Here is a 57,671-nt window from a genome sequence, read left to right as displayed (position 1 = left end):
TTCGGGATCAGCGCATACAGGGCAAAGCCCAGGGCGAAGAACACGAAGTAGGTGTTTTTACGCCCCAGGTAGTCGGAGAACGACGCCCAGAAGAACCGGCCACCGATGTTGAACAGGCTCAGCAGGCCGGTGAAGCCCGCAGCGATGGCGGCAATCGACGCCAATTGCCCGGCGTCCAGTTGGCCAAACGGCACATCGACACCCAGCAGCTTGCCACCGAACACTTCCTGCAGCAGCGGCGAAGCCATGCCGAGGATGCCGATACCGGCCGACACGTTCAGGCACAGCACCAGCCATACCAAGCGGAATTGCGGGGTTTTCCACGCCACATTCACGTGCACGTGACGGTGGGTGATCATCGCGTTACTGGCTTTTTTCGCCGGTGCGGTCCAGCCCTCAGGCTTCCAGCCAGTGGGTGGAACGCGGTAGGACAGCGCGCCGCCGATCATGAACACGAAGTAGATCGCAGCCATGACCAGGAAACTCTGCCATACGCCCACGCTGGTCGGCGAAGCAAAGTGCCCCATCAGCGCAGCGGCCAGCGGGGCGCCCACCATTGCGCCGCCGCCGAAGCCCATGATCGCCATGCCGGTGGCCATGCCGCGCTTATCCGGGAACCACTTGATCAGGGTCGATACGGGCGAGATATAACCCAGGCCCAGGCCGATACCGCCAATGACCCCGGAGCCGATCCACATCAGCCAGATCTGGTGGGTATAGATACCCAGCGCCGAGATCAGCAGGCCGCCGCACCAGCACAACGCCGACACAACACCGGCCTTGCGCGGCCCGGCATGTTCCAGCCAGCCACCCCAGATCGCTGCCGAGCAACCCAGGAAGATGAAGAACAGGGTGTAGATCCAGCCCAGCATGGAGATGGGCCAGTCGCATTGGGACGAGAAGACTTGGGCGATGAAGCTCATGTCCGGCGCACAGGCAACCGGTTTAGTGATACCCAGCGCCTTGGACAGCGGCAGCCAGAACACTGAAAAGCCGTAGGCCATGCCGATGCACAGGTGGATGGCCAGGGCGGCCGGTGGAACCAGCCAGCGGTTGAAGCCGGGCTTGGCGATAATGCGCTCCTTGGACAGGAACGCAGGCTGCGGGGCGGTATTGCCCGCCACAGTGCTGCTGCTCATTGATGTATCCCCCAGTTATTAGTATGCGTTCGTCAGGCGCTCTCTCCCTCGGCCTTGCACGCAAAGCGTGGCCGTTTTTGTAGAGTGAAGCTCCATTTTGGCGCGACGATAAGTCGCAGAAGGCGAACGAACGGCTGAAGATTAGCATTAGCGGATGACAGAAAAATCAAAATGACATCATCTTTTTGCGATTTTTCGGTTTTATTGGCGTCAAAAACCCGCTTCCCGACCTGTGGATACAATGTAACGATCGGTGAACTGACGCAGGCCGTCGGGCGTTATACTCTGCGGCTAAATTTTGAAATCGACATACAAGGACTCGCCCATGAAAGCGTTCGGCAAAATCCTGGGTCTGGTACTTCTCGGGCTGTTGCTGATCATTGTGGCTCTGGGCTTTGCCCTGACCCATCTCTTCGATCCCAACGACTATAAAGACGAGATTCGCCAGATTGCCCGCGACAAGGCCCACATCGAGCTGACGCTCAATGGCGATATCGGCTGGAGCCTGTTCCCCTGGCTCGGCCTTGAACTGCACGAAGCCAGCGTGGCGACCCTGACCACGCCGACCCAACCCTTCGCCGACCTGCAAATGCTTGGCCTGTCGGTGCGCGTGCTGCCGCTGCTGCGTCGCGAAGTACAGATGAGCGATGTGCGGGTCGAAGGCCTGAACCTGCGCCTCAACCGCGACAAGCAGGGCCATGGCAACTGGGAAGACATCGGCAAGACCGCACCGGTGGCAACTGCCGGAACCCCCGCGCCAGCGCAAGCGCCTGCCGAGCCCGAAGCGGAAAAACCGTCCAAGCCGATCCGCCTGGATATCGACAGCCTGACGGTCAACAACGCCCGCGTCGAATACAACGATGAACAGACCGGCAAGCAATTCAGCGCCGAAAGCATCCAGCTGAGCACCGGCGCCGTGCACGAAGGCGCGAGCATCCCGGTGAAACTCACCGCCTTCTTCGGCAGCAACCAGCCGGTGATGCGCGTCAAGACCGAGCTCAACGGCAACCTGCGTATCGAACGCGCGCTCAAGCGCTACCAGTTCGAAGACATGAAAGTCACCGGCGAAGCCACTGGCGAGCCGCTGCAAGGCAAGACCGTGACCTTCTCCACACAAGGCCAGTTACTGGTGGACCAGGCGGCCAATATCGCCGAATGGACCAACCTTAAACTCTCGGCCAACCAGTTGCGCGCCCTGGGCGAGCTGAAGGTCAACGACCTGGACAAGACCCCGCAGCTCAGCGGCGCGCTGTCCATCGCCCAGTTTGACCTGGCCAAGTTCCTCGACAGCGTCGGCAACCCGTTGCCGCCCATGGCCGAGGGCAGCCTGAGCAAGGTCGAGCTGGTCAGCCGCCTCAAGGGCACGCCGACCAGCCTGGCGCTGGAAGACCTGAACCTGAAACTCGATGGCAGCACCTTTACCGGTCGCGTCGCCGTGGACGACTTTGCCAAGCAGGCGCTGCGCGTGCAGCTCAAGGGCGATACCTTCAACGCCGACAACTACCTGCCGGCCAAGTCCGAATCCGCCAAGGGCGCGACCGCCGCCCGCCAGGCCGAAGTGCAGAACAGCGAAGCCGGCGCCATGGCGGCCGGGGGCACCACGCCACTGCCGGAAGCACCGACCAAAGGCGCCTGGAGCACCGACAAACTGCTGCCACTGGCCCACCTGCGCAAGCTGGATGTGAATGCCGACCTCGCCTTCGGCCAACTGACCCTGAGTAAATTGCCGATCCAGAATGCCGTGCTGAAAGCGTCCGGCGTCGACGGCCAACTCAAGCTCGAGACCCTGAGCGGCGGGCTCTACAACGGCACCTTCCAGGCCAACGGCAGCCTCGACGTGCGCCAGGACATTCCACTGCTGGCCCTGCAAAGCCGGATCAAGCAGGTGCCGGTCGAACGCATCCTGCAGGCCCAGGGACAAACGCCGCCGGTGAAAGGCCAGGTCACCCTCGACAGCAACCTCAGCGGCCGCGGCAATAGCCAGAAAGCCCTGATCGACAGCCTCAACGGTACCGCCAGCTTTGTGATCAACAACGGCGTGCTGCTCAACGCCAACCTCGAGCAGCAACTGTGCACCGGTATCGCCCTGCTCAACCGCAAGACCTTGAGTGGCGAACAACGCGGCAAGGACACACCGTTCCAGGAGTTGAAGGGCAACCTGACCTTCCGTAACGGCGTCGCCAACAACCCCGACCTGAAAGTGCGCATACCCGGGCTGGCGGTCAATGGCAACGGTGACGTCGACCTGCGCGTACTGGGCATGGATTACCGCGTCGGCATCATCGTCGAAGGCGACCAGCGCGAAGTACCGGACCCGGCCTGCGAAGTAGGCGCCAACTTCCAGGGCATCGAAGTGCCGCTGCGCTGCCGTGGCCCGCTGGAACTCGGCGCCAAGGCTTGCCGCCTAGACAAGGACGGCCTGAGCCAGGTCGCGATCAAGGCGGCCGGCAACAAGCTCAGCGAGAAGCTGGAAGAGAAGCTCGACAAGGTCAACCCGCAGCTCAAAGATGCTTTGAAAGGCCTGTTCAAACGATGAAAAACGAGCAGTTTTCAACGGCGGTGCTGGACTGGTACGACCGCCACGGCCGCCATGACTTGCCCTGGCAGCAGGGCATCACGCCTTACCGGGTGTGGGTTTCGGAGATCATGCTGCAGCAGACCCAGGTCAGCACGGTGCTCAATTACTTCGACCGCTTTATGGCCTCCCTGCCAACGGTCGAAGCCCTGGCCGCCGCGCCGGAGGACGAAGTGTTGCACCTGTGGACCGGCCTGGGTTATTACACTCGGGCGCGCAACCTGCAAAAGACCGCGAAAATCATCGTGGCCGAGTACGGCGGCGAGTTTCCCAGGGATGTGGAAAAACTCACCGAGTTGCCCGGCATCGGCCTGTCCACCGCCGGCGCGATTGCCAGCCTGAGCATGGGCCTGCGCGCGCCGATCCTCGACGGCAACGTCAAACGCGTGCTGGCGCGCTTTACCGCTCAAGAGGGCTACCCCGGCGAACCCAAGGTGGCCAAGCAGCTGTGGGCGACCGCAGAGCGCTTCACGCCCCATGATCGCGTCAATGCCTACACCCAGGCGATGATGGACATGGGCGCCACCCTCTGCACCCGCAGCAAACCCAGCTGCCTGCTGTGCCCGCTGGAAAAAGGCTGCGAAGCCCACCTGCTCGGCCTGGAGACACGCTACCCGATCCCCAAGCCGCGCAAGACCATCCCGCAGAAGCGCACGCTGATGCCGATGCTGGCCAATGCCGAAGGCGCCATCCTGCTTTACCGCCGCCCTTCCACCGGCCTGTGGGGTGGCTTGTGGAGCCTGCCCGAACTGGACGACCTGCAAGACCTCGAACACCTGGCCAACCAGCACGCGCTCGAACTGGGCAAGCACCAGGCACTGCCGGGGCTGATCCACACCTTCAGCCACTTCCAGCTGGCCATCGAACCCTGGCTGGTGCAGGTCGAGGAATCCGCCCATCACGTGGCCGAGGCCGACTGGCTCTGGTATAACCTCGCCACCCCGCCGCGCCTGGGCCTTGCCGCCCCGGTAAAGAAACTGCTGAAACGCGCGGCCGATGTATTGAACGCAGGAGAGTCGTCATGACCCGCACCGTAATGTGCCGCAAGTACAACGAAGAATTGCCAGGCCTGGAACGCCCTCCGTACCCAGGTGCGAAGGGCCAGGACATTTTCGATCACATCTCCGCCCAGGCATGGGGCGACTGGCTGAAACACCAGACACTGCTGATCAATGAAAAACGCCTGAACATGATGAACGCCGAAGACCGTAAATACCTGTCAGGCGAAATGGACAAGTTCTTTTCCGGCGAGGATTACGCCAAGGCTGACGGCTACGTGCCGCCTGCTCAATAATTGATCAAAAACCGGGGTCGACACGTAAGCGACGGTAATAATTAAATATTTTTTGAAAACTTGCTTGACGCCCCCCTGAAAAACCCGTTTAATGCGCCCCGTTGCCCAGATAGCTCAGTCGGTAGAGCAGGGGATTGAAAATCCCCGTGTCGGCGGTTCGATTCCGTCTCTGGGCACCACTAATTAGTTTCAGGTGGTGCAAACGTCATCTGAAACACATAAGAAACCCGCCTAGTGCGGGTTTTTTATTGTCTGCAATTTGAGTGATCCAAGTCGCGATTTTGAGATGAGGCGGCTGATTCATTCCAGCCGAAACACCATCAGTGGGTTGTCATTCAAACGCCCTTCAAAACTTGGCACCTGATGCTCCAGAGGCGTGCCCTTCAGCAGCGCGGTTTCCTTGCGCGCCACAATGACCCACGACGGACGGGGCAACGCGCCCAAGCGCTCAACCTCTGTCGCACCGACAAACAGCGGTTGCTCGTCATGGTCCAGATTCATCATGTAGCGCACGGCCCAGGTGTCCCTGCCGAGGTTGAGGAATACCAACTGCCCGGGCTGCGATACGCGAAGCGCCTCCACCTGGCCGACAAACTGCCGGGTGTCGAACTGCAGGTCCTTGGCAGGCTCCACGACCGTCACCAGCACCAGCCATTGCGCACCCAGCGCGAACGCGCTGAGCCACACCAGCCGCCCCGCTCGCCGCCAGGCAAGCACGGCCGCCACTTGCAGGATCACCAGCGCCCCCACCAACAGCGGCAACGAGACGTCAGGCCAGTAACCGTGCTTCTGCCACCCATGCCGACAGACCAACACGGCAACCACGCACAGCGCCGGCAACGCCGCGACAAGCCACTCGTAGCCCCTGCGCACGCCCGAAAGCCAGCCTTGCGCCTGAAGCAGCCCATAGGCCGCGACAGCCGCAAACATCGGCACCATGGGCAGGATGTAATAGGCACGCTTGAAATGCGGCACCGACAAGCCAAGCAGGATCATCAACCCACAGGCACCGAGCCGCACCACCAATTGCACCGGGTTATCAAACCGCTCCGCCCAACGATAACGCAGCGCAACCAATGTGACCAACGCCAGCGGCACCACGGGGAAGTAACGGTACAGGCTCAGCTGGAAGTAGAAATAGAACGGCTCGCCGCTTTCATCAAGGCGCCCGCCCACTTGCATCTTGAAGACTTCATCGGCAAACCCATCGCCGCCGCTGATGCGCGCCAGCCTCACCAACAGCCACCAACAGGCCGCCAGCAACACCAGGCCGACGATGCCGTGGATCAACACCTGCCTGACCCGCTCTCCAGGGCTGCCCAGCGCCCAATACACACATACCACGCCGCAGACTTCGATCAAGCCCAGCGGGCCGCGTATCGCGAAACCCAGGATGAACAGCGGGAACACCGCAAGTTGCCTGAACCGTGAGCCCAGGCGCTCACCACTGTGCAGCAGGTAGAAACTGCCGACACACAGCAACGCCACCATCTGGTCCAGGCATACCGAGCGGGACTTCTCGAGCAATTGGGTAGTGAGCAACGTCAGCAGCACCGTGAGAAACGCCCACGGGCGACTCGCCGGGACCAGCAAGCGATAGATCAAGGCTACGACCCCGGCGGATGCAAGGGCAGTGGGCAGCACATTGGCCAAATGGTTGGGCGCACCGAACAACCGGGCAAATACGTAACTGAAGAAGGTCGCGGTACCAGGGTAGTCCGCGTAAGGCTGCCCATAGGTGGTGGGAAAAAGACTCGCGCCATGGCGAAACATTTCCTGCAGGAACAGCGCCCAGCGACCGTCAAAGCCCTGGGGTTGCTGGTCCCAGATACCCAGCGTGAACAGCAACAGCGCGAACAGGAAAATGCCCAGGGACTCCAGGCGGAAACGGTTGCAGTGATCCATGGGTTGGCCTGTCAGGTAGGGAACGCCGACCTAGAGTGCCGAACGTATCCCTAATAGCACCTGAACAAACCTGAACATTCACATTTCACCGGCCTGCAGGCCACACCAGCCTCGGGATCAGGCGCACGTAGATCAACTCGCCGACCAATTCGACCAGGGTTTGCAGGATCACCGCCGTCGCCGCCACGCCGCGCACGTCTTCTGGCAACGCCAGGGCCAGCGGCAACACCACCAATGAGTTACGCGTCGATGCGCTGAACGTCACCGCCCGTGCCGTCGCCGCCGGCAGCGCGAACAGCCTCGCAGACAACGCCCCGATCACCGGCGCCAGCAACAGGAACGCCACGTATACCGGAATCACCGGCAGCAGCAGGTTAATGTCACGCACCACCGAAGTGATTTGCGAACCGATCACCACCACCAACACCAGCGCCATCGCCGGCACCGGCAACCACGCCCAGGCATCACTCCAGGCGCTGACGCCCGATGAGCGCCGCGCCAGGAATGTGGTGATCACCGCCAGCCCCATGGGCAGCACGATCAACAACAGGAACGCCTCGATAAACGGCCCCGCCTGCACCACCACCCCGGACTGCGCCCCCAGCATCAACCCCAGGTACACCGGCAACAGAAGCAACTGCAGCAACAACAGCACCGGCGTCGCCGCCAGCATCAAGCGCGAGTCGCCTTTACCGATATGGGTAAACACCACCACATAGTCGATACACGGCGTCAGCAACACCAGCAATGCGCCCACCAGCAACGCAGGGCGCTCCACCAGGCCACGGGTCAAGGCCCAGACCAGCAACGGCACGAGGATGAAATTGGCCAGCAGCAGCGCCGACAGAAAGCGCTTGTGGCCCAAGCCCTGGCGCAGGTCCAGAAAAGGAATTTGCAGGAACATCGCATACATCAACACCGCGATGGCGGGCGTGACCAGCGCGCCGAGGCCCTGGGCCAACGAAGGCGCGAGCAGGCCGAAAGCACCAGCCAGGAGGACAGCGGCGAAGTAGACGGGGATCTGGTGGTGTTCGAGGGTGTCGCGGGTCATGGTCGAGCTCAGATCAATCGAAAGATCGTCAGCCTATGCACCCAAACGGCCAAGGTCGAGCGTCATGGCCATCTTCACACCCATGGCGCGCTAAATTTGTTAATTTCGACTCCCTATAAAAAGCGCGTGAGCCTCCAAGCACCACAAAAAAGCGCACGGATCGAGCGGACCTATGAACCTGCCAACCCGCCCCACCCAAGAAGCATTCCTCGAATCCGCCGCAGACGGCCATCCCCTCGGCGGCTTCACCTGGCGCCACCCGCGCACCGACCGCGAACGCCCGGTCGTCATCATCAACGCCGCCACCTCCGTGCGCTGCCGCCACTACTCACGTTTCGCCGACTACCTGTTTGCCAACGGCTTCGACGTGATCACCTACGACTATCGCGGCATCGGCGAGTCCCGCAGCGGCTCGTTACGCGGGTTCAAGGCGTCGTGGTCGGATTGGGGCACGTTGGATTTCGAAGCGATCCTGCTGCGGGCACAGCGGGAGTTTCCAGGCCAGCCGATTGATGTGGTCGGCCACAGTTTTGGCGGTTGTGCGGCGGGACTGGGGGCATCCGGCGCGGCGATCCGGCGAATCGTGACCGTGGGCGCGCAGTTCGCCTACTGGCGCGATTACGCCGCCGCCGGGCGCTGGCAGATGTTTGCCAAATGGCATGTGGTCATGCCGGTGGTCACGGCACTCTGCGGGTATTTCCCCGGCAAGCGCCTGGGTTGGCTGGAGGATACGCCGGCAGGCGTGGTGCGCGACTGGAGCACGCCAACGCCCAGGTATGAGACGCGGCCCAGCGGGCGGGCTCTCGCGCAGTTGCCATTCAGTCGCGTAAAGGCGCAGGTGCTGGCGATCAGCATCACCGATGACCCCTTTGGCACCGTGGCGGCGATTGAACGGTTGCTGGGTTACTTCGACGGCAGCGAGTGCACCCATCTGCGCATTGCCCCTGAAGACATCGGCGAAAAACAGGTCGGACATTTCGCGTTCTTTCGCAGCGAGTATCAGGATCGGTTGTGGCCGATTGCATTGGCATGGCTGCAACACGGTCAATTAACGGCGGATACCCTTGGGATTTCCCTCAACCTGCGCTTCAATACCCCACCCAGATCCTGACCCAAGGACGTGAGCCCATGGCCTCGCCGAACAAGCAGCAAAAACGTGCCCACCGGGCCAAGGCCAAGGCCAAGCAGAACCGCACCCAGCGCGCCGTCGCGAGCAAGCCGGATGCGTTTGCCGGCGACGACGACCGGATTGACCTTGAATCAGTGGATTTGACCGAGCTGTTCGTGGAGATGCGCACCGCCGGCGAGACCAGCCAGCAAGCCCTCTGCGCGGTATTCCTGGCCCACCCCCTGCTCGCGCTGGTGCTGGAGCAGGAAGGCGAAGAAGAAGCCACCGACTTTATCCTGGCGGCACTGATCGAGTATCGGCAGTGGGCCACCGACAGCGACGATGAAGCCGCCGCACTGGCGTGGATCGAATCGCCGCAGTTCCAGGCGGATTACGTCGCCGCATCCGAGGCTCTCACCAACGCCCAAGACTGACGCAAAACCAAATGTGGGAGGGGCTTGCCCCCGATAGCGTGGTATCAGTCAATTAGATGTCGACTGACGCACCGCCATCGGGGGCAAGCCCCCTCCCACATTTGAACTGCGGCGCAATCAAGCACCGCATTCCATCACATCAATTCAGCACCGCAGCGCCCACTCTCTGCGCCTTGCGACGGCTGGACACAATCAACCCCGCCGCCACTACCAGCAAGCTCAAGACCCCAGTCGCGATGATCTCGACCCGGTGCGCTTCCTGGAACAGCATGATGGTCAATGTGCCGACGATAAACACCATCACCGCGTAGGTCAGGCCTGGGAACAGCCACATCTTGAAGACAATTTTCTCGCCCGCCGCCATGCGCTTCTGGCGCATGCGCAGTTGCGACACTGCAATCACCAGGTACACCAGCAACGCGATGGCGCCAGAGCTGGCCAGCAGGAATTCGAACACCGCAGCCGGTGCCACGTAGTTGGCAAATACCGCCAGGAACGCCGCGCCGGTGGACAGCAGCACCGCCCAATAAGGCGTGCCGCTCTTGTTGGTGCGCTTGGCCACGGCCGGTGCATCGCCGCGACGACCCAGGGAGAACAGCATGCGCGAAGCGGTGTACAGCGCCGAGTTCAGGCAGCTGGTCACGGCAACCAGGACCACCAGGTCGACGATCAGCTTGGCGTTCGGGATACCCATGCGTTCCAGCACGGTCTGGTAGGAACCTACGGCCGCCAGGGTAGGATCGTTCCAAGGCACCAGGGACACGACGATGAAGATCGACAACAGGTAGAACAAACCAATCCGCCAGATCACCGAGTTGGTGGCCTTGGTGATTTGCTGGCCTGGGTTCTTCGATTCAGCGGCGGCGATAGTGACGATCTCGGTGCCCATGAAGGAGAACATGGTGGTCAGGATCGCGGCCAATACCGCGCCCATGCCGTTGGGCATAAAGCCTTGGGTGTCAAAGAGGTGGGAAACGCCGCTGACCTGGCTGGTCGGCAGGAAGCCGAAAATCGCCGCCAGGCCGAGGATCACAAAGCCCACGATCGCCACGACCTTGATCAACGCAAACCAGAACTCGAACTCACCGTAGTTCTTCACGCTGAACAGGTTGGTGGCCGTCAGCAGCAACGTGATGACCAGCGTGAAGGCCCAGATGGCCACATCCGGGAACCAGGCGTGGAGAATGGTCGCGGCGGCGTTGGCTTCCAATGGAATCACCAGCACCCAGAACCACCAGTACAGCCAGCCGATGGTAAAACCGGCCCAGTGACCGATCGCACGGTCGGCGTAGGTGGAGAACGAACCGGTGTCCGGCGACGCCACGGCCATTTCGGCCAGCATGCGCATCACCAAGACCACCAGCGTACCCGCTGCGGCATATGCCAGCAGTACCGCAGGGCCGGCGGCAGCAATCGCGTGGCCGGAGCCGACGAACAAACCGGCACCAATGACGCCGGCAATCGACAGCATGGTGACGTGACGCGGTTTGAGCCCCTGTTCGAGGTCATTGGAGCTTTGCGTACTACTCATTGACACACCTTTGCGAGGAATTGCGAAAACGGTCCGCCCGGCCTGGGATCTTCCTCGTGAAAAGAAACCAACAGGGCGTTCTTTATTTTTTACGCAAGATTTGCGCCAAAATGTTACAAAACCGCGATTGACGCGGCCTGCAGGACAATTCACCAGTCATCGCAAGTCATTGAGAACAATGGCATTCCGCTATAGCGTTACCGTGCGACTCACTTTCAAGACGAACAAGCGCACCAAAAACACACACGAAAAGTACACGGCGCGCCATAAAAGGGCCGATCGCTACCGTTTGCCCGTTTAACCCTTCCAACACCCGCCCAAAGCTGGCACCATCGCGCCCTTTTTCACGCGAAGCCTGCGGATTCACGGGTTAAAACGGTTGTTCGGTTGTTGATGGCGCGACACCCTGCCGCACACCGCCCGTTTACCGCCCGCCATGCTGTTGGCCGCCATCAGGACGCTATGCTAGCTTGGCGCCTCGCCAGGAAGGCGGCCCAACAGCGAAGATCGCAATGAACACAATGAGGACCCCACATGGCCGAGGCCACGCCCGCGCTTGAAATCCGCAACTTGCATAAACGCTATGGTGAGCTGGAGGTACTCAAAGGTATCTCGCTGACCGCTCGCGACGGCGATGTGATCTCGATCCTGGGTTCCTCCGGTTCCGGCAAGTCCACGTTCCTGCGCTGCATCAACCTGCTGGAAAACCCGCACCAGGGCCAGATCCTCGTGGCCGGCGAAGAACTCAAGCTCAAGGCCGCAAAAAACGGCGAGCTGCAGGCCGCCGACGGCAAGCAGATCAACCGCCTGCGCAGCGAAATCGGTTTTGTGTTTCAAAACTTTAACCTGTGGCCGCACATGAGCATCCTCGACAACATCATCGAGGCCCCTCGCCGCGTGCTCGGCCAGAGCAAGGCCGAGGCCATAGAAGTGGCCGAAGCCCTGCTGGACAAGGTCGGCATCGCCGACAAGCGCCATGCCTACCCCGCGCAATTGTCCGGCGGCCAGCAACAACGGGCGGCCATCGCGCGCACCCTGGCGATGCAGCCCAAGGTCATCCTGTTCGACGAACCCACTTCGGCGCTTGACCCGGAAATGGTCCAGGAAGTACTTAATGTGATCCGCGCGCTGGCCGAAGAAGGCCGCACCATGCTGCTGGTCACCCACGAAATGGGCTTCGCCCGTCAGGTCTCCAGTGAAGTGGTGTTCCTCCACCAGGGCCTGATCGAAGAGCAAGGATCGCCACAGCAGGTGTTTGAAAACCCGCTTTCGGCGCGCTGCAAACAATTCATGTCCAGCAACCGCTAACGGAGCAACATGCATGCAGAACTATAAAAAATTCCTTCTGGCCGCGGCCGTCTCGATGGCGTTCAGCGCCACGGCCATGGCAGAAACCTTGACCATGGGGATCGAAGCGGCCTACCCGCCGTTCAACAATAAAGACGCCAGCGGCCAAGTGGTCGGCTTCGACAAAGACATCGGCGACGCCCTGTGCGCCAAGATGAAAGTCGAGAAGTGCGACGTGTACGTGTCCGACTGGGACGGCATCATCCCGGCCCTGAATGCCAAGAAATTCGACTTCCTGGTGTCCTCGCTGTCGATCACCGACGAGCGCAAGCAAGCCGTCGACTTCACCGACCCGTACTACTCCAACAAGCTGCAGTTCATCGCGCCCAAGGCCACCGCAGACTTCAAGACCGACGCCGGCTACCTGAAGGGCAAGGTCATCGGCGCCCAACGCGCGACGCTCGCCGGCACCTACCTGGAAGACAAGCTGCCTGACACCGAAGCCAAGCTCTACGACACCCAGGAAAACGCCTACCTTGACCTGACGTCCGGCCGTCTCGACGGGATCCTCGCCGACAAGTACGTGCAGTACGAATGGCTCAAGAGCAAAGACGGTTCGGCCTACGAGTTCAAGGGCGACCCGGTTGTCGAGAGCGACAAGATCGGTATCGCCGTACGCAAGGGCGACCCGCTGCGCGAGCGCCTGAACAAAGCCCTGGCAGAGATCAAGGCAGACGGCACCTACAAGAAGATCAACGACAAGTACTTCCCGTTCAGCATCGAATGACCTGAACGACCTGCCCGGCGCGCTCACTTGAGCGCGCCGGCTTTCAGCAATGCCTGCCGCGATATGAAAACACCATGAATTTCGATCTCTACGGATTCGGCCCGGCGCTCGCTGCCGGCGCGCTGATGACCGTCAAACTGGCGCTCACGGCGTTATGCCTGGGGCTGGTACTCGGCCTCGCCGGTGCCCTGGCCAAGACTTCCCCGTACAAGCCGTTGCAATGGCTGGGCGGTACTTACTCGACAATCGTTCGCGGTGTGCCGGAGCTGCTGTGGGTGCTGCTGATTTACTTCGGCACGATCAACGCCATGCGCTCACTGGGTGAGCTGCTCGACATTCCCGACCTGTCCCTCAGCGCCTTTGCCGCTGGCGTGATCGCCCTGGGCCTGTGTTTCGGCGCCTACGCCACGGAAGTGCTGCGGGGTGCAATCATCTCCATTCCCAAAGGCCACCGCGAAGCGGGTGTGGCGCTGGGCCTGTCGAAGTTTCGTATCTTTACCCGGTTGATCATGCCGCAGATGTGGCGCATCGCCCTGCCGGGCCTGGGCAATCTGTTCCTGATCCTGATGAAAGATACCGCGCTGGTCACGGTCATCGGCCTCGAAGAAATCATGCGCCATGCGCAGATCGCCGTAACCGTCACCAAACAGCCTTTCACCTTCTATATGGTCGCCGCATTCATCTACCTGGGCCTGACGTCGCTGTCGATGGTGGCCATGCACTTCCTGGAACAACGCGCCGCCCGCGGCTTCGTGAGGACGACGTAATGGAATGGGAAGTCATCATCAAGTGGCTGCCGAAGTTTATCCAGGGCGCCATCCTGACCCTGGAGCTGGTGAGCATCGCTGTGATCCTCGGCCTGATCCTGGCCATCCCCCTGGGTATCGCGCGCTCGTCCAAGCACCTGTCTGTGCGCGCCCTGCCTTACGCTTATATCTTTTTCTTTCGCGGCACGCCGCTGCTGGTGCAGTTGTTCCTGGTCTATTACGGCCTGGCCCAATTCGACAGCATCCGCTCAAGTTTCATGTGGAAGTACCTGCGCGATCCGTTCTGGTGTGCCACCGCCACCATGACGCTGCACACCGCCGCGTACATCGCCGAGATCCTGCGGGGTGCCATCCAGGCCATTCCGCCTGGGGAAATCGAAGCCGCCCGTGCGCTGGGCATGTCCAGGCCCAAGACGCTGTTCTACATCATCCTGCCCCGGGCCGCGCGCATCGGATTGCCGGCCTACAGCAACGAAGTGATCCTGATGCTCAAGGCCAGCTCGCTGGCGAGCACCGTGACTCTGCTGGAGCTGACTGGCATGGCCAGGACGATCATCGCGCGCAACTACCTGACGGTGGAGATGTTCTTCACCGCCGGCGTGTTCTACCTGCTGATCTCCTTCCTGCTGGTACGCGGCTTCAAGCTGCTGGAACGCTGGCTGCGCGTCGATGCCTGCCAGGGACGTTGAAGCCCGCTTCGAGGCGTTGGATGCGTTTCTGATCGAGCACCAAGGGCTGTGGCGACCACGGCCCTTTGTGCATCGGCAGTTGCCTTGGGAAACCGAGCATCCGCAACTGGCCCGATGGCTGCGCCAACGCTCGTTGTCCGACGCGGAAACCAGCCACAACCATCCCCACACCCTACCGGGTCCGGCGCCTTTTCCCTCACTCGCCCGCGAAGCCCTGCGCCTCAGTGCTGTGGATAAGTTACCGACGCAGCCCCTGCAACCCGCGGCGCGCCGCCTGAATGTCGATGTACCCGGGCGCAAGTGGCAGCAAATCGAAGCCTTCGGCGCCGCGTTGCAGTTTGCGCAAACACCCCGGCATTGGCTGGACTGGTGCGCCGGCAAGGGGCACCTCGGCCGCCGCCTGTTGCACACCGGCCAGCAACTGACCTGCCTGGAATACGACCCGGCGCTGATCGCGGCAGGCCAGGCCTTGAGCGACCACCATGGCCTGCCCGTCACCCATCGCCTGCAAGATGTCATGGCGGACGTAAGCCTAGACCCCGAGCACACCCCCGTCGCCCTGCATGCCTGCGGCGACCTGCATGTGCGCCTGCTGCAACTGGCCAGTGCCACCGGCTGCAAGCAACTGGCCGTAGCGCCGTGCTGCTACAACCGCATCCACGCGAGCGCCTACCAACCGCTGTCCGAAGCGGGCCGTGCTTCCACCTTGCAGCTGTCGGTCGACGACCTTGGCCTGCCCCTCAGCGAAACCGTCACGGCCGGCAAACGCGTGCGGCTGCAGCGGGACACCTCAATGGCCCGCCGCCTGGGTTTCGATCAGTTACAACGCCAGTTACGCCATTGCGACGAGTACCTGCCCACCCCGTCCCTGCCCGCCGGTTGGCTGGACAAACCCTTCGCCGACTACTGCCAGGCGTTGGCCAGTCTCAAAGGGTTATCCACAGGTGAACAGGATTGGGCGGCGCTGGAGGCGCACGGCTGGCGACGTTTGGCCGAGGTCAGGAACCTGGAGTTGGTGCGTGGGCTGTTTCGGCGCCCACTTGAGCTGTGGCTGGTCCTGGACCGGGCACTGTTTCTGGCCGAACGTGGCTACAGGGTCGAGGTGGGCAGCTTCTGCGAAACCGCACTGACACCACGCAACTTGATGGTGCTTGCCGAGCGCGATTAAGGGGCAGGATTGTCGCACCCCGACCTGTGGATAACTCTGTTGATGGAATCTTTACAAAGCCTGTAGCCATCTACGCTACCGGCAAAAAGCCACGCTGTTCATTTTTTGTTCATACAATAAAACGCACGTAAAACAGGCAGTTGCGGCGTGTTGAGAACGGTTGCACAAAACAGCAGTTTCGTGACACCTGTACCCCACCGATTGTGCATAAGCATCTGGCGTCAAGCATATAACCCGTGCTTTAGGCGCGCTTTTTACGGGCGATCAATAACCGGCAAAGTTCACTGATATCGTCACCGGCCAGGCTCGGGACCGAGCCGGCCAGCGGGTCGGCCGCAAAGGCCAGGGCTTCGCTGATCGCCGGATCACGGTGGACGACTTCCAATGGGTATTCGCCTCGACGCAGCTTGAAGGCATCGAGCATATCCAGGTTGAACGCCGAGTTTTCGTCCAGTTGATTGATCACAAAGTGACAACGGGGTGGGCGTTCACGCTCAAGGTGGGGCGCCAGCAGTGCGTCCAATTGATCCAGCGTGCCGAGGCAAGCGGCATTCGGTTGGGCGACCACCAGCACAATATCGGCCACGCTCAACGCCTGATGGAGATAAACGTTGTTCCCTGCGGGGGTATCGACGATCACCGTATGCCCTTCACTCAGCCCCATTACCGACAGGCGCTGAGCCAGCCACTTCGGTTCACGGGTCAACCAACGTTGCAGGTTCTCCTTCTGTTGGGTGTCGGTGTCGCCAAAGGGGATAACCTGACATCCGGCGAACCCCGATTGCAGGATGCTCTGCCAGGGTCTGTTGAGCAGGCTGCTACGGCCCACGCCGGGTAGCTCACGATCGACACCGAAGTGCTGGTGCAAGGCATTCTGGGGATCCAGGTCCACCGCCACGACCGACTCACCCAGACGCTGCAGGCCGCTGCTCAAAGCCGTAGCCAGGGTGCTGCGGCCCACGCCACCATTGACTGACACCAACGCCACAACGGTCGGGCGCAGCGCGCTCAATGGTTCATTTTGTGGATGTTCATGGGCATAAGTCCCCTGAGCACTACTTAGGCGCGAACCCTCTTTGTGGTTTACCCGAGTGCCATCATCGAACGGAATGCTGCCAAAAAAGTGCAAGCGCGCATTTCTTCCCGTGGGGTCCCGGGAAACGCCCTTGCCGAACAAGGCAAATAGATCATCAGTGCGGCTCATAGCCGGAGCTCCTTAACAGCGCCATTTAAAGACGTGAAAGGGCGGCAAGGTGAGGCTTCACCGCAGGTCTTTTTGTAGGCGTCTTAGTTGCCATATTCTGTGACAGCGCTAACGAGGTGTCATTATTTTGATGAAACCAACACAACCCTTTCGGACGAGCGGAAAAAGGCCAATTTCCTGACGCATATTTACTCCAATTCAATGGCGGTGATTTCATCGTGCCATTGTTTTTTACCCAGTATCACCGCACCATTGCCGCACCTTCAATGCTGCAAGCTTGGGTAATCGCAGTGGCGTTACGCTTTAAACTCCCGCGGATTCTGTACGGTCTTGCCATCACGCTGTTGCTGGGTGGCGGCCTGCTGGGCGACTTGCTCGCCGATTGGGATTTCAGCCAGATCAGCCGCCGCGCCGAGTCGCTTTACGGGCCACTGGGCCCCGGGCGTCAGCGCATCGATGCGTGGCAACAATTGCTGTCGACGCAAAAGCAGGTAAGTGAGGCCGAGCAGCTCAAAGTAGTGAACTTGTTCTTCAACCGCCAGTTGCACTACGAGGAAGACATCGACCTGTGGCACGAGATTGATTATTGGGCGACCCCCATTCAATCCCTGTGGAAAGGCGCAGGCGACTGTGAAGACTACGCCATCGCCAAATACTTCAGCCTGCGGCATCTGGGCGTACCGGCCGAGAAGCTGCGCATAACCTACGTCAAGGCCTTGCGCCAGAACCGTGCGCATATGGTGCTGACATACTATGCAAGCCCCGAAGCCATGCCCTTGGTGCTGGACAGCCTGATGGACCCCATCCTGCCTGCCAGCCAACGTCCGGACCTGCTGCCCGTTTATGCGTTTAACGGCGAAGGGCTGTGGCTGCCGGGCGCTGCGGGCAACAAAAAAGTCGGTGATACCAAGCGCCTGTCACGCTGGCAGGACGTCTTGAAGAAAATGAGCGCAGAAGGGTTTCCGACCAGTTCGGATAATTAACAGGAGCTACGATGTCACTGTTCAAACAATTGCTGATCGCTATCTGCGTGTTCCTGGTGGTCGCGTTCAGCGGTAGCTTCATCGTCAGCCTGGAGAGTTCGCGTACCCAGTACGTCAACCAACTGCGCTCCCACGCCCAGGACGCGGCCACTGCGCTGGCACTGTCACTGACGCCGAACATCGACGACCCGGCGATGACCGAACTGATGGTCAGCTCGATCTTTGACAGTGGCTACTACGCAAGCATCCGCGTGGTGGACCTGAGCAATAACCAGGTGCTGGTGGAGCGTGCCGCCGAGCCGGACGCCAGCAGCGTACCGGCCTGGTTCGTGAAGATGATCGGCCTGGCGCCGGCCGGCGGCGATGCCATCGTCAGCCGTGGCTGGCAGCAGGCGGCACGGGTTGAAGTGGTCAGTCACCCGATGTTTGCCCTGGCAAAACTCTGGCAAAGCGCACTGGGCAGCCTGGGTTGGCTGCTGATCTGCGGTGCCGTAAGTGCGGTATTGGGCGCGCTGTTGCTGCGCCGCCAGTTGAAGCCGTTGGACTATATGGTGGAGCAGTCCCACGCCATTGCGCGTCGCGAGTTCCTCAGCCTGCCCGACCTGCCCCGCACCCCCGAATTGCGCCGCGTCGTGCAGGCCATGAACCAGATGGTGGAGAAGCTCAAGGCGTTGTTCCACGAGCAGACCGAGCGCAGCGAGAAGCTGCGGGTGGAGTCCTACCAGGACAGCCTGACCGGGCTGGCCAACCGTCGCTACTTCGAGATGCAACTGCAATCGCGGGTCAGCAATCTCGAAGAGTCCAGTTCGGGCTACCTGCTGATGTTGCGGGTCAACGATTTGAGCGGTCTCAACCAGCGCCTGGGCGGGCAGCGTACCGACCAACTGTTGCAGGCCGTCAGCCAGCAGCTGGTGCGAACCTGTGCCAAATACCCGGAAACCCAAAACCTGATCACCCGCAGTCGAGGTGGCGAGTTCGCGGTGCTTGCCCCGGGCCTGGTGCGGGACGAAGCGCTGCAACTGGCCCAGGCGCTGGAAAGCACCCTGCAAAGCCTGCACGAAACGGGCGCCACCGACCTGTCGACCGTGGCCTTCATCGGGCTGGCGCCGTACAACCCCGGCGATGCCTCGGCAGACCTGTTGATGCTGGCCGACCAGGCACTGGCCCAGGCTGAAGCCAGCGTTGGCCAAAGCTGGGTGTGCCTGGAACACCAGACCACGGGCACCACCAGCGACGACCCGCACAGCTGGCACACATTGCTCGACGACGCCCTGAACCAAGGGCGCTTCCGTTTGTTTTTCCAGCCCGTAGTAAGCAGCAGCGACACCCGACAGGTGCTGCATTACAAGGTGCTGTCCCGCCTGCTCGATAATCAGGGCCAGACCATCGCGGCCGGCCACTTCCTGCCTTGGCTGGAGCGCTTCGGCTGGACCGCGCGCCTCGATCAACTGATGCTCGACCTGGTGATCAAGCACCTGACGCAGCACACCCCAGCGGTGGCGCTGAACCTCTCGGCCGCGACCTTGAATGACCCACAGGCCCTGGAGCGGGTGTTCGAACGCCTGGCCCAGCACCCGGCTCTGGGGCCGCGCTTGACGCTGGAGATCGGTGAAGAGCAAGTGCCTGAGCAAACCCAGCTGGAGCGTCTTACCCGCCGTATGCGCAGCCTGGGGTACAGCCTCGGCCTGCAACGTTTCGGTGGCCGCTTCAGCATGATCGGCAACCTGGCGAACCTGGGCCTGGCGTACCTCAAGATCGACGGCAGCTACATCCGAGCCATCGACCAGGAAAGCCATAAGCGCTTCTTTATCGAAGCGATCCAGCGCGCCGCCCACAGCATTGACCTGCCGCTGATTGCCGAGCGAGTAGAAACCGAGGGTGAGTTGCGAGTGATTCGCGAGATGGGTATTGAAGGCGTGCAAGGCCAACTGGTCGGAGAACCGGCGCCCTGGAAGTGAAGCACTGACGCATCGTGCCTCCTTGACGGGTACGCCGTGAAGGAGGTGCGTGGGCGTCAGATCAAACCGGTTTCATCGTCATTGATCAACTCGCTCAAGCCACCCAACGCCGCCCTGGCCTGGGTACGCTCCAAAAACTTGGCCTGTGCTGCCGGCGGCAAGTCGGTGATGCTCATCACGTTCTTGGTGATCAGTACCTGGATCAAGTCATCCAGCACTCGAATCATCTCAAGGTCACTTTGCTTGAGCTGTTTGAGGCTGTTGTCGACCAGATCATCGGCAAACCACGCCTGAATCTCATGATGGTCAGCCGGCAGCGTCTCGGTGGCTTCCGCGTAGGCCTGCGCCTCGACGCGAATCAAAGCGTTGTGTTGATCGCGTTGCACGTAGAACATCAACGTTCTCCCAATAAAAAATCCCTGCAGGCGCCGCGCACGGCCCCCAGAGATTACACGCATTTTTCCGAAGCCGATGCCAACGGGGCGCCAATCTCGAAAGATTGACGCCCCGTGGGTGATCAGTCGTGGTGTTTGACGGTCAAGTCGCCACCCGCGATCAGATTGTTGATCGCGGAGCTGCCAGCCCCCCAGTTGGCGCCATCGACCTTGATGGTGACATCAGCCGTGCCGCCACCCGACGCCGTGAACGACCCGGTGCTGCTGACGCTCAACGTCGAATTACCCGCAGAGTCGGTGGTCAGCTTCAGGTAGCTGGACAAGTTGTTGTCGTTATTGCCCTGGAGCAAATCGGACAGGTCCAGCTTGTCGCCTTCGCCGTGCTTGAAGTCGGTGATGCGATCGAAGCCGCCACTGGTGTTGGTGTCGCCCTTGAGCCATACGAAGGTGTCTGCACCCGCGCCGCCGGTCAGGATGTCGTTACCCTTGCCGCCCACCAGGATGTCGTTGCCGGCACCGCCGGAGAGGGTGTCGTTGCCGCCCTGGCCGAACAGGATGTCGTTGCCGGCATTGCCGATCAGGGTGTCGCCGCCATCATTGGTGCCATAGATGTTCGACGCGTTGGCCAGTGCACCGACGTCCTGCACGTGCTCGGTGATGTACTGATGCAAGGTGCGATCATCGATCTGGTCGACGGTGGTGGACAGCTTCTCGGCGGCGAACGCCTTGAGTGCCGCACTGCCTTCCTGGCCTTTGTAGCTGATCAGGTCACCGAAGATGATGTCGTTGCCCGAACCGCCGGAAACGCTGTCGGCACCCGCATCGGCGGTATGGCCGGTGATGGTATCCGCCAGTTTCGCGGTGTCGATCGTGCTGACCGTCTTGTCGGTATCGAAGTACTTCTGGAGCATGTCCTTATCGACGTTGTTGCCCAGGCCGATGGCCTGTACTTCAACACCGCCCGAGACCGCAGTCGTCAACGCCGTGTAAGCGGCCTTGGCGTTTTCCAGCGCGTAGTCATAACGGCCGGAGTTGCCGGCAGCGCCCGCGACGTCGAAACCACCACGGCCATCGGACACAACATAACCTTCAAAGGTCTTGGTGCCGTACGAGTCGTACGAGTAGACCTTGCCATCCTTGTCGACGATGACCTGCGTCTGGCCGTAGATCGTTGCGGTGACCGGAGTCGTCTGGCCCAGGGTGTAGGTGTAGCCGTTGACCTTGTTGTCAAAGGTAACGTTGGACCCCCACCAGGAGCTGGTATACCCCAGGCTGATGTTGTCATACGTGGCGTTGTAGACATTCGGCTCACCGTCGGTAATGAAATACGTCAGGTTTTTTGCACCGGCGTTGCTGGTAGCGTCACTGCTCTTGAACCAGGCCGTCGCCGCGTTGAAGGCATCCTGGTAATTGGTCACGTCGCTCGGGTTGGAGGCCATATTGTTCAACACGACCTGCAGGGCAGCCTTGGCGGCAGCCTGGTCGGCCAGGTTGACCGACACTTGGGATTCAACCTTGGTATCGAAGTCGACCAGCAGCACTTTCACCACACCCGACCCCGCCAGCTTGGCGTTGGCGATCAAGGTATCGAAAATGCTGGAGAGCTGGGTTTTGATCGACGACATCGCACTCGACCCGATACTGCCCGAGGTGTCGACGATAAACGCGATGTTGTAGTTGCTGCCCGGGGTGGTGATACCGCCCTTGTCGCCGACCACGATGTTGTTGGCCGAGCTGGAGCCCAGGTCGATGGTATCCGCCGCCGCACCGCCTTCCGTGACAGGGGTGTAGACCTGGGGCTTGACCGTGATGGTCGTCGTCGCCACTGACGAACTCAGGCTGTTGCTGCCTTCATTGTCAGTCACGGCGATGTCGATGGTGCGGTCACCAATGGCCGGGTACTTGCTGGTGCTGGAATACTGGAACGACTCGAGCAGCGCCTTGTAGGTCGCTGCATCCGCCACACCCGACAGGGTCAGCACGATCTTGCCGCTGACGTCGGTGCCGACGCTGGTCACGGTGACGCCTTTGTAGGTACCGCCCACTGCCACCAGGTTGGAGCTGAGCACGTCACCCGAACTGGCGTTTTTCAGGGTGATGGTCGCACTTTGCATCTGGGTGCTGTCGACGTCAGCGATGGCCACATTGCCGGTAATCGCAACGCCGTTGGTGCCGCGTTCGGTGTACGAGGTGCTGAAGCCAGTGGCAACAGAGCCGTCGACGGTGCTCAGGTCCAGGGTTGGCGCGTCATTGACCGCAGTGACCACAATGCTCACTTTGCCAGTGGTCACCGCTTCAACGCCGGTGCTCAACTCTTTGGCCGTCGCTTTCACGGTCAGATCAAAACTGGCGGTGGAGTCCTTGAACGGTGTAACCGCCAGGGTTTTCAGGTTCCAGGTGCTGACATCGTACAGCGTGGTTGCGCCAGTCGAGGTGATGCTGTGCCCCGTGGTGCCGTCGGTAATCACGGTGCCTGCCGGCAAGCCGCTGATTTCCACCTTGTGGGATTCCGAACCGTCGTTGTCGACAAACGTGGTGGTAATCGGCGCGACCTTGATGGCGGTGTCTTCCGGCCCACGGTTGTAGACGTAGCCGGTGTAATAGCCTTCGCCATTGACCACGTGGCTGTCACCGAGGACCGCACCGGCCGCTTTCAACGCGTCCACGCTGGTGTAGGTCTGCACGCCGCTGTTGCCCAGCGACATCGACGGGCCATTGTTGATCGACACATTGACGTCGTAGTTGCCCGCGCCAGCCTGGTTGTAGTGGTAGATATCGAGGGTGTAATAGCCCGACTCGGTCGGCGTATAGGCCGTCCCGGTAATCGCGCTGCCCTTGCTCCAGGTCTCGCTGGCGACCAACTTGCCGCCTACAGTGATTGCCAGGCTGTCATCGGCGGTACCGGTGAAGGTATAGCTCTTGCCGGCTTCCAGGTAGATCAGGCCAGAGACCTTGGTCGCGGTGCCATCCGCCACATTGCTGTTGCTGACACTGCTGGTCACGCCCGTGGAGACAGCACTCGCAGCGGTCTTGGCGTCGATCACCTTGATCAGGTCACTGGAGTTGACCACACCGTTACCGTTGGTCCCCAAATCAGTGCGCAGGGTGCCGCCGGTCCAGGTTTGAATGGTCAAGCCTGTCGGCACAGCGCCGAATGCGCCGACCGTCACGACCGGAACGTCCGTCACCGGGTGGATATCCACAGTGATGGTCTTGGTGTCGCTGTAGGAGTTGCCATCGGTAGCCTGGAACTTCAGCTGGGTGTAATCGCCTTGCATGTTACCCACGCCGGTGCCGCCGAAGCTGTTGTCGCCCGACTCGTTGGCTGCCGGGGTGTAACGCACATTGTGGTTATCGAAGTCAGCCTGGCTGAACGACTTGCCCGCCGAGGTATCGGTCTTCAGATCGTTGGTGGTGAGTTTGACCCACGTGCCGTTGACGTTGTACTCGATGGCGCCGGCAGGCAGGCTGGTGAACACCACTTTCGGGTTAGCGGAGTCTTCATCCTTGACGCCGAAGGTGGCCCAGGTCAGTTCGACCGAGGTGTCTTCGTTGCTCTGGATGTAGCCGTTGCTGGCGGTTGGAGTGTCGTCGACCAAAATCACGGTCGGCTGCCCGGTGCTGTGGGAATTCAGGCCTTCAGGGTCGGTGACGGTCAGGTCGATCTTCGGCAGTTGATTGCCGGCGTTGACGAAGTCCGCGCCCTTCTGGGTCAGCACAATGTTGTTACCGGACAGGCTGTAGTAGCCGTCCGAGTTGCTGTTACCGGTGAAAGTGATCGTCAGACCCGCGCGCGGCGTTTCTTCGTCGGAGGCCGTGAAGGTACCGGCGACAGTGCCCGCTTTAGCAGCGTTCTCATCGAGGGTATTGGCCGCGATGCTGATCACCGGCACATCGTTGTGCAGGATGACAGTCGGCTGCCCAGTGCTGTGAGAGTTCAAGCCTTCAGGGTCGGTGACAGTCAGGTCTATCTTCGGCAGTTGGTTGCCGGCGTTAACGAAGTCGGCGCCCTTCTGGGTCAACACAACGTTGTTGCCGGACAGGCTGTAGTAGCCGTCTACGTTGCTGTTGCCGGTAAAGGAAACAGTCAGGCCCTCGCGTGGTGTTTCTTCATCGGTCGCGGTGAAGCGGCCAGCGACGGTGCCCGCAGTAGCGGAGTTCTCGTCGATGGTGACTGGCGCGACGCTGATGACCGGCACGTCGTTGTGCAGGATGACGGTCGGCTGCCCAGTGCTGTGAGAGTTCAAGCCTTCAGGGTCAGTGACAGTCAGGTCGATCTTCGGCAGTTGGTTGCCGGCGTTAACGAAGTCGGCACCTTTTTGCGTCAACACAACGTTGTTGCCGGACAGGCTGTAGTAGCCATCTACGTTGCTGTTGCCGGTGAAGGTGATCGTCAGACCCGCGCGCGGCGTTTCTTCGTCGGAGGCCGTGAAGGTACCGGCGACAGTACCCGCCTTAGCGGCGTTCTCATCGAGGGTATTGGCCACGATGGTGATCACTGGCACGTCGTTATGCAGCGTGACCGTCGGCTGGCCAGTGCCATTGGAGCTGAGCCCCTCTGGATCGGTAACCGTCAGATCAATTTTCGGCAGTTGATTGCCGGCGTTAACAAAATCAGCACCTTTTTGCGTCAGTACAACGTTGTTGCCGGAGAGGCTGTAGTAACCGTCTGCGTTGCTGTTGCCGGTGAAGGTGATCGTCAGACCCGCGCGCGGCGTTTCTTCATCGGTCGCGGTGAAGCGGCCAGCGACGGTGCCCGCAGTAGCAGAGTTCTCGTCGATGGTGACTGGCGCGACGCTGATGACCGGCACGTCGTTGTGCAGGATGACGGTCGGCTGCCCAGTGCTGTGAGAGTTCAAGCCTTCAGGGTCAGTGACAGTCAGGTCGATCTTCGGCAGTTGGTTGCCGGCGTTAACGAAGTCGGCACCTTTTTGCGTCAACACAACGTTGTTGCCGGACAGGCTGTAGTAGCCATCTACGTTGCTGTTGCCGGTGAAGGTGATCGTCAGACCCGCGCGCGGCGTTTCTTCGTCGGAGGCCGTGAAGGTACCGGCGACAGTGCCCGCTTTAGCAGCGTTCTCATCGAGGGTATTGGCCGCGATGGTGATCACTGGCACGTCGTTATGCAGCGTGACCGTCGGCTGGCCAGTGCCATTGGAGCTGAGCCCCTCTGGATCGGTAACCGTCAGATCAATTTTCGGCAGTTGATTGCCGGCGTTAACAAAATCAGCACCTTTTTGCGTCAGTACAACGTTGTTGCCGGAGAGGCTGTAGTAACCGTCTGCGTTGCTGTTGCCGGTGAAGGTGATCGTCAGACCCGCGCGCGGCGTTTCTTCATCGGTCGCGGTGAAGCGGCCAGCGACGGTGCCCGCAGTAGCAGAGTTCTCGTCGATGGTGACTGGCGCGACGCTGATGACCGGCACGTCGTTGTGCAGGATGACGGTCGGCTGCCCAGTGCTGTGAGAGTTCAAGCCTTCAGGGTCAGTGACAGTCAGGTCGATCTTCGGCAGTTGGTTGCCGGCGTTAACGAAGTCGGCACCTTTTTGCGTCAACACAACGTTGTTGCCGGACAGGCTGTAGTAGCCATCTACGTTGCTGTTGCCGGTGAAGGTGATCGTCAGACCCGCGCGCGGCGTTTCTTCGTCGGAGGCCGTGAAGGTACCGGCGACAGTGCCCGCTTTAGCAGCGTTCTCATCGAGGGTATTGGCCGCGATGGTGATCACTGGCACGTCGTTATGCAGCGTGACCGTCGGCTGGCCAGTGCCATTGGAGCTGAGCCCCTCTGGATCGGTAACCGTCAGATCAATTTTCGGCAGTTGATTGCCGGCGTTAACAAAATCAGCACCTTTTTGCGTCAGTACAACGTTGTTGCCGGACAGGCTGTAGTAGCCGTCTGCGTTGCTGTTGCCCGTAAAGGAAACAGTCAGGCCTTCGCGAGACGTTTCTTCATCGGTCGCGGTGAAACGGCCTGCGACGGTACCCGCTGTAGCGGAGTTCTCGTCGATGGTTTCTGGGGAAACGCTGATGACCGGCACGTCGTTATGCAGAGTGACAGTAGGCTGACCAGTGCCATTGGAGCTAAGCCCCTCTGGATCGGTAACCGTCAGATCAATCTTCGGCAGTTGATTGCCGGCGTTAACAAAATCCGCGCCCTTCTGGGTCAGCACAACGTTGTTGCCAGACAGGCTGTAGTAGCCGTCAGCATTGCTGTTACCCGTGAAGGAAACAGTCAGGCCTTCGCGTGGGGTTTCTTCATCAGTCGCAGTGAAGCGGCCAGCGACGGTACCCGCAGTAGCAGAGTTCTCGTCGATGGCGACTGGCGCGACGCTGATCACTGGCACGTCGTTATGCAGAGTGACAGTAGGCTGACCAGTGCCATTGGAGCTAAGCCCCTCTGGATCGGTAACCGTCAGATCAATCTTCGGCAGTTGATTGCCGGCGTTAACAAAATCCGCGCCCTTCTGGGTCAGCACAACGTTGTTGCCAGACAGGCTGTAGTAGCCGTCAGCATTGCTGTTACCCGTGAAGGAAACAGTCAGGCCTTCGCGTGGGGTTTCTTCATCAGTCGCAGTGAAGCGGCCAGCGACGGTACCCGCAGTAGCAGAGTTCTCGTCGATGGCGACTGGCGCGACGCTGATCACTGGCACGTCGTTATGCAGAGTGACAGTAGGCTGACCAGTGCCATTGGAGCTAAGCCCCTCTGGATCGGTAACCGTCAGATCAATCTTCGGCAGTTGATTGCCGGCGTTAACAAAATCCGCGCCCTTCTGGGTCAGCACAACGTTGTTGCCAGACAGGCTGTAGTAGCCGTCAGCATTGCTGTTACCCGTGAAGGAAACAGTCAGGCCTTCGCGTGGGGTTTCTTCATCAGTCGCAGTGAAGCGACCAGCGACAGTGCCCGCTGTAGCGGAGTTCTCGTCGAGGGTGACCGGTGCGACGCTGATCACCGGCACGTCGTTATGCAAGGTGACAGTAGGCTGACCAGTGCCATTGGAGCTGAGCCCCTCAGGATCGGTAACCGTCAGGTCGATCTTCGGCAGTTGATTGCCAGCGTTAACAAAGTCAGCGCCCTTCTGCGTCAGTACAACGTTGTTGCCGGACAGGCTGTAGTAGCCGTCAGCATTGCTGTTACCCGTGAAGGAAACAGTCAGGCCTTCGCGTGGCGTTTCCTCATCAGTCGCAGTGAAGCGGCCAGCGACGGTACCCGCAGTAGCAGAGTTCTCGTCGAGGGTGACTGGCGCGACGCTGATCACCGGCACGTCGTTATGCAAGGTAACGGTTGGTTGACCGGTACCGTTGGAGCTGGCGCCTTCTGGGTCGGTAACGGTCAGGTCGATTTTCGGCAGTTGATTGCCGGCGTTAACAAAGTCCGCGCCCTTCTGGGTCAACACAACATTGTTATCAACGATGGCGTAGTAGCCATCCGCATTGCTGCTGCCGGTGAAGGAAACAGTCAAACCTTCGCGTGGTGTTTCTTCATCAGTCGCAGTGAAGCGGCCAGCGACGGTGCCCGCTGTGGCAGAGTTTTCATCAATGGTGACTGGCGCGACACTGATCAGCGGCACGTCGTTTACCAACGTCACATCCGGCGTGGCAGTAGCGTGCGAGCTGCCTTTATCGGCATCGGTCACGGTCAGATCAATCGCAGGCAGCTTATTACCCGCGTTGACGAAGTTTGCACCCGCCAGGGTCAACACCACAGCATTGCCAAGAAGGGTGTAGTAGCCATCTTTGTTGCTGTCGCCGGTGAAGCCGACTTTCAGCTCAGCAACCGGTGTCTCGACATCGCTGACGGTAAAGTGACCGGCAACGGTGCCTTCCGCCACGGCACCTTCCTGCAGCGGGTTCGCCACGACATCTATGACGGGCAGATCGTTGACCGCAATCACATTGATCGGCAGCGTGATCGACTTGGAAACCGCAGCAGCATCGCCATCCTGCGCAGTGGCGGTCACCGTGAGGTTCACCAGGCCATTGGCGTTTTGTGCCGGGGTGAAGACCAGAGTGGCCTTGTCCCACAGGCTGATGTCGACACTGTGAACGTCAGCGCTGGCAGTAAACGTATGACCCGTTTTGCCATCGGTGATGGTCGCGCCTTCCGGAATACCGCTGATTTCCAGCTTGAGCGTCTCGGAACCATCCTTGTCGGTGGCGTAAGCGTCGATGGCCGACAACTTGATGGCGTGGTCTTCCAGGCCGGTGTTCAGCACCTGGGTGACGCTGATGTTGTCCAACACGCCGCCGAGGGAGTTGTTGGTCTCGCCGGCCGGGGCCTTGAGTTCAAGCTTGGCATCACCGTCAGCGGTGACCGGCACCACGAAGGTGTAGGTTTTCATGCCAACGACGGTGGTGTCCAGGGTGCCGACTTTGACGCCGCCCCAGAACACATCGATGACCGAATTGGTCTCAGCCCCGGCGCGCGGGGAGTAGTCCACCGAAATGCTGTACGCCGTGCCGCTTTCGGCCTTGATGATGGTGTACAGGCTGGCGTCGTCGCCGGCATTTTTCTCGAGTTCGATGACCTGGCTGTTGCCTGGGGTTTCTACGCCATAAATGCTGCTTTGGCCGATTTCGACTTTGCCGTCGCTATTACCGGTCAACCATTGGGTGGCTGGAGTGGCGCCATTGCCGACCGCATTGTTGGCATCGCCGACAGCGACGGTGCTCCACGAACCGTTGAGGTGCGCGCTGTCGAAGTTGATCGAGGTGACGGTACCGCCACCGAGCAGGTTCAGGTACGGCGCGTCGGTGACCGGAGCGATCGTCACTGGGGCAGTGGTTTCAGCGCTGGCTTTACCGCCGTTGTCGACCGCCGTGAAGGTGACCGACGTTGTGCCGCTCCAGTCAGCAGTCGGGGAGAAGTAGACCGCCGCCTTGCCATCGGCACCCGCGGGTACCGAATCGCCGACTTTGAGTTCGGTTGTCAGGCTGGCGTCACTGTACAGCTTGCCGTTATCCGGCAACGTCTTGATGACGAAGTTGGCGACGGAGCCGTCCACATCGGCGCCGCTCAGGACGATCGTGGCCGCATGGTCTTCGTCAGCACCGGCCGCGTTAGCCGATGCAGTCGGGGCGTCGTTGAACAGCTCGACGGTGACCTTGCCAGTGGCGCTGGCGATTTCCGGCTGCTCACGGTCGAGGTTACCGCCACCGTTATCGGTGACGTCGATAGTGACAGTGCGATCAGTGCCAACCGGATTGTTACCCGGGGCCTGGAAGGTGATCGCTTCAACCAGCTTGATGAAGTCGGCAGCGCTGCTACCGGCTGGCGAGTTGCTGGTCAGGGTATAGATGATTTTTCCATCGGCGGCGCTGCCGCTTTCGGTGATGGTGATACCGGCAATGGCGAGCGCCTTGAGCACGTCGGCGTTGCTGAGCAGGTCACCGGACACCAGGTGATCAACCGTGACCACCACTTTGCTGAAGGTTTTGTTGTCGACGTCTGTGATGCTCAGGTTGTCGACCAGTGCCACCGCCGCTTTTTGCTCGACAAACGTGGTGCTGTCAAAACTGACCACCGGTTTATCGTTGACCGGAACCACGTAGACCACGGAGGTCACCGGAGCCGAGTCCGAATGGCCGTCGTTCACGGTGATGGTCAGGTTGCGATTGGCCGGGCTCGGGTCTTCGCTTTCGCTGGCGAAGTGCACAGAACGCAGGACTTCCTGGTATTCGGCCTTCGTGGCTTCGCCGGACAGGGTCAGTACGCCGGTGCCCTTGTCATAGTTGACGGTGATTTTGGTGTTGCTGACATCTGCGATCAGTACGTCGTCGGTCAAGTGATTGACCAGCGTAACTTTGGCGCTTTTCAGGGTGTCGCTGTCGACGTCGGTGATGGTCAGGTTCGCGGCAACGTAGCCGCCTGGCTTGCCTTCGATGTAGGTGTCGCCAAATGCGTTGGTCGAACCGTTACCCAATACCGGGGCGTCATCGACCGCCTTGACCACGATGCTGATTTTGCCGGTCGTGACTTCTTCAACGTTGGTGCTCAACTCTTTGGCCGTAGCCGTCACGGTCAGGTCGAAACTGGCCGTGGAATCCTTGAACGGTGTAACGGTCAGGGTGCTCAGGTTCCAGGTGCTCACGTCGTACAGCGTGTTCGCGCCGGTCGAGACGATGCTATGGCCCGTGGTGCCATCGGTGAGTACGGCGCCTTCCGGCAAGCCGCTGATTTCAACCTTATGGGCTTCCGAGCCGTCGTTGTCGACAAACGTGGCAGTAATCGGCGCGATCTTGATCGCGGTGTCTTCCAGGCCGTGGTTGTAGACGTTGCCGGTGTAATAGCCTTCGCCATTCACCACATGGCTGTCACCGAGCACCATGCCGGCGGCTTCCAATGCTGCTGCACTGGTGTAGGTCTGCACACCGCTGCTGCCCAGCGACACCGACGGGCCGTTGTTGATCGACACGTTGACGTCGTAGTTGCCCGGACCGTTCTGGTTGTAGTGGTAGATGTCGAGGGTGTAATAACCCGACTCGGTCGGCGTATAGGACGACCCGCCAATCCCGTTGCCCTGGCTCCAGGTCTCGGAAGCGACCAGCTTCCCGCCCACGGTGATTGCCAGGCTATCGTCGGCAGTACCGGTGAAGGTGTAGCTCTGACCGGCTTCCAGGTAAACCAGGCCCGACACTTTGGTCGCGGTGCCTTCGGCCACATTCCCGTTGCTCACATTGCTGGTCACGCCTGTGGAGGCTGCGCTATCAGCGGTTTGGGCGTTGATCACCTTAATCAGGGTGCTGGACTCGGTGACGCCTTGGCCATTGGTGCCCAAGGCACCTGGCAGGTTGCTGCCGGTCCAGGTTTGAATGGTCAAACCGGTTGGCACTTGGCCGATGTTCAGGATTGGCACATCCGTCACCGGGTGGATATCCACGGTGATGGTTTTGGTCTCGCTGTAGGAGTTGCCGTCAGTCGCCTGGAACTTCAGCTCGGTGTAATCACCTTGCTTGTTACCCACGCCGGTGCCGCCGAAGCTGTTGTCGCCCGACTCATTGGCCGCCGGGCTGTAACGCACGTCGTGGTTATCGAAATCAGCCTGGGTGAAGGCCTTGCCCGGCGAGGTGTCGGTTTTCAGATCGGCCGTGGTGAGCTTGACCCACTCACCGTTGACTTTGTATTCGATGGAACCGGCAGGCAGGCTGGTGAACACCACTGCCGGACTCGTGGAATCCTCATCGTGTACGCCAAAAGTCCCCCAGGTCAGCTCGATTGGGGTGTCTTCGTTGCTCTCGATATGGTTATCGGCGGCGGTTGGGGTGTCGTCGACCAGGGTGACGGTTGGTTGACCGGTGCCGTTGGAGCTGGCGCCTTCTGGGTCGGTGACGGTCAGATCGATCTTCGGCAGTTGATTGCCGGCGTTGACGAAATCGGCGCCTTTCTGGGTCAGTACAACGTTATTGCCGGACAGGCTGTAGTAGCCGTCTGCGTTGCTGTTGCCGGTGAAGGAGACAGTCAGGCCTTCGCGTGGGGTTTCTTCGTCGGTCGCGGTGAAGCGGCCAGCGACGGTGCCCGCTGTAGCGGAGTTTTCATCAATGGTTTCTGGTGCAACGCTGATCACTGGCACGTCGTTGTGCAGAGTAACGGTCGGCTGGCCAGTGCCGTTGGAGTTCAGGCCTTCAGGATCAGTGACGGTCAGATCGATCTTCGGCAGTTGATTGCCGGCGTTAACAAAATCTGCACCTTTCTGAGTCAACACAACGTTGTTATCAACGATGGCGTAGTAGCCGTCGGCATTGCTGTTGCCGGTGAAGGAGACAGTCAGGCCTTCGCGAGGGGTTTCTTCATCGGTCGCGGTGAAGCGGCCAGCGACGGTGCCCGCAGTAGCGGAGTTCTCATCAATGGTTTCTGGGGAAACGCTGATGACCGGCACATCGTTGTGCAGAGTAACGGTCGGCTGGCCAGTGCCGTTGGAGTTCAGGCCTTCAGGATCAGTGACGGTCAGATCGATCTTCGGCAGTTGATTGCCGGCGTTGACGAAATCGGCGCCTTTCTGGGTCAGTACAACGTTATTGCCGGACAGGCTGTAGTAGCCGTCTGCGTTGCTGTTGCCGGTGAAGGAGACAGTCAGGCCTTCGCGTGGGGTTTCTTCGTCGGTCGCGGTGAAGCGGCCAGCGACGGTGCCCGCTGTAGCGGAGTTTTCATCAATGGTTTCTGGTGCAACGCTGATCACTGGCACGTCGTTGTGCAGAGTAACGGTCGGCTGGCCAGTGCCGTTGGAGTTCAGGCCTTCAGGATCAGTGACGGTCAGATCGATCTTCGGCAGTTGATTGCCGGCGTTAACAAAATCTGCACCTTTCTGAGTCAACACAACGTTGTTATCAACGATGGCGTAGTAGCCGTCGGCATTGCTGTTGCCGGTGAAGGAGACAGTCAGGCCTTCGCGAGGGGTTTCTTCATCGGTCGCGGTGAAGCGGCCAGCGACGGTGCCCGCAGTAGCGGAGTTCTCATCAATGGTTTCTGGGGAAACGCTGATGACCGGCACATCGTTGTGCAGAGTAACGGTCGGCTGGCCAGTGCCGTTGGAGTTCAGGCCTTCAGGATCAGTGACGGTCAGATCGATCTTCGGCAGTTGATTGCCGGCGTTAACAAAATCTGCACCTTTCTGAGTCAACACAACGTTGTTATCAACGATGGCGTAGTAGCCGTCGGCATTGCTGTTGCCGGTGAAGGAGACAGTCAGGCCTTCGCGTGGCGTTTCTTCGTCCGTAGCGGTGAAGCGGCCAGCAACGGTGCCCGCCGTAGCGGAGTTCTCATCGATGGTTTCTGGCGCGACGCTGATCACTGGCACGTCATTGTGAAGAGTAACGGTCGGTTGCCCGGTGCCGTTGGAGTTCAGGCCTTCAGGGTCAGTGACGGTCAGATCGATCTTCGGCAGTTGATTGCCGGCGTTAACGAAGTCAGCGCCCTTCTGGGTCAGCACAACGTTGTTATCAACGATGGCGTAGTAGCCGTCGGCATTGCTGTTGCCGGTGAAGGAAACAGTCAGGCCTTCGCGTGGGGTTTCTTCATCGGTCGCAGTGAAGCGGCCAGCGACGGTGCCCGCGGTGGCGGAGTTTTCATCGATGGTTTCCGGGGCGACACTGATGACCGGCACGTCGTTATGCAGGGTAACGGTTGGTTGGCCGGTGCCGTTGGAGTTCAGGCCTTCAGGATCAGTGACGGTCAGATCGATCTTCGGCAGTTGATTGCCGGCGTTAACGAAGTCGGCACCTTTCTGGGTTAGCACGACGTTGTTATCGACGATGGCGTAGTAGCCATCCGCGTTGCTGTTGCCGGTGAAGGAGACGGTCAAACCTTCGCGTGGCGTTTCTTCATCGGTCGCAGTGAAGCGGCCAGCGACGGTGCCCGCTGTAGCGGAGTTTTCATCAATGGTTTCTGGTGCAACGCTGATCACTGGCACGTCGTTGTGCAGAGTAACGGTCGGCTGGCCGGTGCCGTTGGAGTTCAGGCCTTCAGGATCAGTGACGGTCAGATCGATCTTCGGCAGTTGATTGCCGGCGTTAACGAAGTCAGCGCCCTTCTGGGTCAGTACAACGTTGTTGCCGGACAGGCTGTAGTAGCCGTCTGCGTTGCTGTTGCCGGTGAAGGAGACGGTCAGGCCTTCGCGTGGTGTTTCTTCGTCGGTCGCAGTGAAGCGGCCAGCGACGGTGCCCGCAGTAGCGGAGTTCTCATCAATGGTTTCTGGGGAAACGCTGATGACCGGCACATCGTTGTGCAGAGTGACGGTCGGTTGGCCGGTGCCGTTGGAGTTCAAGCCTTCAGGGTCGGTGACAGTCAGGTCGATCTTCGGCAGTTGATTGCCGGCGTTAACAAAGTCCGCGCCCTTCTGGGTCAGCACAACGTTGTTATCAACGATAGCGTAGTAGCCGTCTGCGTTGCTGTTGCCGGTGAAGGAAACAGTCAGGCCTTCGCGTGGCGTTTCTTCGTCGGTCGCGGTGAAGCGGCCAGCGACAGTGCCCGCTGTAGCGGAGTTTTCATCGATGGTTTCTGGCGCGATGGCGATCACCGGCACATCGTTGTGCAGAGTGACGGTCGGCTGACCGGTGCCGTTGGAGCTGGCGCCTTCTGAATCAGTAACGGTCAGGTCAATCTTCGGCAGTTGATTGCCGGCGTTAACGAAGTCAGCGCCCTTCTGGGTCAGTACAACGTTGTTGCCGGACAGGCTGTAGTAGCCGTCTGCGTTGCTGTTGCCGGTGAAGGAAACAGTCAGGCCTTCGCGAGGGGTTTCTTCATCGGTCGCAGTGAAGCGGCCAGCGACGGTGCCCGCAGTAGCGGAGTTCTCATCAATGGTTTCCGGGGTAACAGCGATCACTGGCACGTCGTTGTGCAGAGTAACGGTCGGCTGGCCAGTGCCGTTGGAGTTCAGGCCTTCTGGATCAGTGACGGTCAGATCGATTTTCGGCAGTTGATTGCCGGCGTTAACGAAGTCGGCACCTTTCTGGGTTAGCACGACGTTGTTATCGACGATGGCGTAGTAGCCATCCGCGTTGCTGTTGCCGGTGAAGGAGACGGTCAACCCTTCGCGTGGCGTTTCTTCATCGGTCGCAGTGAAGCGGCCAGCGACGGTGCCCGCTGTAGCGGAGTTTTCATCAATGGTTTCTGGTGCAACGCTGATCACTGGCACGTCGTTGTGCAGAGTAACGGTCGGCTGGCCAGTGCCGTTGGAGTTCAGGCCTTCAGGATCAGTGACGGTCAGATCGATCTTCGGCAGTTGATTGCCGGCGTTAACGAAGTCAGCGCCCTTCTGGGTCAGTACAACGTTGTTGCCGGACAGGCTGTAGTAGCCGTCTGCGTTGCTGTTGCCGGTGAAGGAAACAGTCAGGCCTTCGCGAGGGGTTTCTTCATCGGTCGCAGTGAAGCGGCCAGCGACGGTGCCCGCAGTAGCGGAGTTCTCATCAATGGTTTCCGGGGTAACAGCGATCACTGGCACGTCGTTGTGCAGAGTAACGGTCGGCTGGCCAGTGCCGTTGGAGTTCAGGCCTTCAGGATCAGTGACGGTCAGGTCGATTTTCGGCAGTTGATTGCCGGCGTTGACGAAGTCAGCACCTTTTTGAGTCAGTACAACGTTATTGCCGGACAGGCTGTAGTAGCCGTCTGCGTTGCTGTTGCCGGTGAAGGAGACAGTCAGGCCTTCGCGTGGTGTTTCTGCATCGGTCGCGGTGAAAGTACCAGCGACGGTACCCGCTGTAGCGGCGTTCTCATCGAGGGTTTGCGGCGCAATACTGATGACGGGCGCGTCGTTGACCGGTGTAATCGTCACCGTCAACGTGCTGCTCGAGCCGGTATTGGTGGTGTAGCCAATCTGCGGCACTTCGCCGCTGTAATCCTTGACCGGCGTAAACGCATACGCGCCATCGGCACCAATCGTGATGCTGCCCACGCCTGCAATGATCGCGGTCTGGCCCGCGTTGTAGGTGGTACCCGCCACGTTGAAGGTCGCGACAGTCAATACGTTATCAATGTCGCTGTCATTGCTCAGTACGTTGCCGGTAGCGACGCTATCTTCGACAATCGTGTTGGTATCGGCAACCAAGACACTGGGATCATCCACAGCAACAACAGTGGAAGTGGCCGGCGCAGGATTGATCGCCAGGTTCTCGTAATTACCACCGGTGGCACTGGTAATGGTGGCGCTGACGGTAAGGTCTTTGCCATCCGCCAGGTTGGCAGGTGTGTCGACACTGACCGTACCGGTGGTTTTACCGGCTTCGATGGTAATGGTCTGGTCGTTGGACAGCTTGATGACAACGTCGGTCTGCGCCGCGTTGGTCACCGTCGCGGTGTAGACGATCTTGCCGCCCTCATCCACCGATGCAGTCGCAGTCAGGGTGACGGTGGTGGTGTCGATGGTGTCGTTGATCTGCGTCACCGCCGGCGTCGGGTCGGTGGTGATGATCAGGTTGCCGCCGCCGGAGGTACCGGCGATGGTCGCGGAAATCGACGAAGCGTCCAGGTAAGGCGTGTCATTACCGGCAAACGTGACGTTCAGCACACCCGAGGTCTGGCCGGCGGCGATCACGACAGCGAGGCCGTTGGACAAGGTCACGGTGAGGTCGCTGGTCGGCGCCTGGGTGATAAACACCGTATAGGCCACAACACCACCGGCTTCGGTGATGGTTGGCGTGGCAGTCAGGGTGATGGTGACGTTGCGTGGGTCGACGCCATTATTGTCGGCGCCAGTGAGAACAGTGTTCACCGCATCAGCGGCATTCAAGCCGGTCGTCGGGTAGCCGATGGTGGGGTCAACCACGCCAGCCGTGGCGTCCAGCACAACAAAGCTGTGACCACCACCTACGGAACCGCCGTCTGAACCAGCAGCGGTTTGGCCGGCGGCAGTGGCTTCGAGATCTTGGGTCGGGTCGGCGCCGGCAGCGATGGCTTGCTGGAGTTCAGCAACAGACGGTGCGGCTTGAGCAGTGGCGGCGCTGAGGTCGGTCACCGAGTCAGGAGCGTTCGCGCTCCACTGACTGTCACGGCCCAGATCGAGAATACGGCCGTCGGCCAGTTCCAGAGACACGGCGCCTGCCGGGCCGGTGTCGACCTGCTCCCCAGCGAACAAGCGATCCCCTTCTACAAGCAGACGACGAATCCCTTCAGGGGAAACCGCAAACACCTGACCGACAATGCTTTTGACGACCGCAACGCTGCTCATAAAAAAGACTCTCCGTGTATTACCGTTCAATGGTATCCATCATGGAGACCGGCTTCTTTCTCTTTGCCGATCGATAGCTGGAGTACTTACATTTTGCGTGGTTATTTTGGCGTCAATAATTTGTTGTTTGGTTCATCAAATTACTTTTCCGTCAAGGTATTGACCTATTGGGCGTCATCCTAAACAATCCGCCCAGTAATGTCACATTGATATTTAAGCGGCCTCGCGACTTTCTGTTTACGCCCTTCGGCACCCAAGAAAAACGGGCGTTTCGAGTTGCCACTCCAATGCAATATTCCAATTTTGTTGCGGTTTTTCAGGCAACCAATCCCCGGGGAAACACCAAAATGCGTTTGCAACTTTTTAAAGCTATGCCTTTTGCTCTAGCCGCCAGTTTCGTCCAGGCGCAGACCCTGCCCGAGGCAATGCAAAGCGCTGTGGAAAACCACCCGGAGATCCAGGCAGCTATCAATGCGCGCATAGCCGCTGACTACCAGGTCAGAGAGGCCCAGGGCGGTTATCTGCCTAAAGTCGACGTGTTGGGCGGTTATGGCCGTGAAAGCTCCGACAACACCTCGACCCGCGCCGCCAGCAACAGCCATGATTGGAAAACCCTGAACCGCGGCGAATCGACCATCCGCCTGCAACAAAATTTGTTCCAGGGCTTTGGCACCATTAACGAAGTCGGCCGCCAACAAGCCACCGCCAACTCCCGTGGGTATGCGCTGCTCAATACGTCCGAGCGCACCGCACTGACGGTCGCCCAGGTTTATCTGGATGTCCTGACCCGTCGCGAGATGGTGCAATTGGCAGAAGACAACCTGAAAAGCCACGAACGCATTTTTGACCAGATCAAACTGCGTACCAGCCGCGGCGTGGGCAGGATGGCGGACATGGACCAGGCCGAGGCCCGCCTGGCTCAGGCGCAAAACAACCTGATCACCGAGCAGACCAACCTGGCGGACGCAAACACCAATTTCCTGAGCGTGGTCGGCAAAGAGCCGGACCAGTTGGAAAAGCCGATGGGTATTGTGACCGCCCTGCCGGCCAGCCTGGATCAGGCACGCCGTGAGATGATCGCGGACAGCCCGGTATTGCGTTCTGCCGAGTCAGACATCGCGGCTGCCGAAAAGCAGTACGAAGCCGCCAAGTCGACCTTCTACCCGCGCTTCGATGCGGTGCTGCAACGCTCGGCCAACAACAACATCGGCGGCGAAGAAGGCCATGACAATGGCTACTCCGCCATGCTGAACATGCAGTTCAACCTGTACAACGGCGGCAGCGACAAGGCCAGCCTGCAGTCCAAGGCCTCCCAGGCCACTCAGGCGCTGGACATCCGCAACAACGCCCTGCGCCAGTTGAACGAAGAGCTGGGCCTGGCATGGAACGCCTATAACAATGCCAGCCAGCAGGTGCCGATCGCACAGCAATACGTCGACCGCAGCACCAAAGTGCGCACGTCATACCAGCAGCAGTTCAGCCTGGGTGAGCGTACACTGCTCGACTTGCTCGACAGCGAGAACGAACTGTTCACCGCTCAACAGCGTTTGGCACAAATCAAAAGCCTCTATATCTACACCCAGTATCGAATCAAGGCCGACATGGGCCAACTGCTGAGAAGTCAGGGTGTGGTTGCCCCGCTGGCATCAGTTGTGCAGAACGATATTAAACCGTCGGTAAACCTGCCAGGGATGAACTGATTCTTGACGGCGTTGGACCACACAACCGTTTAAGAGAGAGTCAGCTTGGATTCTGAAATAGGTTTGGCGCAACTCAACCATGACCCGCGCACTCAGCATGACGACCCGTTGCTGGATGGGTTGTTGGCTCTCTGCTCACTGCATTACAAGCCCGCCAGCCGGGCCATGCTGACCACCGGCCTGCCCTTGGCAGGGCAGCGCCTGAGCCCAGACTTGCTGCCGCGCGCAGCAGCTCGGGCGGGTTTGCAGGGGCGGTTGCTGCAGCGCACGCTGGAAAAGATCCCATCTATCGCACTGCCAGCCTTGCTGCTGTTAAAGGAAGGACGCAGTGCGGTGCTGTTGGGATGGGACGGTGATACCGCCCGCCTGTTGCTCAGCGAAAGTGACGGCGGCGAAGTCCAGGTCAGCCGTGAGGTGTTGAGTCAGGACTACAGCGGCCGGGTTTTCTTCGCCCAACCGCAACATAAATTCGACATCACCAGCGGCACGCTGATCCCGCGCGCGCACTCGTGGTTCAAAGACACCCTCAAACGCTCGCGCTGGCTGTACGCCGACGCCATCGCCGCGAGCCTGGTGATCAACCTGATCGCCCTGGCCGCCCCCTTGTTTGTGATGAACGTGTACGACCGCGTGGTGCCGAACCAGGCCACCGCCACCCTGTGGGTGCTGGCTATCGGTATTTGCGGCGCCTACCTGTTCGACTTGCTGCTCAAGAGCATGCGTAGCCTGTGCCTGGACCTTGCGGGCAAGAAAACCGACCTGATCATTTCCGCGACGCTGTTCGAGCGCATCGTGGGCATGTCGATGAAAATGCGCCCGGCGCGCGTCGGCAGCTACGCCTCCAACATCCACGAGTTTCAGGGGATGCGCGACTTCCTCACCTCCCTGACCCTCACCAGCCTGATCGATTTGCCTTTTACCCTGATCATCCTCGCGGTGATCGCGCTGCTGGGCGGCCACCTGGTGTGGATTCCCATCGTCGCCTTCCCGCTGGCCCTGGGTATCGGCCATTTCCTGCAAAAACCCCTGACCGCGACACTCGAGCGCACCATGGCCCTGGGTGCCGAACGGCAGTCGAGCCTGATCGAAACCCTCGCCGGGCTGGATGCGGTAAAGGTCAACAACGCCGAAAGCGAACGTCAATACCAGTGGGAACAGACCATTGGCACCCTCAGCCGCCTGGAACTGCGGGTCAAGGTCTTGTCCGGCCTGGCGATGAACATCACGTTGCTGATCCAGCAAGTGGCGGGCGTGGCGATGATCATCTTCGGTGTGTACCAGATCATCGACGGCACCCTCAGCATGGGCGGCCTGGTGGCGTGCTACATGCTCAGCGGCCGCGCGCTTGGCCCGTTGGCCCAGCTGTCGGGCCTGCTCACCCGCTACCAGCAAGCCAAGGTGACGATGGTCTCGGTGGACCAGATGATGGAGCTCCCCCAGGAACGCAACTTCGACGAGCGCCCGCTCAGCCGCAAATCGCTGCAAGGTGCGATGACGTTTCGCGAGGTCGACTTCACCTACCCGAACCAGCAAACCCTGGCCCTGCGCGGCATCAACCTGAATGTTCGTCCCGGCGAGAAAATCGGCATCATCGGCCGCAGCGGCTCGGGCAAAAGCTCACTGGCCAAGCTGCTGGTCGGCCTGTACCAGCCGGACTCCGGCTCGTTGCTGGTGGATGGCGTGGACATCCGCCAGATCGACGTCAGCGAATTGCGCCACAACATCGGCTACGTTGCCCAGGACATCCAACTGCTGGCCGGCACCTTGCGTGACAACCTGGTCTCAGGGGCGCGCTACGTGGACGATGAGATGGTGCTGCAAGCCGCAGAACTCGCCGGCGTGCATGAATTCGCCAGGCTGCACCCGCAAGGTTACGAACTGCAAGTGGGCGAGCGCGGGCAAAACCTCTCCGGCGGCCAGCGCCAGAACGTCGCCCTGGCGCGTGCGCTGCTGCTGAACCCGCCGATTCTGCTGCTGGACGAACCCACCAGCGCCATGGACAACACCGGTGAAGAGCGCTTGAAACAGCGCCTGCAGTCGGTTATCGAAAACAAGACGGTGATTCTCGTCACCCACCGCGCTTCGCTGTTGAGCCTGGTCGACCGCCTGTTGGTGATCGACCGTGGCCAGATACTCGCAGACGGTCCAAAGGCGGCCGTTATGGAAGCGCTGAAAAAGGGGCAGATCAGTGTTGCTTAAGTCCGGCGCAGGCCGTTTGAAGGACGTCATCTTCCGCTATTTCAAGGGCCGCGACTCCCTCGATGACCAGCCACTGCCCGAGGTCGAAAAGGCCCTGATCGACGACGCACCCCGCATCGTGCGCCTGACCATCTGGGGCGTGATCGGCTTCTTCGTGTTCCTGCTGCTCTGGGCCCACTTCGCGATCATCGACGAAGTGACCAAGGGCGAAGGCAAGGCGATCCCCTCGTCGCGCATCCAGAAGATCCAGAACCTGGAAGGCGGCATCGTCGCGCAGATCTACGTGCATGAAGGGCAGATCGTCGAAGCTGGCGCGCCGTTGATCCGCTTGGATGACACCCGATTTGCCTCCAACGTCGGCGAAACCGAAGCCGACCGGGTGGCCATGGAACTGCGTGTGGAACGCCTCAGCGCCGAGGTCGACAATCGACCGCTGAACATCACCGATGCCGCACGTAAAGCCGTGCCCAACCAGGCCTCGAACGAAGAGTCGCTGTACCTCAGCCGCCGCCAGCAGTTGGCAGACGAAATTGGCGGGCTGCAACAGCAGTTGCTGCAACGCCAGCAGGAGCTACGTGAGTTCAGCTCCAAGCAGGACCAATACCGCAATAGCCTGAACCTGCTGCGCCAGGAAATCGGCATGTCCGAACCACTGGTACAGCAAGGCGCGATCTCGCCGGTAGAAGTGCTGCGCCTCAAACGCTCCGAGGTCGAAACCCGCGGCATGCTCGACGGCACAACCCTGGCCATCCCCCGCGCCCAGGCCGCCATCAACGAAGTGCAGCGCAAAATCGACGAGACCCGCGGCAAGTTTCGCAGCGAAGCCCTGGCTCAATTGAACGAAGCCCGCACCAACCTGAGCAAGGCCCAGGCCACCTCCAAAGGCCTGGAAGACCGCGTCAGCCGCACCATGGTCACCTCGCCCGTGCGCGGCATCGTCAAGCAGATGCTGGTCAACACCGTCGGCGGCGTGATCCAGCCCGGCAGCGACATGGCCGAAGTGGTGCCACTGGACGACACCCTGCTGGTGGAAGCGAAGATCCGCCCACAAGACATCGCCTTCCTGCACCCCGGCCAGGAAGCCATGATCAAATTCACCGCCTACGACTACACCATCTACGGTGGCCTCAAAGGCAAACTCGAGACAATCGGTGCCGACACCGTGATGGACGAAGAGAAGAAAAACACCTTCTACGTCATCAAGTTGCGCACCGACCGCAGCCACCTGGGCACCGATGAGAAACCGTTGCTGATCATCCCGGGCATGGTTGCCTCCGTGGACATCATCACGGGCAAGAAAAGCATCCTGAGCTACCTGCTCAAGCCGATCATCAAATCCCGCGCAGAGGCGATGCACGAGCGTTGATTTTTTGCTGGCGGCACGGAGAAATGAGGGGAGATGTGCGAAAACTTGGGTTTTCGCAAAAATAGTCAGATTTCAGGGGTTTACAGAACCTTAGCAGTCGCTATAATCGTCGCCCTAACACGCCGGTATAGCTCAGTTGGTAGAGCAACTGACTTGTAATCAGTAGGTCCCGGGTTCGACTCCTGGTGCCGGCACCATACAAAACAAAGCCCTCACAGAAATGTGAGGGCTTTGTTGTTTCTGGGTTAATACAACCCAGTCGCTCGCCTGTAATCCTTCCCCAAACCGACAAACCGCTATTGGCCGACTACCAGCCGAAGCATAGCGTCTGCATGCCGTGTACACAGCGTATACAAAAATGTATGGAGCAGCGTTATGGCAGCCTCCCGTTCTGTCTTTCCAAGTAAAGCTCGAACTTGCCAGCGAGTTGGATCAACTGGCGCAGGCGACCGACCGAGATCGTCAATACCACCTGCAGCGCGCTTTGAGTCGCTACTTGGCTGATGAATCCTGGCATTTCAAATCCGTGCAGGAAGGCATTGCAGATGCTAATGCTGGAGCGTTTCCCTCATGCAGGGAAAGCGTCTCCAGTACCCGATTGCCGGGAGCTGATTATGACCACGTATGCGTATCGAACGACCTATAGCTTGTCAGGTGACCGCGAAGCGCCCAGGTAATTGACCAACTGATTGCAAGTCAGTGGTCCAGACTCATCACCACAGCACAAAGCCCCATAACTCTGGGCTTTGTGCTGTTTGGCGTTTGAATGAATATCGGCAACTGCAAGAAAACAAACCCGGCCAGGGTAATTCAAAGGCCGTCAGGAATATGGACGAAGAATTCCACCCCATCAAACAGGTGTAAACACTGTACAACCATGCGCCCGATCAATACGATGAGAAGCATTATCATTCACGCAGTGCGAGCCTCACATGCAGGATGCCAGCCCAACATCGTCCGTCGAACAGTTGTACGAGAATCATCACGGCTGGCTGCAGGGCTGGCTGAACCGGCGGTTGGGGCACAGTGCCGATGCCGAGGATCTGGCCCACGACACGTTCATCCGTGTGCTGCGCGCCCCTCAGCAGGTGCGCGAGTTGCGCCAGCCCATGGCGTTTCTCGCGGCGATTGCCAATGGACTGCTGGTCAATCGCTGGCGCCGCCAGGAGATCGAGCGGGCTTATCTTGAAGCGTTGGCTGCTCGGCCCGAAGGGGAGGAATCGTCACCCGAGGACCGGTATCTGGTGATCGAAACCTTGTTGCAACTCGACTCGCTGCTGATTGGGCTTTCTGAGCGCATACGGCAGATTTTCTTCATGTCCCAGCTCGACGGCCTGACGTACCCGCAGATCGCTGCGCAGTTGGGTTTGACTGTGGCTCAAGTGCAACGGGCCATGGGCAAGGCATTCAGCGTTTGCTATGCGAGCCGTTTCGAATGAGGGCCGAGATTAATCCGCAGGTGCGCGATATCGCCATTGATTGGCTTGTCAGGACGCAGTCCGGGCTTATGAGTGCGCCTGATCTGGAAGCATTGCAGTGTTGGCGCGAGGCGAGCGATGAGCATGAGCAGGCCTGGCAACGTGTCGCCAGCTTGCCGCTGTTGCAGCAGCCCGGAGCGAATCTTTTGCGCGACGCCACCGCGCGCAGGGCACTGGCGTCGGCTGGGCCGGACATGCAGAAACGTCGGCAGTTACTCAAGCGTCTGTTGGTCCTAGGTGCTGTTGGCACAGTTGCCTGGCAAGGCGCGGGTTCCACGCCAGTGCGCGCCGCGCTGGCGAACCACCGCACAGGAACCGGCGAGCGTCGCCATTGGACCCTGGTGGATGGCAGCTCGCTATGGCTGAACACGGCCAGTGCGGTGAACCTGGATTTTAATGACCAGGTGCGGCGCATCCAGATGATAGAGGGCGAGCTGGCCTTGAATGTGCGAACAGAATCGCGCCCGCTGCAGTTGATCACGCCGGACGCGATCCTGCAGAGCCGCGATGCGCAGTTGCAAGTGCGCCATGACCGGCAGGGCACGCAGGTCACCGTCATGGGCGGCCAGGTACAGGTCCACTCACGCGGCCAGCCAACGTCCTCTTCACTTGAGGCCGGATGGCAGGCACGGGTGGACCGCCTGGGTATCGGCGTACCGAGCCGCCCCGACCTGCTGGTCGCCCAGGCCTGGCTGCGCGGGATTCTGCCGGCGGATCGCCTGCGCCTGGATGCCTTGGTGGCGGAACTCTCACGTTATCGCCCCGGTGTTTTACGTTGTCATGAGCAGGTCTCAGGGTTACGCCTCACAGGCAGTTTTTCGCTGGATGACACCGATGCAGCCTTGACCCTGGTAGCGCGCACGCTGCCGGTGCGAATCGAGCGCATGACGCGGTATTGGGTCTCGATCGTGCCCGCCTGAAATATTTTTTCCGCTGCACGATAGTTTTTTCGTACTCGCTTGGCCTATAGGGATCACCCACCCGCCAGAGGTGGGTCTTGACCCCTTAGGAGCCCAGTATGACTTCACCTTCCCGCGCCCTGCGTGCCCGTACGCTTGGGCTGTTGTTGCTCAGCGTGCAACCGCTTTGCAGCCTTCCAGTCTTTGCCGCGGGTAGTTCGCAGCATTACAGCATCGACGCTGGCCCCCTGGATTCCGCGCTGTCACGTTTCGGCGCACAGGCGGGGATTACCATGGCGGGCAGCTCAACGCTGACGGCCGGCAAGAAAACCCAGGGGCTGCAAGGCGATTTCAGTACTGAGGCCGGCCTGACGCAGCTCTTGCTCGGCTCGGGGTTGACCTATGAGCGCCAGGACGACGGTAGCCTGCTGCTGGTACCGAGCAACGGCGACGTGTTGGAGTTAGCGCCGACTGCGATCAGTGGCACCGCATACGACACCTCGTTGGGCCGCAACGATGGCCTGGTCGCCAGCCGGACCATGAGTGCCAACAAGACCGATACGTCGATCATGGAAACGCCGCAATCGATCAGCGTGGTCACCCGTAAGCAGATCGATGCCCAGCAGCCACAAAGCATCGGGCAGGTGCTGCGCTACACCGCCGGGGTCAATGGTGAAGCCAACGGTGTCGATACCCGGCGCGACACGATTAGTATTCGTGGCTTTGACGCGACGACTGGCGGTGGTATCTATCGCGATGGCCTGCGCCAGTACAGCTTTGCCAACCAGAGCCGTGCTGTGGGTGAAGTCTATGGACTGGAGCGCGTGGAGGTACTGCGCGGGCCATCGTCAGTGCTCTACGGTCAAAGCTCACCGGGCGGCATGGTCAACGTGATCAGCAAGCGTCCCACCGATGAGCCGCTGCATGAACTGGTGGCGCAGGCAGGCAGTTTTGATCGCAAGCAATTGGCTGCGGACTTCGGCGGGCCGCTTAGCGAGGACGGCGTCTTGACTTATCGCCTCACCGGGCTGTGGCGAGACAGCGGTACGCAAATCGACTACGCCCGTGATGACCGTCAATTCATCGCCCCGGCAATCAGTTGGCGCCCCTCGGACGACACCTCGCTGACGGTGCTGGCGTCCTTTCAAAAAGACCGCAATGTGCTGGGCTACTACGCGTTGCCACGGGTCGGCACCCTCGATAGCTCGCGTTACGGACGGATCGCTACGGACCGTTTTGTCGGCGACCCTGACTTCGACAAGTACGATGTAGAACAGTGGTCACTGGGGTATCAGTTTGAACATCACCTCAATGATATCTGGACATTCCGCCAGAACGCCCGTTACAGCCGTTCCTACCAGGAACAGCGCACGATTTACCAGTACGGCCTGGACGACGACCAGCGCACCGTGGGCCGCTTCGGTTATCTGGGCCACGAAAAGGTGAAGAATGCCCTTCTCGATAACCACTTCCAGGCCCAGTGGAACGCCGGCCGTTTCGAACATACAACGCTGGTCGGTATCGATTTGCAACACGCCAGTACCAACCAGTTGGGGGGTGGCAACGTGGTTGATCCGCTGGATGTGTATGCGCCGGTCTATCACCAGGATTACAGCGACCTGGACGCTTTTTACGACATCAACCAGCGTCGTCAGCTAGACCAGGCGGGTGTGTATCTCTCGGAACAGCTCAAGTTCGACGAACATTGGGTCTTCAACCTGGGCGGTCGCCAAGACTGGGCACGCTCGAAAACGGTCCATTACGCCACCGATACGGCGGCAGACCTCAAGCAGCGCGATCACGCCTTCACGTGGCGGACCGGTGTGATGTACCTGGCGGACAACGGCCTGGCGCCCTACGCGAGCTATTCGGAGTCGTTTTTCCCTAACATCACGGCGGTGGCGCGTGACGGCAGTGCGTTCGAACCCGAAACCGGCCGCCAGTACGAAGTCGGGATCAAATTCCAGCCCAAGGGCAGTGACAGCTACGTGACCGTCTCGCTGTTCGACCTGACGCGGCAAAACGTACTGACTGCCGATCCTGCCAACAATCGTTTCTCGGTGGCGACCGGAGAAATCCAGTCGCGCGGGATCGAACTGGAAAGCAAGGCGCAGGTGTCCGATGCGCTGGAGTTGATGGCCAACTACAGCTATTCACACCTTGAAATTACCCGCAGCAATACGGCCGATGAGAAAGGCAATCAACCTGGCAATACCCCTGAACAACTGGCCTCGCTCTGGTCGCAATACACCGTTCAGGGCGGCGCGCTATCGGGCTTGGCGATAGGGGGAGGAGTACGCTATGTCGGCAAGAGCTATATCGATTCGCAAAACAGCGAAGGCATCCCCCATTACACGCTGTTTGACGCCAGCCTGAGCTACGACCTGGGCAAGCTGTCTTCATCCTATGCAGGGGCGAAGCTGGCGCTCAATGCGTCCAACCTGACCGACGAAACCTATGTCTCCCAGTGTGGTTACACCGGCGACAGCTGCAAATACGGGTATCGCCGAAATGTGACCGGGTCGGTGAGTTACAACTGGTAAGCACCACCTTGGCGACCGGATCGGCACGTAGCGCAATTGCCAGACAAAACCGCGTTCGTACTCGATATTTCAACAGCGTCGGCCGATAGAGGGCGTTGACAGCGGACTGCTTTCGGCAGCCTGCTGCCTGCTGCCTGCTGCCACGGCAGCTTTTGGCGGATTCCTGCCTATTCTCTACGGAAGGGATGATCGACAACGTTCGAATTCAGGAGGTTTACCATATATTCATCCTCGATCATCCCCTCCACGCCTCACCTCCCCTCCCGTTGAATCACCTCTTTTCGCGCCAAAGCTCCGGATTTCATCCTTTATGCTAAATTATGTATTGGCAATAATTATGGCGTATCCATAAAAAGGGATAATTGCATGAGCAGCATATTTCAGCGCCCTGAACTGGCTGAATCGATGGCAAACCAGCTTCTCAATCCAGGCGTATTAGATGAAGGTCTACGCTCAGGTCTTTTTCTGTCTGGCCTGCGCCGTACAGGTAAAACGACCTTCCTGCGCAACGACCTTATCCCCGCCCTGGAAGCAGCAGGCGCCCTGGTGATTTACGTCGACCTATGGAGCGATACGCTGGCCCACCCGGCAACGCTCGTGCACAACGCCATCCACAAGACCCTGAAAGAACTGCAAACGCCGGGCTCTTCAATCCTGGAAACGCTCAAGCGAGTCAGCAATGTCGATCTAGGCGCAGCAGGATTCAAGTTCGGTTTCAAACTCGACAGCATCGGCAACGCCGACGGCCCCACATTGGCGCAAGCACTCGCAGAGGTCGTCGACCAAGCGAAGACCGATCTCGTGCTGATCATCGACGAGGTGCAACATGCCATTTCCTCCGACGATGGCAACCAACTGCTCCTGGCCCTCAAGGCTGCTCGTGATGCAATCAACCCGCGCCCGAATACGCCGGGCTACTTCCTCTTTATCGGCACAGGCTCCCACAGAGCCCAGGTAAGCGAGCTGACCGCCAAACGCAACCAAGCGTTTTCCGGCGCGACATCGGCCGCGTATCCACTGCTAAAGGGTGACTACGTTGAATTCCTGCTCCACCGACTGGCAATGACGGTGAAGAAGGAAAAGCTCCCCTCACTTGAAGCCGCTGTCGAAGCCTTCAATACCCTGGGCAATCGACCTGAGGAAATGCTCAAGGCATTGCGTCAGCTACTGCAACAGGGCGGTGATCCTGATCTTTTCCTCCCCGTGATTGCCAGCACCTTACGCTCAGCGGCGGCAAGTATTGAGCTTGAAAAAGTCGAACAGTTGGGCAGCCTGGCTCAGGCGATTTTCAACAAGATCGCAGCTACGGAAGGCAACGCTCGGGGGATTTTCTCTACCGATGCAGCAGCGGAATACTCAAAGACGGTAGGTCGCGAAGTGCGGGTTGAAGAGATTCAACCCGTGGTGATTGCGCTGGTGGCGGAGAACATCATCATGCGGCGAGGGCATGGGATTTATGCGATTACGGATCAGTTTGTTCAGGAGATTTGGCTGGAGGAGCGGGCGTTGATTGAGGGGCGGTAGGGACAAGCAATAAATTTTCCACCTTAGTCACATGCTTGGACTTTGTAGGTCAGCTCACGTTTCCGACTTGCCCCACGTTGCCAAGCTGCTCACCGAAGATGCAGCGATGACGAAGGAGACGGACCGTCATGCCTGGGCGTCGCATTACTTGCAGGAGATGAGCAAGGCGGTGATTGATGATGTGGTGAAGGTGTTGGAGTCGCCTGGGAATACCGGGCTGTAAGTAGGGCTGTGAAGCGGCCCCAAAACCAGGCGCTTAGTTTTAACAGAAAAATCTCAGTGTCTTTATTGGGGCTGCTGCGCAGCCCGGCGCGGGGCAAGCCCGCTCACCACAGAGTGGTGTGCCCGCATTTGAGAGTGGTGTAGATACCCAGGGGCGTTTTTTTCGGTATAAACCTGAACATCCCTGCGTCGTGAACGGACTCCCATGAACGCCCTCAAACTGATCTGCCTCCTCATCGTTTTCCCGCTGTTGCTGGCCACCCTCGGTGGCTGGGAGCGTCAGCGTGCTGACGAAACCACCACTACGGTGGCCGATTACCACGTCACGGTGACTATCGCTAAACAGCAACTCCAGGCGCTGGCGGCGAAGGAGCCGACGGCGACGGTCGACCTGGTCGATGAAAGAATCAGCGTGCAAACGGCCCTCTCGCGCCTGGAAAAAATCGAAGCCGAACTGCCCATCGCCCACCGCGTGAACGGTGCGATGCGGGTCCTGGCGCCGTGGGTGATGGGCTTGGGTCTGTTGGCGGCGTTGATTGGTGCGGCTGCGTTGGCAGGTACGTACTGGGCCGGGCGGCGGGCACGGCAATCACGGGAGAGGTTATTGCAGGTGTTCTCTCTGGGCAGCCGCCTGTTGCCCTACGTGCTGGTGGGCCATGTGGTGGCGGTGGCGGCGGCCGTCGCGTTGACGTTGAGTTTCGAAGGCTTGGGGATGTGGCATATCGGCCGGCTGGGCAGTGGCGAAGTCAAGCTGATGGCGGTGCTGGGGGTGATCGCGGCGTTCTGTGTGTATTCGATCTGGCAGTTGCTCAGACAGCTGCGCCCTATGCTGGGGATGTTCAAGCCCGAGCCGCTGGAGATGTTCGGCCAGGTGGTGACGCCCGCGCAGGCTTCAGGGTTGTGGCGCCATGTGGACGCGTTGGCGGGTCGGCTCGGCGCGCTGCCACCGGACCACATCGTGGTGAGCCTGGCCCAGGGCTTTTACGTGACGTCCAGCGCGGCCACTGTGCAACCGGCGAACACTTCGCTGCAGGGGCGCACCTTGCATGTGCCGCTGCTGTATCTGGGCCTGCTGAGCCGCGAGGAAATCGGCGCGGTGATCGGCCATGAGTTGGCGCATTTTGCGGGGCAGGACACGGAATACAGCCTGCGCTTTTTGCCGATCTACGATGGGGTCAATCGCAGCCTGGAGGCGCTGTTGAACACGATGCTGGCCAGCGATTTTATCCAGGGACGGCTGATGCGGCCGTCGTTCATGTTCGGTGTGTTTTTCATGCAGCGCTTTGATGACGCGGTGAACCACTGGAGCCGTGAGCGTGAATTGCTGGCGGACGCTGCCGGCGCGCAGTTGGCGGGCCGTGCGGCGGCGGCTTCGGCGTTGTTGCGGGTGTCGGTGTTGCAGCCGCACGTTGAGGATGCCTTGTTGGCGTTGTGTGAAGCAGGCGCGGCTACCGATCTGCCCGACGCCGTGTTCGCGAACTTGCGTGAGTGTGAATTGCAACCATCAGCCGAAGCCCTGGAGATTCATCAACCCCATCCCACCGACTCCCACCCCTCCAATGGCGAACGCCTGCAGGCGCTGCACGTGCCACTGGACGATACCCTGCGCGGCGCCACCCGCGTGGTGGATCGCGACATAGCGAATGCGCAGATGGATGCCTATTTCAGCGCCCCCCAGGCATTGCGCGAGCAGCTGTCTCGCGACGTGATGGACGTGGCCGTGTCGGAGAACAGCGCGCACACCCAACTGCTGGAAACCCTGGCTGCTTCGGCCGAGGGTGAGCGCAGCCTGCATGAAGGCGGCCAGTGGCGCGGGGTACTGATGGCGGTGTCGGGCCTGCCCTTTGTGCTGGCGGCCCTGTTTATCCTGAGTCGAGTCTGGCTCGCCCCGGAGCGTTTGAAAGGCACGCCGCTGTCCGCAGTCGGCGCGGGCGCGTGTCTGGGCCTTATCGGGCTGGGCCTGCTGTGGCTGGGCATCCGTCGATTCAAGCGTGCGCCGCAGACCGCGTTGCGCCTGACGCCGGAGCATTTTGTGTTCAATAACCTGGCGCATCCGCTGCCCATCGAACATATCGAGGAGATCACGTTGCAGTTTGTCCAGGGCATCTGGGTAACCGTTCAACTGACGCCCGAGGCGCCGTTACCGGCAATGCGCAAGACCGCGTTCGGCGTACCCGGCGTGCGGGTCAACAAGAAGAAACGCCAGGTACTGCTGCTGATGGCACAGCTGTGTATCGACAATAAAAAGATCGAACCCTATGAGGGGTTGTCCTTGATGCTCGACTACAAGAATGCAGCGTTGGCGCGCAAGATTTTGCAGAGCCGTGAGGACTGATGCCCGCCCATAAAAAAACCCCGAACCAGTCGGGGTTTTTTATCGCCTGGAATCAGGCGCGACATGCGATCACTTAGAAAACGTTGATCGGGTAGTCGGCGAACAGACGGATTTCGTTACCGCCTACGTTGTACTTGTCGGCATTGCTGGAAACGCGCAACCAGGACGCACGAGCACGCAGGCTCAGGTCTTTGGCCGGGCCGCTTTGGACGACGTATTTGAACTGGTTGAAGATCTCGCGCTCGGTGCCATTGCCACGGTTGGAACCGTCGTCAATGTTGGTGCCGCGCACGTAGGCCACGTTGTAGGTCAGGCCAGGCACGCCGAAGGTGCTGAAGTCCAGGCCGTAGCCAGCTTGCCAGGAGCGCTCGTCCTTGCCGTTGAAGTCGGACCAGTAGGAGTTGGCCAGCAGGATGGTGTTGCCACCGTCGCCGATACCGCCAGCGTTACGGTAGCCGCCGTACAGGTAGCCGGTGTCACCCGTGCTGCGCTGGTGAGCGACGGTGAAGCTGTGCGGGCCGACAGCCCATGTGGCACCCAGGCTCCAGATCTTGTTGTCGCGAGCGTCTTCGCTGCCTTGGTTTTCCAGGGCGAAGCTCTTGTCCAGCTTGGTCTTGTAGCCATTGAAGTCAAAGGTCAGCGACTGTTTCTCTGGCAGGGCCAGCACGTAGTTGACGTTGACGTATTGCTTCTTCAGCACGTCTTGCATGTCGGAGGCGTACAGCGCAGCCGACAGGCTTTCGGTAAATTTGTAGCTGCCACCGACGTAGTCGATGCTTTTCAGACGGCCGCTGTCAGTGCCTTCGGCGCTCTTGCGCGCTTCCTTGGTGAAGTGACCGGCGTCGAGTTGCAGGCCGGCGATCTCTTTGGAGACGATCGACGTACCCGTGAACGTTTCGGACAGCAGACGGGAGTTGTCGTAGGCCAGGACCGGAACGTTAGGGAACTGATCACCGTACTTGAGCACCGTGTTGGAGACGCGGAACTTGACCGCTGCGCCGCCTTTGGCGAGGTCGTGTGGTGCCGAGCCAGGGTTTGCCGAGCCATCAGGGTTGGTGGTGCCATTACCCTGTTTGAAGAAGTCGATACCCCCCGCACCGGCGCGACCTTGGCCACCGTCCAGACGGATAGCATATTGGCCGATCACGTCCACACCCACACCGACGGTGCCTTGGGTGAAGCCGGACTCGAACTTGCCGATGAAGCCTTGGCCCCATTCGGCTTTGTCTTGCTTGCCGTTTTTGTAGTCGCGGCTGATGTAGGCGTTACGGGCTGCGATGTTCAGGTGGCTGTCTTCAACGAAACCCTTGGATTGCTCCTGGTCGTTTGCCATTGCTGTCGATGCGCTCAAAATCCCCAGAGCGATCAGACTCATCCGTTGCTTCAACATTTTTTTGTATTCCTTATTACGGGTTGAGTACGCGCGATGACACCAGGCTCCATGTCGCTTTTCTGGTGTCGACTTTTTCCGAAAAAAGAAGGCCCGCGGACGACTGAACATGCCGCGGGCCTTTTCTTATTGGATGAGTCATGGCGGTTAGCCACAGGCGTTGGGCGCAATCCTAGTCGCGCGTTGAACTATGTGTCAATTTCGTGAATCGTCTGTATTTAGGCGAAATAATTCTAAGCAAAGGCCTACGGCCTTTCTGAAAACGACCAAATTCCGTCTTCAACGACCCAGGAAACACATCTCGTAACATATTTCAAAGCCGATACGTTTGGTAATGGATAACGCACGCAAATGCAAAGCATTACCATTAGCGCGCTTTTTCCTGCCAAACCCTTTGGATGCATTCCACCATGCCTGCCCTTCGCCTGACGCCCATGACCCTTGGGCTTTCTGTTCTGCTGTCTGCCGGTTTTGCCTGTGCCGCCACCACCTTGCCCGAAACCTCAATCAGCGCCGAAGCTGACGAAGACGACCCGCGCGTCAAGGAAACCAGCACCGCGACCCGCACCGCCACACCGGTACGGTATGTGCCCCAGGCCATCGACTCAGTGAAGACCGAAAGCCTGCGTTCCTACGGCACCAACGACCTGGGCCAGGCCTTGAGCGGCATCCCCAACGTCAGCAGCGGCGCCGACACGCGCTTCGACAGTTTGCGTATCCGTGGCTTCGACGCGAGCAACGACTTCTACCTCGATGGCATTCGTGACGACAGCCAGTACGTACGCGACCTGCACAACATCGAGCGCATCGAAGTGCTCAAAGGCCCGGCAGCCGTGCTTTACGGGCGAGGCGGCCAGGGCGGGATCGTCAACCGCGTGAGCAAACTGCCAACGGCCGGGCGCAAGTCGAGCATCGAGGCCCAGGGCGGCAGCAACGATTTGCGCAGTGTGTATGCCGACCTGAGCACCGATCCCACCGACAACATCAGCCTGCGCCTGAACATGGGCAATCAGGACAACAACAGCTTCCGCGACGACGTCAGCGGCAATCGCCAACTGTTCGCGCCGTCCATGAGCTGGCAGCTCACACCGGATCTGAACTGGCTGGTGCAATACGAATACAGCCGCTACAACCGCACGCCGGATCGCGGCATCCCCGGCGTCAACGGCCGCCCCGCCGACGTCAGTCGCAGCACCACCTACGGCGACAGCCGCGATTACATCGACGACAAGACCCAGTCCCTGCGCTCCAAGCTGGCCTACGAACTCAACGACAACTGGCAACTGCGCCAGACCCTAGGCGTGTTCAAGCTCGACAGCGATTTCGACAACACGTACCAGACCGGCTATAGCGCCGCGACCAATCGGGTGACGCGCCAACGCTGGCAGCAAGACCTGACCACCCTCAACGTCTTCAACAACGTCGAGCTGGAAGGAGGCTTCAGCACCTTCGGCCTCGAACACCGCCTGCTCACCGGCGTGGAGCTGGGCAGCCAGCGCCGCGATCCAAAGCTGTACAGCGCCCCCGCCTCGGCCGTGCCAGCCCTGGACCTCAACCAGCCCAACCGTCACCTGAGCCACACCGGGCGCATGAACGTATCGAGTAACAACCACACCGAAGTCGAAAGCCGCGCCCTGTATGTGCAAGACCAACTGCGCCTGAACGACCAGTGGCAAGTGCTGGCCGGCCTGCGTTACGACCGTTTCGAAGTGGACACCAAAAACAAACTGCTCAATACCCGACAAGACGTCAAAAGCCACAGCACCAGCCCGCGCTTTGGCCTGGTGTGGACGCCCCTGGAACACCACTCGTTCTATGCCTCGTGGAGCAAGACCTTCTCACCGGCCGGTGGCGGCCTGATCGGCATCACCCCGAACGCCGCCGGCAGCGTCAACGACCTGAGCCCCGAGCTGACCAAGCAAAAAGAGATCGGCGTGAAAAGCGACTGGCTCGACGACCGCCTGAGCACCACCCTGGCGGTGTACGAATTGGAACTCTACAACCGCCGCACCAGCGACCCGCTGGACCGCACCATTACCCTGCTCAGCGGCCTGCAGCGCTCCCGCGGCGTGGAGCTGACGGCCACCGGCAAGATCGTCGGCAACTGGTCTGTACGCGGTGGTGTCGGCCTGCAGGATGCCAAGGTCGAGAAGGACAACAACGGCTTTGAAGGCAAGCGCGTCAGCGACGTGGCCAAGCGCAATGCAAGCCTGTTTGTCACCTGGAAACCGGAGATGGGTTGGTACGCGGAAACCGGTTTGACCCTGGTCGGCGACCGTTATGCCGACAGCCTCAACACTGTGGTGCTGCCGGGTTATGGCAGTTGGGATGCGTTGGTCGGGTTCCGGCAGAAAGAATGGGATGTGCGCGCGGCGCTGAACAACATCGCCGACAAGACCTACTACGAATCGGCGACCAGTGTGGCGCAGATTCAGCCGGGCGAGCCGCGTAACCTGGTGGTGACGGGCACTTATAGCTTCTAAACGTAAACCCCCTTCTTATCGCAGCTGCCGAGCGCAAGCGAGGCAGCTGCGATGAAGCCAAGGCTATTTCGTTAGTTACTCATCAACTCGCACAACGCGTGCATTTCATCCTCGCTGAACAACCCCACCGGGTAGCGTTCACTCATCACACTGCGCAAATCCGGCTGCTGCCTGACTTGTCGCGAGCCGTTTTCCTTCAACCAGAGCCCCAGCGCATGGATCGCGTCACCGTCAACCCGCGAAGGGTGGAAGGTGCGCGTGTACATCGGGTTGATATTGGCATTCATTTCGGCGCTCTCTCCTGCTGCGTGAGCGGCTAACTTACTCAAGGTTTATGACAGAACTGTGCGGTCATCACCCTGGGCCACTGGAGCAACACCGATACAAGAGCTATGCCAATGTCGCGTGTTTATAGGTGGGCAGACGCAAAAAAGCCCGCGACCGTGATGGGCCGTGGGCTTGCTGTAGAGGCCGAAACCGAGGGGCGCCCGGTTGCCGGAAAGGCGTTGTTACAACTGCACTCAGTTTTTATGCGGGGCCGGCTGTTGTTGGGTCAGGCAATGGATATTACCGCCACCCAGTAACAGTTCACGGCCCGGCACCATCACCACTTCGTGCTGTGGGAACAGGTTCTGCAGGATAGCCTTGGCTTCAGCGTCCAACGGGTCGTCGAAACTTGGCGCGATGATGCCGCCGTTGACGATCAGGAAGTTGACGTAGGATCCCGCCAACCGCACGGTCGGATTACGTTCCTGTGTGCCATCCACCGGATCGACCCCTGCGCACTCTTCCTCAGTGGCATACAACGGCCCCGGGATCGGCATTTTATGCACTGTGAACGAGCGCCCCTGGGCGTCGGTGCTGCTTTGCAGGACAGCCATGGCGGCGTGGCAACGTGCGTAGTTCGGGTCTTGCGGGTCGTCGGTCCAGGCCAGCAATACTTCGCCCGGGCGCACGTAGCAGCAGAAGTTATCCACATGGCCGTCGGTTTCGTCGTTGAAAAGGCCATCCGGCAGCCAGATGATCTTATCCACAGCCAGGTTGGCGCTGAGCACCGCTTCGATTTCGGCACGGTCGAGGTGCGGATTACGGTTGCGATTGAGCAGGCATTCCTCGGTGGTAATCAGGGTGCCTTCGCCGTCGACGTGGATCGAGCCGCCTTCCAGCACGAAACCCTCTGTGCGGTAACGCGGCGCGCGCTCGATTTCGAGGATCTTGCCGCCCACCTGCGAGTCACGGTTCCACGGCGAGTACAGGCCACCGTCAAAGCCGCCCCAGGCGTTGAAATCCCAGTTCACGCCGCGTACTTCGCCACGGTCGTTGATCACGAACGTCGGGCCGGTATCGCGCACCCAGGCGTCATCGCTGGACATTTCCACCACACGGATATTCGGCAGGTCCAGGCGGGCGCGGGCGTTTTCGTACTGGCCGGCAGAAACCGCCACGGTCACCGGCTCAAACCGTGCGATGGCCTTGGCCACGGCCACGTGAGCGGCCTGCGCGGGCTTGCCGCCCAGGCGCCAGTTGTCCGGGCGCTCGGGCCACACCATCCAGGTTTGGGTCTGTGGCGCCCATTCGGCGGGCATGTGGAAGCCATCGGCGCGGGGGGTGCTATGCAGGGTGGTCATGGCGATCAGGACTCCGAATGGGGTAGAGGCCGACTTTATAATGGATAAAAATCGGCTTTAGAAGGGAATAAACAGCATGAATGAAAAATATGACAGCCAATCACCGATAACAATCGATTATCTACAGTTGCTCATCCAGCACCATCGACAGCATGTCGACAAAGAAGTCCACGCTACGTTTGGAGGTCACCATCGGCGGCTTGATCTTGAGGATGTTCAAATAATCGCCAGTCGGCTGCATGAAAATCCCCAGCTCCCGCAAGCGATCACACAACAGGGTGGTCTCTTCGGTGGCGGGCTCCAGGGTTTGCCGGTCACGCACCAACTCCAGGCCCAGATAGAAACCGGAACCGTGAACCGCGCCCACCAGTGGATGACGGTCGATCAGTGCTTCCAGCCGCGCCTTGAAATGCCCGCCGACCACCTGGGCGTTTTCCCACAGTTTTTCTTCTTCCATCACATCCAGCACCGCCATGCCGATCCGGCAACTCACCGGGCTGCCCCCCGACGATGAGAAGAAATACCCCTCGGCCTCCAATGCCTCGGCGATCTCACGACGGGTGATCACCGCGCCAAGTGGCTGACCATTGCCCATGCCCTTGGCCATGGTGATGATGTCGGGCACCACACCCTGCTCTTCGAAGCCCCAGAAGAAATGCCCCATGCGGCCGTAGCCCACCTGCACTTCATCGGCGATGCACACGCCGCCCTGGGCCCGCACCAACCCGTACACCTGCTGCAAATAACCCGGCGGCAAGGAGATACCACCGGCGTTGCCGTACACCGGTTCACAGATAAACCCGGCCAGTTGGCGCTTGCTCGCAGCGATTTTCGCCAGGTTGTGTTCCACGCTTCGTACGTAGTCCGGCGCACTGTCCTGCCCGCGGAACTCACCGCGATAGGTGTTCGGCGCAGTGACCGGGTGGACCCACTCCGGGCGGCTGCTCAGGGCCTGGGGGTTGTCGGCAATGGAGGTG

33 protein-coding genes, 2 tRNA genes and 1 pseudogene (2 of these 36 running past the window's edge) are annotated in these 57,671 nt (G+C 60.0%); 25 read left to right on the top strand and 11 right to left on the bottom strand.

What is annotated here, in order from left to right; all coding sequences use genetic code 11:
* On the bottom strand, positions 1 to 1,139 hold the 5' portion of the coding sequence (locus NIBR502773_RS16990; RefSeq protein ID WP_115486508.1) for an OFA family MFS transporter. It extends 523 nt beyond the left edge of the window; the window shows 1,139 of its 1,662 coding nt (coding positions 1–1,139); the start codon lies at positions 1,137 to 1,139; its stop codon lies beyond the left edge, outside the window.
* Positions 1,140 to 1,464: 325 nt separating this feature from the next.
* On the opposite strand from NIBR502773_RS16990, the gene NIBR502773_RS16985 reads away from it, so the two are divergent.
* The 4 genes from NIBR502773_RS16985 (at position 1,465) to NIBR502773_RS16970 (ending at position 5,187) form a co-directional block, all read left to right on the top strand.
* Positions 1,465 to 3,675 carry an AsmA family protein gene (locus NIBR502773_RS16985; RefSeq protein ID WP_141156511.1) on the top strand — a complete coding sequence of 737 codons (2,211 nt, stop codon included), beginning with the start codon at positions 1,465 to 1,467 and terminating at the stop codon, positions 3,673 to 3,675.
* Positions 3,672 to 4,739, top strand: coding sequence for an A/G-specific adenine glycosylase (gene mutY, locus NIBR502773_RS16980; protein ID WP_115486510.1), 1,068 nt, complete (start codon positions 3,672 to 3,674; stop codon positions 4,737 to 4,739). The genes NIBR502773_RS16985 and mutY overlap by 4 nt, the downstream gene beginning before the upstream one ends.
* A complete protein-coding gene (locus NIBR502773_RS16975; protein WP_027605083.1) occupies positions 4,736 to 5,008 on the top strand; it encodes an oxidative damage protection protein in 273 nt (90 codons plus the stop codon). The genes mutY and NIBR502773_RS16975 overlap by 4 nt, the downstream gene beginning before the upstream one ends.
* Before the next feature lie 103 nt (positions 5,009 to 5,111).
* Positions 5,112 to 5,187: transfer RNA gene (locus tag NIBR502773_RS16970), tRNA-Phe, on the top strand.
* Positions 5,188 to 5,308: 121 nt separating this feature from the next.
* On the opposite strand, the gene NIBR502773_RS16965 is transcribed toward NIBR502773_RS16970, so the two are convergent.
* Together NIBR502773_RS16965 and NIBR502773_RS16960 are read right to left on the bottom strand one after the other, a co-directional pair.
* Complete coding sequence (locus NIBR502773_RS16965) at positions 5,309 to 6,913, bottom strand: hypothetical protein (RefSeq protein ID WP_141156510.1); 1,605 nt, start codon at positions 6,911 to 6,913, stop codon at positions 5,309 to 5,311.
* An 85-nt stretch (positions 6,914 to 6,998) separates the two neighbouring features.
* Positions 6,999 to 7,964 carry an arsenic resistance protein gene (locus tag NIBR502773_RS16960; RefSeq protein ID WP_141156509.1) on the bottom strand — a complete coding sequence of 322 codons (966 nt, stop codon included), beginning with the start codon at positions 7,962 to 7,964 and terminating at the stop codon, positions 6,999 to 7,001.
* A gap of 172 nt (positions 7,965 to 8,136) precedes the next feature.
* On the opposite strand from NIBR502773_RS16960, the gene NIBR502773_RS16955 reads away from it, so the two are divergent.
* Entirely contained in the window at positions 8,137 to 9,075 is a 939-nt protein-coding gene (locus NIBR502773_RS16955; protein ID WP_141156508.1) for an alpha/beta fold hydrolase, read from the top strand.
* Positions 9,076 to 9,092: 17 nt separating this feature from the next.
* Positions 9,093 to 9,506 carry a hypothetical protein gene (locus NIBR502773_RS16950; RefSeq protein ID WP_141156507.1) on the top strand — a complete coding sequence of 138 codons (414 nt, stop codon included), beginning with the start codon at positions 9,093 to 9,095 and terminating at the stop codon, positions 9,504 to 9,506.
* Between the two features lie 139 nt (positions 9,507 to 9,645).
* Here NIBR502773_RS16950 and gabP read toward each other — a convergent pair whose 3' ends face one another.
* Positions 9,646 to 11,037, bottom strand: a complete 1,392-nt coding sequence (gabP, locus tag NIBR502773_RS16945; RefSeq protein WP_027605089.1) for a GABA permease — start codon at positions 11,035 to 11,037, stop codon at positions 9,646 to 9,648.
* Positions 11,038 to 11,571: 534 nt separating this feature from the next.
* On the opposite strand from gabP, the gene NIBR502773_RS16940 reads away from it, so the two are divergent.
* From NIBR502773_RS16940 to NIBR502773_RS16920, 5 genes are all read left to right on the top strand, one after another.
* Positions 11,572 to 12,345: an ABC transporter ATP-binding protein gene (locus tag NIBR502773_RS16940; protein ID WP_027605090.1), complete on the top strand. Its 774-nt coding sequence runs from the start codon at positions 11,572 to 11,574 to the stop codon at positions 12,343 to 12,345.
* A gap of 13 nt (positions 12,346 to 12,358) precedes the next feature.
* Complete coding sequence (locus tag NIBR502773_RS16935) at positions 12,359 to 13,111, top strand: ABC transporter substrate-binding protein (protein ID WP_115486518.1); 753 nt, start codon at positions 12,359 to 12,361, stop codon at positions 13,109 to 13,111.
* Positions 13,112 to 13,185: 74 nt separating this feature from the next.
* Positions 13,186 to 13,878 carry an ABC transporter permease gene (locus NIBR502773_RS16930; protein ID WP_027605092.1) on the top strand — a complete coding sequence of 231 codons (693 nt, stop codon included), beginning with the start codon at positions 13,186 to 13,188 and terminating at the stop codon, positions 13,876 to 13,878.
* Entirely contained in the window at positions 13,878 to 14,567 is a 690-nt protein-coding gene (locus NIBR502773_RS16925; RefSeq protein WP_141156506.1) for an ABC transporter permease, read from the top strand. Before NIBR502773_RS16930 ends, NIBR502773_RS16925 begins: the two co-directional genes overlap by 1 nt.
* Entirely contained in the window at positions 14,548 to 15,735 is a 1,188-nt protein-coding gene (locus NIBR502773_RS16920; RefSeq protein WP_141156505.1) for a methyltransferase, read from the top strand. The genes NIBR502773_RS16925 and NIBR502773_RS16920 overlap by 20 nt, the downstream gene beginning before the upstream one ends.
* Positions 15,736 to 15,976: 241 nt before the next feature.
* Here the strand turns inward: NIBR502773_RS16920 and bcsQ are convergent, their stop codons facing one another.
* A complete protein-coding gene (bcsQ, locus tag NIBR502773_RS16915; RefSeq protein WP_141156504.1) occupies positions 15,977 to 16,939 on the bottom strand; it encodes a cellulose biosynthesis protein BcsQ in 963 nt (320 codons plus the stop codon).
* Positions 16,940 to 17,205: 266 nt separating this feature from the next.
* On the opposite strand from bcsQ, the gene lapG reads away from it, so the two are divergent.
* Positions 17,206 to 17,922 carry a cysteine protease LapG gene (gene lapG / locus NIBR502773_RS16910; protein WP_083236467.1) on the top strand — a complete coding sequence of 239 codons (717 nt, stop codon included), beginning with the start codon at positions 17,206 to 17,208 and terminating at the stop codon, positions 17,920 to 17,922.
* Positions 17,923 to 17,933: 11 nt separating this feature from the next.
* On the top strand, positions 17,934 to 19,880 hold the full coding sequence (lapD, locus tag NIBR502773_RS16905; protein ID WP_141156503.1) for a cyclic di-GMP receptor LapD: 1,947 nt from the start codon (positions 17,934 to 17,936) through the stop codon (positions 19,878 to 19,880).
* Between the two features lie 56 nt (positions 19,881 to 19,936).
* On the opposite strand, the gene NIBR502773_RS16900 is transcribed toward lapD, so the two are convergent.
* Positions 19,937 to 20,275 (bottom strand): tryptophan synthase subunit beta, encoded by a 339-nt coding sequence (locus tag NIBR502773_RS16900; protein WP_065940728.1) that lies wholly within the window; start codon positions 20,273 to 20,275, stop codon positions 19,937 to 19,939.
* A gap of 122 nt (positions 20,276 to 20,397) precedes the next feature.
* Positions 20,398 to 36,927: a retention module-containing protein gene (locus tag NIBR502773_RS16895; RefSeq protein WP_141156502.1), complete on the bottom strand. Its 16,530-nt coding sequence runs from the start codon at positions 36,925 to 36,927 to the stop codon at positions 20,398 to 20,400.
* Positions 36,928 to 37,274: 347 nt separating this feature from the next.
* On the opposite strand from NIBR502773_RS16895, the gene NIBR502773_RS16890 reads away from it, so the two are divergent.
* The 11 genes and pseudogenes from NIBR502773_RS16890 to NIBR502773_RS16840 all read left to right on the top strand — a co-directional run bounded on the left by NIBR502773_RS16890 (position 37,275) and on the right by NIBR502773_RS16840 (position 51,193).
* Positions 37,275 to 38,627 carry a TolC family outer membrane protein gene (locus NIBR502773_RS16890; RefSeq protein WP_065941140.1) on the top strand — a complete coding sequence of 451 codons (1,353 nt, stop codon included), beginning with the start codon at positions 37,275 to 37,277 and terminating at the stop codon, positions 38,625 to 38,627.
* Positions 38,628 to 38,672: 45 nt separating this feature from the next.
* The gene (locus NIBR502773_RS16885; protein WP_141156501.1) at positions 38,673 to 40,826 is read left to right on the top strand and encodes a type I secretion system permease/ATPase; all 2,154 of its coding nucleotides are present in this window, start codon (positions 38,673 to 38,675) and stop codon (positions 40,824 to 40,826) included.
* Positions 40,816 to 42,192, top strand: coding sequence for an HlyD family type I secretion periplasmic adaptor subunit (locus tag NIBR502773_RS16880; RefSeq protein ID WP_065941138.1), 1,377 nt, complete (start codon positions 40,816 to 40,818; stop codon positions 42,190 to 42,192). Before NIBR502773_RS16885 ends, NIBR502773_RS16880 begins: the two co-directional genes overlap by 11 nt.
* 121 nt (positions 42,193 to 42,313) lie before the next feature.
* Positions 42,314 to 42,389, top strand: a tRNA-Thr gene (locus NIBR502773_RS16875).
* A gap of 161 nt (positions 42,390 to 42,550) precedes the next feature.
* Positions 42,551 to 42,838 carry a CopG family ribbon-helix-helix protein gene (locus NIBR502773_RS16870; protein WP_141156500.1) on the top strand — a complete coding sequence of 96 codons (288 nt, stop codon included), beginning with the start codon at positions 42,551 to 42,553 and terminating at the stop codon, positions 42,836 to 42,838.
* A gap of 286 nt (positions 42,839 to 43,124) precedes the next feature.
* Positions 43,125 to 43,631 carry a sigma-70 family RNA polymerase sigma factor gene (locus NIBR502773_RS16865; RefSeq protein ID WP_141156499.1) on the top strand — a complete coding sequence of 169 codons (507 nt, stop codon included), beginning with the start codon at positions 43,125 to 43,127 and terminating at the stop codon, positions 43,629 to 43,631.
* Complete coding sequence (locus tag NIBR502773_RS16860; RefSeq protein WP_141156498.1) at positions 43,628 to 44,590, top strand: FecR domain-containing protein; 963 nt, start codon at positions 43,628 to 43,630, stop codon at positions 44,588 to 44,590. The genes NIBR502773_RS16865 and NIBR502773_RS16860 overlap by 4 nt, the downstream gene beginning before the upstream one ends.
* Positions 44,591 to 44,688: 98 nt before the next feature.
* Positions 44,689 to 47,112, top strand: coding sequence for a TonB-dependent siderophore receptor (locus NIBR502773_RS16855; RefSeq protein WP_141156497.1), 2,424 nt, complete (start codon positions 44,689 to 44,691; stop codon positions 47,110 to 47,112).
* Between the two features lie 366 nt (positions 47,113 to 47,478).
* Positions 47,479 to 48,636 carry an AAA family ATPase gene (locus NIBR502773_RS16850; RefSeq protein WP_141156496.1) on the top strand — a complete coding sequence of 386 codons (1,158 nt, stop codon included), beginning with the start codon at positions 47,479 to 47,481 and terminating at the stop codon, positions 48,634 to 48,636.
* Positions 48,637 to 48,691: 55 nt separating this feature from the next.
* Positions 48,692 to 48,859: pseudogene (locus tag NIBR502773_RS16845) on the top strand (DUF3077 domain-containing protein); the annotation flags it as partial.
* Between the two features lie 204 nt (positions 48,860 to 49,063).
* Complete coding sequence (locus NIBR502773_RS16840) at positions 49,064 to 51,193, top strand: M48 family metallopeptidase (protein WP_141156495.1); 2,130 nt, start codon at positions 49,064 to 49,066, stop codon at positions 51,191 to 51,193.
* A gap of 73 nt (positions 51,194 to 51,266) precedes the next feature.
* Here the strand turns inward: NIBR502773_RS16840 and NIBR502773_RS16835 are convergent, their stop codons facing one another.
* The gene (locus NIBR502773_RS16835; protein ID WP_065941128.1) at positions 51,267 to 52,583 is read right to left on the bottom strand and encodes an OprD family porin; all 1,317 of its coding nucleotides are present in this window, start codon (positions 52,581 to 52,583) and stop codon (positions 51,267 to 51,269) included.
* A gap of 410 nt (positions 52,584 to 52,993) precedes the next feature.
* Here NIBR502773_RS16835 and NIBR502773_RS16830 point away from each other — a divergent pair, with 410 nt between their 5' ends.
* Complete coding sequence (locus tag NIBR502773_RS16830) at positions 52,994 to 55,066, top strand: TonB-dependent siderophore receptor (protein ID WP_141156494.1); 2,073 nt, start codon at positions 52,994 to 52,996, stop codon at positions 55,064 to 55,066.
* A gap of 71 nt (positions 55,067 to 55,137) precedes the next feature.
* Here the strand turns inward: NIBR502773_RS16830 and NIBR502773_RS16825 are convergent, their stop codons facing one another.
* The 3 genes from NIBR502773_RS16825 to NIBR502773_RS16815 form a co-directional block, all read right to left on the bottom strand.
* Positions 55,138 to 55,353, bottom strand: coding sequence for a hypothetical protein (locus NIBR502773_RS16825; protein WP_141156493.1), 216 nt, complete (start codon positions 55,351 to 55,353; stop codon positions 55,138 to 55,140).
* A 234-nt stretch (positions 55,354 to 55,587) separates the two neighbouring features.
* Entirely contained in the window at positions 55,588 to 56,694 is a 1,107-nt protein-coding gene (aguA, locus tag NIBR502773_RS16820; RefSeq protein ID WP_141156492.1) for an agmatine deiminase, read from the bottom strand.
* A 121-nt stretch (positions 56,695 to 56,815) separates the two neighbouring features.
* Positions 56,816 to 57,671: the end of an aminotransferase gene (locus tag NIBR502773_RS16815; RefSeq protein ID WP_141156491.1), read on the bottom strand. 2,045 nt of this gene lie beyond the right edge of the window; only the last 856 of its 2,901 coding nucleotides appear in the window; the start codon falls outside the window, past its right edge — the gene reads right to left on this strand; the stop codon is at positions 56,816 to 56,818.

This window comes from Pseudomonas sp. NIBRBAC000502773 (genome assembly GCF_006517195.1).
GTDB lineage: Bacteria > Pseudomonadota > Gammaproteobacteria > Pseudomonadales > Pseudomonadaceae > Aquipseudomonas > Aquipseudomonas marginalis.
Note: the sequence above shows the minus strand (reverse complement) of the source record. Positions and strands in the feature narration are given on the sequence as shown.

What these genes read in the sequence shown, in the direction of transcription:
- NIBR502773_RS16985 (WP_141156511.1), top strand. Translation starts at nt 1,465, where the DNA reads ATGAAAGCGTTCGGCAAAATCCTGGGTCTGGTACTTCTCGGGCTGTTG.
- mutY (WP_115486510.1), top strand. Translation starts at nt 3,672, where the DNA reads ATGAAAAACGAGCAGTTTTCAACGGCGGTGCTGGACTGGTACGACCGC.
- NIBR502773_RS16975 (WP_027605083.1), top strand. Translation starts at nt 4,736, where the DNA reads ATGACCCGCACCGTAATGTGCCGCAAGTACAACGAAGAATTGCCAGGC.
- NIBR502773_RS16965 (WP_141156510.1), bottom strand. Translation starts at nt 6,913, where the DNA reads ATGGATCACTGCAACCGTTTCCGCCTGGAGTCCCTGGGCATTTTCCTG.
- NIBR502773_RS16960 (WP_141156509.1), bottom strand. Translation starts at nt 7,964, where the DNA reads ATGACCCGCGACACCCTCGAACACCACCAGATCCCCGTCTACTTCGCC.
- NIBR502773_RS16955 (WP_141156508.1), top strand. Translation starts at nt 8,137, where the DNA reads ATGAACCTGCCAACCCGCCCCACCCAAGAAGCATTCCTCGAATCCGCC.
- NIBR502773_RS16950 (WP_141156507.1), top strand. Translation starts at nt 9,093, where the DNA reads ATGGCCTCGCCGAACAAGCAGCAAAAACGTGCCCACCGGGCCAAGGCC.
- gabP (WP_027605089.1), bottom strand. Translation starts at nt 11,037, where the DNA reads ATGAGTAGTACGCAAAGCTCCAATGACCTCGAACAGGGGCTCAAACCG.
- NIBR502773_RS16940 (WP_027605090.1), top strand. Translation starts at nt 11,572, where the DNA reads ATGGCCGAGGCCACGCCCGCGCTTGAAATCCGCAACTTGCATAAACGC.
- NIBR502773_RS16935 (WP_115486518.1), top strand. Translation starts at nt 12,359, where the DNA reads ATGCAGAACTATAAAAAATTCCTTCTGGCCGCGGCCGTCTCGATGGCG.
- NIBR502773_RS16930 (WP_027605092.1), top strand. Translation starts at nt 13,186, where the DNA reads ATGAATTTCGATCTCTACGGATTCGGCCCGGCGCTCGCTGCCGGCGCG.
- NIBR502773_RS16925 (WP_141156506.1), top strand. Translation starts at nt 13,878, where the DNA reads ATGGAATGGGAAGTCATCATCAAGTGGCTGCCGAAGTTTATCCAGGGC.
- NIBR502773_RS16920 (WP_141156505.1), top strand. Translation starts at nt 14,548, where the DNA reads ATGCCTGCCAGGGACGTTGAAGCCCGCTTCGAGGCGTTGGATGCGTTT.
- bcsQ (WP_141156504.1), bottom strand. Translation starts at nt 16,939, where the DNA reads ATGAGCCGCACTGATGATCTATTTGCCTTGTTCGGCAAGGGCGTTTCC.
- lapG (WP_083236467.1), top strand. Translation starts at nt 17,206, where the DNA reads ATGCTGCAAGCTTGGGTAATCGCAGTGGCGTTACGCTTTAAACTCCCG.
- lapD (WP_141156503.1), top strand. Translation starts at nt 17,934, where the DNA reads ATGTCACTGTTCAAACAATTGCTGATCGCTATCTGCGTGTTCCTGGTG.
- NIBR502773_RS16900 (WP_065940728.1), bottom strand. Translation starts at nt 20,275, where the DNA reads ATGTTCTACGTGCAACGCGATCAACACAACGCTTTGATTCGCGTCGAG.
- NIBR502773_RS16895 (WP_141156502.1), bottom strand. Translation starts at nt 36,927, where the DNA reads ATGAGCAGCGTTGCGGTCGTCAAAAGCATTGTCGGTCAGGTGTTTGCG.
- NIBR502773_RS16890 (WP_065941140.1), top strand. Translation starts at nt 37,275, where the DNA reads ATGCGTTTGCAACTTTTTAAAGCTATGCCTTTTGCTCTAGCCGCCAGT.
- NIBR502773_RS16870 (WP_141156500.1), top strand. Translation starts at nt 42,551, where the DNA reads ATGTATGGAGCAGCGTTATGGCAGCCTCCCGTTCTGTCTTTCCAAGTA.
- NIBR502773_RS16865 (WP_141156499.1), top strand. Translation starts at nt 43,125, where the DNA reads ATGCAGGATGCCAGCCCAACATCGTCCGTCGAACAGTTGTACGAGAAT.
- NIBR502773_RS16860 (WP_141156498.1), top strand. Translation starts at nt 43,628, where the DNA reads ATGAGGGCCGAGATTAATCCGCAGGTGCGCGATATCGCCATTGATTGG.
- NIBR502773_RS16855 (WP_141156497.1), top strand. Translation starts at nt 44,689, where the DNA reads ATGACTTCACCTTCCCGCGCCCTGCGTGCCCGTACGCTTGGGCTGTTG.
- NIBR502773_RS16850 (WP_141156496.1), top strand. Translation starts at nt 47,479, where the DNA reads ATGAGCAGCATATTTCAGCGCCCTGAACTGGCTGAATCGATGGCAAAC.
- NIBR502773_RS16840 (WP_141156495.1), top strand. Translation starts at nt 49,064, where the DNA reads ATGAACGCCCTCAAACTGATCTGCCTCCTCATCGTTTTCCCGCTGTTG.
- NIBR502773_RS16835 (WP_065941128.1), bottom strand. Translation starts at nt 52,583, where the DNA reads ATGTTGAAGCAACGGATGAGTCTGATCGCTCTGGGGATTTTGAGCGCA.
- NIBR502773_RS16830 (WP_141156494.1), top strand. Translation starts at nt 52,994, where the DNA reads ATGCCTGCCCTTCGCCTGACGCCCATGACCCTTGGGCTTTCTGTTCTG.
- NIBR502773_RS16825 (WP_141156493.1), bottom strand. Translation starts at nt 55,353, where the DNA reads ATGAATGCCAATATCAACCCGATGTACACGCGCACCTTCCACCCTTCG.
- aguA (WP_141156492.1), bottom strand. Translation starts at nt 56,694, where the DNA reads ATGACCACCCTGCATAGCACCCCCCGCGCCGATGGCTTCCACATGCCC.